Below are 57,075 nucleotides of genomic sequence, written 5' to 3' on the forward strand. Positions count from 1 at the left end.
AAAATATTACTCCGCCGAGGACAAATGGGAACGGTCTTAATGTCATTTGATCATAAAGCTTTTCTAATCGACTTTACCGATCAACAAGGCAAAACTTTCGCAATGGAAACAATCGAACCAGTAAAATTATTACGCCTTATTACCGAACCAGAATTAGTTCTTTCTTAAACTTAGGCTCATTTTGAGGTGGAGGTTTTGGCGATCGGGTTTTGTGGGTGATGAGGGGCGATCGCTGTTTGATTTGAGAAATAGGCGATCGGGTTGTGGGTGGTGAGGGGCGATCGCTGTTTGATGTAGGGAAATAGGCAATAGATATTTATGAAGAATCATAGAAATTGCGATCGCAAAGAAAGATCAGTTATCATTAAATTAGATCCGAATTAAGTGCTTTGACAACTATGATCGAGCTAAAAAATATCCATTCACTGAGCGACTTCAAGCGCAACGCCAAAGAGTTTATCGAACGCATTAAATCAACACAGTCACCTATGGTGTTAACCGTTAACGGTAAAGCTGAAGTCGTTGTTCAAGATGCTCATGCCTTTCAAGCAATATGCGATCGGGCTGAGCAAGCCGAAGCCGAACTTCGCGCCCTAAAACTCGCAACACTACAACAAGACATTAACCTCGGAATTGCACAACTCAAAAATGGTGACTACACCGAATACGATTCGGACACATTACCCAATCTATTAGAAAATATTAAAAATCGTGGTCAAAAACGCTTAGCTCATCAAAATGAATCGATTTAAGATATCCCGACAAGCAGATAGTGACCTTGAGGATATGTGGGTATATCTTGCTCAAAACGATTCCCTAGCAGCCGATTTATTACTTGCAAAAGTCCTTGACAAGTTTCCTACGCTTGCACAGTTCCCAGAGATGGGAAGAAGCAGAAAAGAGCTTTCTGAAGAACTGCGTAGTTTTCCAGTTAAGCCATACATTATCTTCTACAAAAGAATGGAAAATCACATTGAAATTGTGCGTATTCTGCATCAGTCTAGAGATATTGAAAATCAGTTCTAATACTTGAGTAAAATTCAAGTGTTTTTTTGGATGTAAAGAAAAGACGATCTCTGTTTGATGTGGAGAAATAGGCGATCGGGTTTGTGGGTGATGAAGGGGCGATCGCTGTTTGATGTGGGAAATAGGCGATCATTTTTTGTGAGTGATGAGGAGCGAGCAGAATCAATTATTCATACCTTACCCTGTTTTGCATAAGCATCCACAAGATTGGAAATCATCTCTTGATATGAAGAATTGCGGCGTTTAGCCTCGCGCTTAAAAAACTCAATACTTTTTTGAGTAAATTCCATCGTAATCGTTACCGTTTTTTGCTTCGGAACTAACTGATTCACTGGAGGCAAAAAATCTTTAACAATAGTGACATTACCAATTGGTTCAGCAGGATCAGGCATTGTGTTGTTCATGAAATTTCCTCCATTTACGCCATTGAGCAGCCCCAAATATCCGAATCACTCCATCTCGATAAGTAAAACGTACTGTCAATACAAGATCATCTACTTTGCCTATACAAAACCAACGTTCCTATAACTCACTATGCTCCGAATCATGAACAATCAAACGGTCTGGATCGAAAAAAGCATATTGAGCAGTTTCAAAATCTAAGCCATGCTTTGCCCTATTATCAGCCTCTTTTTGCTCATCCCACTCGAAAGTGGTACTCATATCAACTCACCACATGGACTATAAACCATAAGCGTTTTAATCGACAATTCATAACTATTTTAACGTGAGTTCGATATAGCCATTTGCGGCGGGCGAAGCCCACCGCAAATGCCGAAAAATGGTAAGAATCTCTTAGCGATTCTTACCATTTTCCGCTTTCGTCGAACTGACGTTATTTTAAATATTTAGATTTTACAACTACTTTTAGTTTTTTGTTGTGACAGCGCTTCTTGATGTGGAGATTTAGGCGATCGGGTTTTGTGGGTTGTTATGAGGTGCGATCTCTACTTGATTTGAGGGAATAGGAGATCGGGTTTTATGGGTGGTAAAGGGGTGATCACTGTTTGATTTGAGAGAATAAGCGATCGGTTTTTGTGGGTGGTGAGGGTGTGATCGCTATGCAACTCCTATGATTTACAAATAGCTTTAAGAACTTTAAGAATCTGTATGGAAGGCTCAGACTCAATCAACGATAGAGAAGGAAATAGCTGATAGCTTGGTGATTCTCCAGCACAGATGCGGATAAACTGAAAATGCAAACCATTTGTTGCTAAACCCCAAACTGAAGACTGAGACTGCAAAGACTCATGAGCATAAGTTAATAATTGCGGAATCCCTGTAAAAGGTTCAATCCCCGCTCTCTTTGCTTCAACTATTAGCACCCAAAGCTTGGTTAAATTTGGAACTCCAGATTTTTTAACCGCCAAAATATCATATCTACCAGTAATGCTAGTATCCGCTTCGAGAATATCAATACGCTGAATATTTTCTTCTAAAAGCAACTCGATCGCTTGGTTATAGTAACCTGTCAAATTCATCAGAGGCGCAAGCGCAAGAAACTTAATTTGTCCTTCGGAAACTCTACCTGATAGAAGGTATCGACGAAAATTAGTACAAATATCAGTTAGTTCTGTTTGCTCAAAATCAGAAACAGATTCTAGATCAAGATAATCAGAAAAAAAACCCATCTCTCCAGACTCGTGAAAGCCTAACAGATGTTGTACATCTTCAAAATTTAAATTTTTCGCGGCAAGTGTAACCATCTTGACCTCTTTAAAATTAGCAATATTTTCTATCTTAACATCTGAGCAATTGCATTGAATCTTAGTAAATGGCGATCGCTGTTTGATGTGGAGAGTTAGGCGATCGGGGTTTGTGGGTTGTGATTGGTGATCGCTGGTTGATTTGAGGATTGGGCGATCGGGTTTGTGGGTGATAAAGGGGCGATCGCTGTTTAAGAAGTAGGGGAAACTTATATAAACTCACATGAGTCATTGATTGATATAACAACTCTTGCGGGTAAAAAAGTAATCACTTCACTTATTCCTTTCATCAATGGCAGTAAATAATTAGGTCTAGTACTACGAGCATCCAAAACAACAATTCTCAAGCTCTTCCCCATTCAATTTTGCTGATAACGCAAATTCTTATCCGCAGTAATAAAAGCATCAAAGGGAGGATTCTCAGCTAAGCGAAGAATTTCTCTATCCTTTTAAACCCACGCCATCCCGTATCATCAACATTTCAAACTTCACGACCCTAGATAGAAAAGACTGCTTGAGTTTTCTACTCACAAGATTTTCAGCCAAGCAAGAAATAGCTAGGACAAATCAAAACCTAAATAAATGGAGGCGCTGCAAAGCGCCACCTTCATTTATTTAGGTTTTATCTCCCAATCGAAACTTAGATTGCTAAGCATAGTTGTAATATTTTATGCTGAGTGAATAATAGGTACAATCTGCTAAACTTATTTAAAGAAATGCAAATTTATTTCTGATCTAATCAAATTTAGAAATTCAAGAGTTTTACGATCACAGAGACAGGACTTAAAAAAGTATGAGACTGAATATCTACCAAGTCTCATCTAAGCAAATATATAGCTAAACAAATGGGGAGCATTAATTTATGATACTTGTTACAGTCGGGACTGAGCAGTATCCATTCAATTCTTTAATGGATTGGATTAGTTTGTTGATCAAGGAGGGGATTATTAATGAAGAAGTAGTCATTCAGTATGGGGCTTCAACACGCTTACCTGACGATGTTAAAGTTAGTAAAATAATTCCAGAAACACAATTTAAGCAACTTGTTGAGCAAGCAACCGCAGTAATTGCTCACTGTGGTGAGGGTAGTACCTTATTGCTTGAAGAATTTGATAAGCCTTATATTTTAGTTCCACGCACGGTTAAATTTCATGAACATGTTGATGATCATCAGTTAGAAATGGCTGAGGATTTAGAAAATCAAGGCGTACTCATCGCCAGATCGCCTGCGGATCTAGTCAAGTTCTTGAAATTAGTGACTATTCCTCGCAGTCCTCTTAGTTTTAGTGAAGACAAAGCCCTATGTGAATATTTAAGCGATCGCTATCCTAGTCAAGACTATCAGAAGATTCTGTTAGTTTGCTCTTCAGGAGGTCATTTTAAAGGAATGCAAGGACTCAGCAAATATTGGCAAACTATTTCACAGCGAACTTGGATTACCTTTAAAACAGGCACAACTCAGACAGAATTGAGTGCCGAAAAAGCTTTTTGGGCTTATAGTCCCACCAATCGAAATATTCCTAACTTTATCCGCAATTTGTATCTAGCGATCGATATCTTAAAAAAGGAACGCCCTCAGATCGTTATGTCTACTGGAGCTGGTGTTGCCGTTCCCTTTTTGGTGTTAGCTAAATATTTATTTAAAACCAAAGTGATTTTCATTGAGTCAAAAACACGCATCCGTGATTTGAGTCTGTCAGCAAAATTATTGCGCTCATGGAAAGCTTTGGACTTGTTGATTGTGCGTTCTGAAGAAATAGCTGATCTTTATCCTGAAGTAGTATATATTCCGACCAGTAATGAGCATCAATCCTTAAAGTTTGGGCTACATGATGTGCAGATTACTAATTTTCATGACACTGTTTTGATCAGTACGCCTAAAAATATATTCAATCCTGAAGCCCGTAAATTAAAGGAGGATTTTCTACAGTTATGCCAAGAGGAGGAAAGCTTTCGGAAGATCATCATTGACATGTCGAATACAGAGTTTATAGATAGCTCAGGTGTTGGCGCATTGGTAGCTTGTTTAAAAGTTTTGCGGCAAACAGATATTCAATCAGGTAAGCCAGAACCAACAGAACTTGAGCTTTGGAGTGTCAATCCTCAAGTGTTATCAATTTTAAAAATGACAAAGCTCGAGCACATTTTTTACATTGAACCATCTACTCGTAGCAATCGTTTGCCGAGGCAAAAAAATGAGCGATCGCTAAACAAAACAAATCCTTTGGCGAGAATCTTACATCAAATCTATGAGTTTTTGCTTGGTATTCCTATCCTCTGTGTGATTGCCTATGTGATGTATTTTTTCTACCCTGCGATCGAGCTAGATCCTTCTCTAACAGTACATCCATCGGTTCGGAGTTTCCCGAAACGGATTATGGATATTTTAGGAGCTTTGGTGGGTTTAAGTTTTACAGCAGTTTTGTTTGTACCAATTGCGATCGCGATCAAACTCGAAAGTCGTGGACCCGTTCTCTTTAAACAAAAACGTGCAGGACTGATGAGCAAACCCTTTGGGATTTGGAAATTTCGCTCCATGGTCAAGAATGCAGAAATGCTGAAGCAGAAAGTCACCAATGAGATTGCCAATGCCACTGATGGAACACCTAAAAGTAGTGATGGTGGTAAGTTTTTTAAAAATAGTAACGATCCGCGCATTACCAAGGTTGGGAAGTTCTTGCGTAAAACCAGCCTAGATGAGTTTCCCCAATTCTGGAATATCCTTAAGGGCGATATGAGTCTGATTGGTACAAGACCACCTACCTTTGGTGAAGTCGGGCTATATGAACTAGAGAACGAATATACTGATGAAAAAATGACCGAATGGAGTCGGCTCGATGTCAAACCTGGACTCAGTGGAGTCTGGCAAGTAAGTGGGCGCTCGACTGTTAGGAGCTTTGAAGAAGTAATGGGCTTTGATCTTACCTATAAGCGCAATTGGAGCCTAAAATATGATCTGTGGCTAATCTGGAGAACTATTGCAGTCTTATTTGAACGGAACAATGGCGCAGTTTAGAAGATGGCATCAACAAAGCAAACCTAGGTGGTTAGACTTAATCTTGCCACGTAATTTAAGATGTGTAATCTTGGCAATGATTGCGATCGCCTTTACCAATGCCCAACCTCTAGAAGCAATCCCCCTATCCCCAGGCGATCGCATTCGCCTACTTATCCCCGAAGGAGAATTATTTAACGGCGTATATGAAGTAAATAACGATGGAACCATCTCCATTCCCTATTTAGCGCCATTGCCTGTAGTTGGTTTAGAAATTCTTACGATTCAAGACTTAATCAAAACTCAGTTAATTACCAAAAAATATTTTCAACCGCAATTTCTGCAAATTTCAATTACGCCTCTAGCGCTTGCACCAATTGCTGTGAATGTATCAGGGGAAACTTTTCAAACGGGGCGAGTCCTGATCAATAATCGCAGTGCAGAGGTTCGTGCTCAGCAACTTACACAGTCATCAGGTGACTATGCTCCTGACAGGTTTTTAACCTCGGCTCTGCGGAGCGCGGGAGGCGTAACGCCTAATGCCGATATCACCAAAATCAGCATAATTCGCAAAAATAAGAAGCTGACCGTTGATTTGACAGGGATTTTTACTGGGGAGCCAGTGGAAGACATACCATTGATCGCAGGCGATACAATTATCGTTCCTAAAAGAGACTCTATCGATCCCCGAATTGTCCGCCCTTCTCAAATCACGCCCCCTGGGATTACTGTCTTTCTGTCAAATTTAACCATACCTGCGAGTAGTAACGCCACGTCGGCGATCGGCAAAGATTCTACTGGCTTTCCTTATGGTTCGCGATTTTCGCAAGCAGTATTTGCCGCCAACTGTGTCGGAGGCACTGCACCCACCAATGCGCCGCGCCGTGCCGTGTTAGTGCGAACAGATCGCCTTACAGGGGAAACCACCGCCATTGATCGCTCCGTTGAGGATTTAATTCGCGATTCTAAGGATCAAATTAAGAATCCATTTTTAATGCCGCAGGATAGCATCGCTTGTTACGACTCGACTGTAACGGAAGTGAGGGGCGTTTTAAATTTTGTGGGGGATATTCTCAATCCGATTAAATTGATTCGTGATATTTTCGGTGGGAGCAGTCAATGAGTAAGGAAGCTTCTCCTGAAACTATTGATTTGTCTGAGCCTAAGCGATCGCCACGCTTTGGATGGTGGTTTTATGTGTTAATGGGATTAGCGCTGAATGCGATTATCTGGGGAGGAGCTTTGACCTATCTGAAAAGGACAAAGCCCAAATTTGTGAGTAAAATGGCAATCATTCTCCCAGGGGGAAATGTGGGCGCAAATGTGAACTTACCGAGTATTGGTCAAGCTTCCTCTTCAAGTACTGCTGCTTCTGGTGGATCTTCTCTCGATCCCCGTGCAAATTATCAATATATTCTCAATGATGAGCCTGTATTAGAAGAAGCAGCCAAGTCTCTGAATATCAAGACTTCCGAATTAGGAAAGCCTAAAAGTAAATTAATCGATAATACTTCCATTTTGCAGGTGGAAATTGAGGGGCCAAGTGCAAAAGAAGCTCAGGAGCGTGGCTTTGCCCTTTACAATACGCTTATGGCAAAGGTGAGTAAACTGCGTAAAGATGAGATTGCGCGGCGGGACGATGGCACACAAGCAACTCTGGACATGGCAAAGATTAAATTAGCGGAATCTCAAAAGAAATTGGCTGCTTATAAAAGTCAGTCGGGACTGAGTACCAGTGAGCAAGTCAAAGAAGTGGCGGTGAGTTTGGAGCAATTGCGAAAACAAAGGGCGGAAATGTTGGCTCAGGATATATTAATTAGCGATCGCCTTCAGCAATTATCAAATAGCCTTGGTTTAAGTGTCGATGAGGCAAGCGCCGCCTTTACTTTGCAGTCCGATCCGATTTATCAACAAAATCTCAGGGATTTTAGTGAATCATCGGCGACCTTGACGACTTTAAGTTCTAAATGGGGCGAAAATCATCCTAATGTGGTTAGAGAAGCGGCGAGACAACAAAAGGCTGGCATGGCGATTAGCGATCGCGCCAAATTCTTATTAAAGCGTCCAGTTGATTTGCAAGAGTTGGCAAGGATCAATCTAAACGTAACGGGTAGTGCAGGGAAAGAAAGTCTATATCGGGATTTAGTGGCTGTCCAAGCAGAACAGAGTGGCATCGCTGGGCAAGCCGAGGAATTGGGTCGCCAAATTGAAAATTTTGACAATCGCTTGCGGGATTTGACCCAAAAGCAATTGGAACTAGATCGCCTCCAAAGGGATGCTCAAGTTGCCGAAGCAGTCTTCGCTTCTTCCCTCGCCAAAATTGACCTCAGCAAATCGGATATTTTTACCGCCTATCCCTTAGCACAATTAGTTTCGCCGCCTAGCTTGGCAGATGAACCCGCATCGCCACAACCAAAACTAGTCTTGGCTGGCGCGTTTGTAGGTTCGCTCTTTGTCTCCACAGGCGTATTTTTACTGTGGAAGCGCAAGTCGATGGGGCAAGAGCCAAGACAGGAAGTAGAACTTTCTGAGGTGACTGAGTTACCAACTTTACGGGCGATTTCCAACAGCGATCGCAGCAAGACGGGGTAACCACAATGAAAATATTCAAATTTTTGCAAACCCCTGAACAGTACAAGATTACACCCGAAAACCTCGAAGAGAAGTTGGTGTGGTATTCAATCGTCTGGACTTTTGCTATTTATTTCATTGGTGGGTTATATGTATTAGGTGCAATTTTGCCTTGGCTCCTATTTGGCATATTGTGTTGGCGTTGGTGGCAGCAAGATCCCCATACCCCGCTAAAAGATCGGATTAGGATTCCCATTGGCATTTGGATGTGGGTTGGGGGCATGGTGATGATGCAGGTGTCGCTGATCATGGGACATCTGGACTATTACCTAGAGATGGGACAAATTATTAAATCATCCATTGGTTGGGCTAAGGGATGGGCGATCTTAGCTCTATTTCCGATGGCAGGATGTTTACCAATTCGTCCAAAACTGTTGTATCGGGCGGCGGCGCTGATTTGTACGATGGTGTTTTTGTTCTCTCCCATCTTTATTGCTGCTTACTATGCCAAATTACCTGAAAAATTATTTATCTCACCATTACAAGCAATCGGCGGTCCCGGCCCCGAATTTTTTGAATTCCGTCTCTATGAAATCGATCCTGGGGATAACACACCGCGTTGGCGATTATTTACGCCTTGGGCTCCCGCCCTAGGATTTGTGGCAAATATTTACTTCTTTATGATTTTGCGCGAACCTTGCAAGAAGTGGAAATACTTAGGAATTGCAGGTTGCATCATGATGTGTCAAATTTCTAAGTCCCGATTAGCCCTGCTCTGTTTGCCTGTGGTATGGATTTTGGTAGAATTATTATCAAGGATTTCACGACCGATCGCGTTAATGATTGCGGGGTTTATCGCTAGCACGGGAGGGGTGACTTTACCAATATTGATGGATGGAGTAGAAAGCTTTTCTGAACAATTTGCTGCCGCCCGTAAGGATTCCTCACGAGTACGCGCCGCTCTGGGCAGAATTGCGATCTACCGATGGCAAACCGAAGCTCCAATTTGGGGACATGGCATTGTCGAGAGTGGTCCGCACATGGTGGAGTATATGCCCATTGGTTCCCATCACACTTGGTATGGACTGCTATTTGTCAAAGGCATCGTGGGGTTCGCAGCTCTAGCAGTACCGATGATCTATAGCTTGGGGGATTTGCTGATTAAATCACAACGTAATGATACTGCCAAACTCGGCTTAACCATGTTGTTGGTGATCTTTCTCTATACCTTTGGCGAAAATCTGGAAATTTTAGCCTATCTATTTTGGCCGGGATTAATCGCGATCGGTATGGGATTTCTAGAACGTCCCAATGATGAGCAAATAGAAGCTAGCGAAGCTTTGCCAGTAGAAATAATTCCCAAAATTAGTAATAAAAATAGTGAGGAGATTCCCCAATGACATCATCAATAAATTCTCTAGAACGTAAACCCAAAATTGTGCATCTACTCAGCGATCGCAATGTGGGCGGCATCAAAAGCACCAGTGGCAGCCTCACTAATTCCCGCCTCAAAGAAAAATTTGAATTTCTCTTTCTCACCGAAAGCGAAGCCCTCAAAAATTTATCGACAATTAAACCTGATGTGGTGATTTGGCATGATCCTTGTTCATGGCGATCGCTATGGCGATTATTAAAACTCAGGTTTGCAACCAAACTACTCATTCATGAGCATCACTATGCTGAAAGCTTTGAACAGTGGAAAGTGCGATCGCCTTGGCGGTTTCATTTAATGCTACGTTTAGCCTATGGACTTGCCCATAAGGTTGTCGCCATTTCCCAAGGACAGCGAAAATGGATGCGATCGCATCGTCTTGTAAATCCAAATAAACTTGCTAATATTCAGCAATGTCGGACTATAGATGAGTTTCTGACCTTACCTCTTAAATCTATTGACTCAACTCTGATATTGGGAGCCTATGGTCGATTCAACCAGCAAAAGGGATTTGACACCTTACTGCGGGCAATGCCAAAAGTCCCAAATCCTCAAATCCAATTACTAGTCGGTGGTTATGGAGAGCAGGAAGACTTGTTAAAATCCTTAGCTGGTGATGACCCACGCATTCATTTTCTGGGTTCTATTTCTGATGTTCCATCTTTTCTCGCAAAATGCGATGTGATCATCATTCCTTCTAATTGGGAACCTTGGGGTAATGTCTGTTTAGAATCCAAGGCAGCATCCAAGACAGTAATTGTCTCGAAGGTCGATGGACTAACAGAACAGGTAAATGACTGTGGGGTACTAGTTCCCGCCAATGATCCTGAGGCTCTAGCCGCAGCGATCAATCAAGTTTGTGAGATGCCGCGATCGCAACTGGAAGCATGGGGCTTACAAGGTCGCATGGATGTGCAGAATGCTTGGGAAGAATATATGACGGCATGGGAGGCGCTGCTATCAGATTTATGCAAAAACTAATCCAGTCAGTAATTGGCTTCATTCAGAAAAAACTAGCGAATCGCTTTGCCCGTAATATTGGCTGGTTAGGCTTGTCAGAAATTCTCATACGCATCTCGCGATTGGCTGCCACGGTGGTCTTAGCGCGATGGCTCTCAGAATATGATTATGGTTTGGCGGCGCTAGTACTAACGACTAATGAATTTGTGAATGTGTTCACGCGCAATGGCATTTTCGATAAGCTGATCCAAGCTAAAGAAGAAGATATTGAGGAATTATCCCAAACTGCCTATTACATTAATTGGTTTATTTGCGGTGGTTTATTTCTGATTCAATGTCTGGTTGCTTTGCCGATGTCATGGATTTATAAAGACAACCAAGTAATCCTGCCAATCTGTGCGATGGGATTGGTCTATCTGATGTTACCGATGGGACTGATCCAAGCGGCGCGATCGCAGCGTGAAAATCGCCTCCATGTCTCGGCTTTAGCCAATGCGCTCCAGATTTCTACTGACAATATTTTGACGATGATTCTGGCTTGGCAAGGCTTTGGAATGTGGGCGATCGTCTTGCCGAAGGTAATTGTCGCACCGATTTGGGTGGTTGTGCATCGCTCCAATAATCCTTGGCGATCGACCAAATCCTTTACGCTCCATCGTTGGCAGGAAATCATCCATTTCGGGCGCAGTATTCTTGGTATCCAAATGCTTGCCACGCTCCGCAATAATCTCGATTATTTAATTGCAGGGCATTTCTTAGGAATTAAAGCCCTTGGTTTATATTACTTTGCTTTTAATGCAGGACTAGGGATTAGTCTTAGTTTCATTACCGCCGTTGATGCAGCGCTCTATCCACACCTTTGCGAAGCCAGAAGTGACCCTGCCCAATTTCGTGATCGCTATCTCCAAAGTTTCCAGTCAATCACCAAGGTAATTGTGCCAATTGTCTTAGCACAGGTATTACTTGCGCCGATATATGTTCCCCTAGTATTTGGTCAGAAATGGATTCCTGCAATTCCATTATTGATTCTCATTTGTTTATCGGCAATTCCCAGACCCTATGCCAATGCTGCATCGAAAGCACTTTGGGCTATGGACAAACCAAGTTGGGATTTGATTTGGAATGTTCTATTCACAATTATTTTTGCGATCGCTATTTGTGTAGGCGCAATTTGGAAAATTACAGGTGTGGCGGCTGCGGTGATGATCATTCATTGGGGGGCAATCCCAGTCTTTGTACTGTGGGTTAAGAAATACATTACAAAGCCAAATCTTCAAGAACAAATATCATAAATCATAGGAAAAATCATGGTCAAAGTATCAGTAATTGTCCCCGTTTATAATGTTGAGCGTTTTATCCAAGAAACAATTGCATCAGTCTTAGCACAAACATTTCGAGATTTTGAATTAATCATTGTTGACGATCAATCTCCCGATCGCAGTATCGAGATTTGTGAACAGTTTACTGATTCCCGCATACAGATTATCCATCAAAAGAATCGAGGTTTGGCAGGGGCAAGAAATACAGGTATTCGTCATGCTCAAGGCGAGTATATTGCCCTATTGGATAGCGATGATCTTTGGTTACCCGAAAAGCTAGAAAAGCATGTCCAGCATTTAGAAACTCATCCTCAAGTTGGGATTAGTTTTAGCCGCTCTGCCTTTATTGATGAAGACAGTAATTCCCTCGGCACGTACCAAATGCCTAAACTGACCGATATTGACGCGCCACATTTACTCTGTCGTAATCCCATTGGCAATGGCTCCGCTCCTGTAATTCGTCGTGAAGCCCTTGAGGGCATTAAGTTTCAAGATAATCTTTATGGCGAAGTTGAGGACTTCTATTTTGATGATCAGTTTCGTCAGTCAGAAGATATTGAATGCTGGATTAGAATCGCTATTCAAACCAATTGGCAAATTGAAGGTATTCCTGAACCGCTTACTCTCTATCGGGTCAACTCTGGTAGTCTCTCCGCAAATATGGACAAGCAATTAGAATCATGGGAAAAAGTAATCGCTAAAACGCGCACCTACGCTCCTGATTTATTGGCAAAGTGGGAATCCCTTGCCCGTGCCTACCAGTTCCGCTATCTCTCCCGTCGCGCCATTCGCAATAAAGATGGTAAAGCAGCAGTAAAACTTGTGAATCGAGCCTTGGCAAGTAATTGGAAAATTTTAATTTATGAACCCATGCGATCGCTTCTAACGATTTTTGCGGCTTATTTAATCTGGGTATTACCGCGCAGTTGGTATAACAGCATTGAGAACTTTGCTCTCAAGTTGACAGGTGACAGCCAACGTAAGGCGATCGCCAAGAGTAATCAGCGTTAGAGCCAGTACCTACCAACACAAATAGCGATCGCCTTTTGTCATCATCAATCGCGATCGCTAAGTATCCCTTAGTATTCATTCTTGTCTCATGCCTAAAAAGTGTCGTTCCGAATTTTTTGTATGGCTTCTTTAAGACTGCCAATTTCACTAGAGCATATTTGAAATACATCCAAAGCATCAATACTAAAATAGTCATGAGCTAATATATTTCTCAAGCCCATGATATTTGCCCACTCAACATCAATATGCTGATCAAATGCTTTCTTACTAATCACTTTTTCAAGTTAATTAATGTTCTTGCCAATTGCAACTAACATCATCGCAATTCCATCTAGTCGATCTAGTCCATTATCATCACGTAGAAAGTCATCAGGTGAGGTGATGCCTGAAAATCTTCTCTCAATTCTTCTAATTGCTTCCTCAATTTCAAGAAATAACTCTAGAAGCATTGTTCGATCATACATAAACAGCCTCCCTCTCAATCCTTACTTTTAAATACTTATTCATCCCGTACCAATATCGAATTACATCCACTTCTTTGCCAAACTTTGCTTCTAGTTCGTTTTTAAGTCCAATACGTTTTAACATATTCGGTTCCATTTCTACCACAATATCAATATCGCTTTCTTCGGTTGCCTCATTTCTTGCCACTGAGCCAAAGACACCGATCTTAGTGACTTTATAGCGATCGCGTAGTTCTGGCTTTAAAGCGCGTAACTCATTCAATATATATTCTTTGTCTAATGAACTTACAGGCATCATTCACCTCTAAAAATCTTGTCATCATACTTACAAAGTTGTCTCTATCCTATTCATGATCGCATATTGCTTTCAAAATCTGCGATCGCCTAAACATTAAAAGTTAAGTAAGGCAGAAATAAGCGATCGCATTTTGCCATCATCAAGTGCGATCGCTAATAGAGTCTTGTAGATAAAAATAATCGCCTCAAACATCAAAAGTTAGGTAAGGTAGGAAGTTGCGATCTCACAATACACCTTAGTATTCACGAATGATAAATACTGGCATACTAGACTTGGGCTGATTTTGCTTTTGAATACGAATTAGGCGATCGCTAAGTTCTGTTGTCTGAGATTGCAAAAAGTCATTGATAAATTTGGCTTGTCCCTGATAGTCGCGATCATCTTTACAAATAATGATGCCACTATGATTAATACCGCTACGATGTAAATCGATAAAATCATCACGGTTAAATGTGATTAGAATTCGATTTTGATTTGTGGCAAATCTTAGAACTTCAGGATCAGGAATTCCTTGATTTGCTTGTCCTGCATCGTAGGAGGTTAGTACATCGTGACCATAATCGCGCAGGATTTGCACAATATCTATCGCAAAGTTTTCGTTGGAATAAAGTCTAGCCAATGATTGCTTCCTCTTGCTCGTACTTATGAGAGGCGATCACGCGATCAATTTCTTCTTGATGTGCAGTGTAATAGAATCGGGCGTTACTCAAGTCATCTGTTGTCAATGAGGGGAAGTTGCGTAAAAGCTCTGGGATATCGGCTCCTTGTTGTTGGAGTGAGATGATTGTCCAAACAGGGATGCGGGTATTGCGGATTCTTGCATGACCTCCACATACGCCGATGGTTTTCTGGATTGGGCGAGATTTTAGTTTTTCTTGCAATAGCTCATATTCATCTGGTGCAAGGGATTCAATTACTTGGGCTAGGGATTCTACTAGTTTTGTATTCATAGCTTGGAATCTATGCTCTCAGATTGATATGTCATAACTAATTTTAGCCGATCGCCTTTTGTCATCATCAAGCGCGATCGCGAACAGAGTCTTTTAGATAAAAATATATAGTGGCAAAAGTCTTAAGGGGGAGTAAGGTAGAGATAGGCGATCCGCATTTTACATTAATCTTTTCCGTTATCTATTTTAGGTTTAAATATGCTTGTGCGTTATACAACACAAATCACCTTTTAATATGTTACGCTGAAAACTAGATTCTACGATGTTAATAGTTTATATAAAATAGCGAATGACTAAGATAATTTCTCTATTCAACAACAAGGGTGGTGTTGGCAAAACAACAACTGTTTTTAATTTAAGTGCTTCCCTAGCCAATAAAGGCAAGAAGATCCTTTTGATTGACTTCGATCCTCAATGCAATCTTTCTATCGCAACGATTGGTTATAAGGAATTTGCGGAGTATCTTGAAAGAACAAAAGAATATCCTTTTGGAAGAACTATTAGAGCTTTTGCACAGCCTTCTTTACAACCAACTCAGAGTAGTAAAACCTACACAACGCAACCTAAATATCAGCTTGAACATCAGCTAAATGTTTTTCATAATAAAGATGAACAAACGCTAATCGATGTTATAGCAGGTGACTTTTGGCTCAATAGTTTTGCTGATGTTTTAACTGTTGGAACGGATGTTGTTCAAGGCTCAGGATTGTATAAATTTTTAATCCCTTTTCTATTGGTAGAAAAGCTTAAAGAAGAACAAAAGGTTTATGACTATGTATTAATCGATCTACCACCTTCTTTCAACACACTAGTACGTTCTGCTTTATATTGTTCTGATTATTTTCTAGTGCCTTGTACACCCGATTCTTTTTCTTCCTACTGTGTCAATTTAATTGGAGAAGTCTTACCATCTTTTATTGAAGATTGGAATCAGGGTAGAAAACGCTATGAAACTTCAAATAAATATGACGAAGTTATACCTTCAAAGGGACAGCCTAAATTCGGTGGCTGGATATTTAATGGATTTGATACAACTACATACACTAGTACTAAAGAGCGTAAAGAGATCGGATCTGATAGATTTCATCTTGACAAGATATTAGATACCATGAAATACAGCCTTTTTCCTAAGTTGAGGGGGATTCCTTATTATTATTGTCTTCCTGATTTTGTTACAGCCGAACCCGCAGCAAAAATTGAAGACTTAAATACAATGGCTGCTGAAATTCAAAAATTGAATGTTCCCCTTAATAGTCTATCTTCATATAAACCAACAATGTTTTCCGTTTGGTCAAAATCGCAGAAAGAATTAATAAGAAGAATGAACCAAGAATATGACTCTTTAGCAGATTATATAATTAATAATTTTTAGTAAGGGAATATTCAAATGCCAGAACTACTTGGAAGAATCACCATTAACCCCAGACAATGCGGCGGTCGTCCCTGCATTCGTGGCATGAGAATTCGTGTATCAGACGTTCTCGATCTATTTGTAGCAGGACTCAATGCCGAAGAGATTTTAGAAGAAATGCCCGATCTAGAAAAAGATGACCTCAAAGCAGCACTAGCCTATGCATCGCGTAAACTCAATCATCCCGTATTAGTCGCATGACCATCTGGATTGATGCCCATTTATCACCAGCGATCGCCCCTTGGATCTCTAGAACCTTTGGCATAAGTGCCTTCGCTTTACGAGATCTGGGTTTAAGAGATGCAGAAGATCCCGAAATTTTTGAAGCAGGTAAAGCTCAAAAAATTATTTTTATGACCAAAGATAGTGATTTTGTGGATCTAGTTGAACGTCTCGGATCGCCGCCGCAAATTATTTGGTTGACATTTGGTAATACATCTAATGCCCAATTAAAAGAGATTCTAACCGCTACTTTACCAAGAGCCTTAGAAATTCTGGCTACAGGTGAAGCATTAGTAGAAATTAGCGGAAATTAAATTTAAAATTATCGAGAAAAAAATATGGCTGAAACAGTTACCTTACAAATACCAGAAGCATTGTACCAACGCCTAGCGATCGCGGCAGGAGCTACCCAGCGATCGCTAGAAGACGTAATTTTACAAGCCTTGCAAATTGGTAGTCCCCCAACATGGAAAGACGTACCCGAAGAATTTCAAACCGACCTTGCCAGCTTAGATCGACTTGACGACGATTCATTATGGCAAATTGCCCGTAGCCAAAAAACTCAGCTAGAAATGGAACGCTACGAATCCCTATTAGCAAAACAACAAAATACAGCACTTACTGATTCCGAAAAACTGGAATTAGATAACCTCCGTAAAGATAGCGATCGCTTTATGTTACGCAAATCCCAAGCCGCCGCAATCCTCAAATGGCGTGGTCATAATGTTCCCAGACTAGCAGGGTAGGTTTTGTGTCAGGCTATATTTCCCAAAATCTGCGATCGCAAATAGAATCAATTGACCGTAAGCGTTGCTGCTATTGCCTCACAACCGAAGCAAATAGCGGTATGCCTATGACAATCGATCATATTCAACCAGTTTCAAAAGGAGGACTGAATACAACTGAAAACCTATGTCTTGCCTGTCGAACTTGCAATGAATACAAATCTGACACCACAGAAGCGATCGATCCATTAACAGGCGAACTTGTAGCTTTGTTTAATCCACGAAAACAAAATTGGAAGGATCATTTTCAATGGAATAATGATGCATCTCAAGTTGAAGGTTTAACAGCGATTGGACGTGCAACAGTTATCGCTTTGCGGATGAATAATGCGGTCATTATCGCTACTCGCAAACGTTGGTTTGCAATTGGTTGGCATCCGCCAGATTAACTTATAAAAACTATCAAACTCCTATTTCTGCAATCTTGCGTAAAACTTGCCATGCAACCTCTAACTCACCCCGATTAACCAGAGGAGCCAAAACCTGAGACATTGCATATTGCTTACCCTCCATCTTCACAAACACAATATCATCACCATTCGTCAACATCGCAAAAGTCGGGCGATCGCCATTCGGACTAGCCATCAAATAAGCCAAAGTTTGCGGCAAAGCAGACCAAACCGACTGCATCGTTTTCTTTGACTCTAAAACAATAATCCACAGGCGATCGCGCAATACCAACACATCAATTCGCCCCTGTAGAGTTTCTTCACTATCAGCAACATTGATCGCAATCGACTCCTCCGCCTTAATCCGAAAAGGAGGATCGTATAAACCAGCGATCGTGAGCAATGGCGAAACTAGCAATAGCATCACCGTACTCTCTAGCAAATGTCCACCAGAGCGATGATAAATATAACGCCGCCAGAGAATCTCTAAATTGGCGCGATCGCTAGGCTTGATCTCTGGTAACTGGTCATACCATTCCGTAAAAAAATCTCTCGATTCACTACGACTCAAGCCAAATTTTCCCTCTGCTTCAGCGATCATTGTGATAGCTTCAGTAACAGCTAATGTTTGCATAGTGAATACTTTGAGTTGGGTTTTAATACAATAATTCTAATCTCTAGCTCTCAATTCCTAACAAGTCGTTATCCAAATATTATCCAAATATCTTTTAAAAAACGCGATCGCCAGTGTAAATATTATCCCGTACAAAGGATAAACTTGATTTTATAATCTATAAGGGATAAACTTGGTTTTATACCCTAAAAAGGATAAAAGCATCAAACCATGCTAATCCACTCCTCCAAAGAACTAGCTGAATATCTACGCGATCGCCGCAAAAGACAAAAGTTAAGCCAAGCCGAAATAGGCGATCGGGTAGGCATCAAACAAGCCACCATCTCCGCCTTTGAAAACAACCCCGAAGGCACAAAATTAGAAACTCTATTTAAACTATTCTCCGCTCTAGATCTAGAAATACAGATTATACCCAAAGAAGAAGCTCGTAAGCCTAGACAAGGATGGAAAGAAGAATGGTAAGAACAAGGCGCGTCAATAGCCTCAATATCCTCATGAATGGCTATCTAGTCGGCACTTGGCAAAACTTACCCAGTGGCGCAATGAACTTTCAGTATGCAGAAGAATGGCTAGAAACTGACGGAGCGCGTCCCATCTCTTTATCAATGCCCTTACGCAGACAGTCCTATGAAGGAGATCTGGTCTATAGACTTTACTACTCATGTCAGTCAGCCAATTTTTGAAGGAATGTTATCTTTAGCCAAGCGATCTCTAAATGTAAAAAGTTAGCAATCATAAGCATTGTACCAACGCCTAGCGATCGCCCTAATACTCATTCTAAAAATACAGAAACATAATGAAAGAAGTTGATCGAAACCCACCACAAATCATCCCCAATATCCAAGAAACAGCGCAAACACTCTTTAGTGAAATTCGTCAGCTTATTGACGCAGCCAAACAACGCGCTGCCGTTGCCATCAATACCGAAATTACTATGCTCTATTGGCAAGTCGGAGATCGCATTCAAACCGAAATACTGAAACGTCAACGCGCCGAATATGGCAAACAGGTTATAACAGAACTTTCTCAACACCTCACCCAAACTTACGGTAAAGGCTGGAGTGAAAGACAACTGCGTTATTGCATCCTGATAGCCGAAGTTTTTCCTAATCGAGAAATTCTGCATACACTGTGTGCAAAATTGAGTTGGTCACATCTCAAGCTAATTATGGGCATAGATGACCCACTGAAGCGTAACTTCTACATTGAGATTACGCAGCTCGAAAATTGGAGTGTTCGCCAACTACAAGAACGCATCAACTCCATGCTATTCGAGCGCACCGCCATCTCCCGCAAGCCTGAAGAAACCATTCGCCATGATCTAGAACAATTACGCGAAAACAAGCAAATATCACCCGATTTACTACTAAAAGATCCCTATATCCTAGACTTTTTAGATATAAGTGATCGCTACCTCGAAAAGGATCTAGAAGATGCCATCTTGCGAGACATCGAGAAATTTTTACTAGAACTTGGCGCAGGATTCACATTTATCGCAAGGCAAAAACGTATCCAAATTGATAACGATGACTTTTATATTGACCTGCTGTTCTATAACCGCAAACTCAAACGCCTAGTAGCAATCGACCTCAAACTCGGTAACTTTCGCCATGAATACAAAAGCCAAATGGAACTCTATTTACGTTGGCTTGCCAAATATGATCAAGAGAGTGACGAACTACCACCATTGGGAATCATTTTATGTGCAGGTAAAAAGCAAGAACAAATTGAATTGCTCGAACTAGACAAAAGCGGTATCCATGTCGCCGAATACCTCACCGTATTACCACCCAAAGAATTACTTCAAGCAAAACTCCAACAAGCGATCGCCTCGGCTCGTCGTCGATTACCTTCGTTGGAACAAGATTGATATGTTTTTGAGCGATCGCTATTTCACAATCAAAAGCTTTCTTATATTTCTGCAATCTTGCGTAAAACTTGCCATGCCACTTCTAACCTCTCCTGATTAACCAAAGGAAACAAAAACTTAGCCCTTTCAAGTTCATTTGAGAGCCGCCGCCTGTTCAGTTTTAACGATCAAACCATCTTGAATCCGAATAATTCGCCGAGTTCTCTCTGCAACATCATGCTCATGGGTAACTAACACAATCGTAATTCCCTGTGAATTTAACTCCCCTAATAGTTCCATTACCTCATGGGATGTCTGCGTATCTAAAGCTCCTGTCGGTTCATCCGCCAGAATTAACGCAGGACGATTAGCTAAGGCACGAGCGATCGCTACACGTTGCTGTTGTCCGCCTGATAGTTGATTAGGACGATTGGACATGCGATCGCTAAGTCCGACTTTCGTTAAGGCTTCAGAGGCAAGACGATGACGTTTTTCTTTGGGAATATTGGAATAAATCATCGGCAGCATCACATTCTCGATCGCCGTTGAGCGTGATAGCAAATTAAACTGCTGAAACACAAACCCAATCCGACGATTGCGAATGAAAGCGAGTTCATCGTCGTTATAGGTCGTTAATTCGCGGTCTTCGAGATAGTATTTTCCTGACGTAGGGCGATCGAGGCAGCCGATAATATTCATCAGCGTTGATTTGCCTGAACCTGACATGCCCATAATCGCCGCATATTCGCCCGACTGAATCTCTAGATCAATCCCTTTAAGAATTGGGACATCAACCTCACCGAGACGATAAGCTTTACGAATATTATTGAGACGAATCATAGATTTCCTTAAGTTGCATTTTCAAACCCAAGATTAAGAACCTCTAAGAAGTTCTTATCTTAGAAACCTTTTAAGAATTACTTTCTGCGGTCAAAAGTTCTAAGAGATCCCCCTCAATCCCCCTTAAAAAGGGGAAGAAGAAAATTCTCCCCCCTTTTTAAGGGGGGCTGGGGGGGATCTAAACCCTCAAACGTAAACAGAGAGACTTGTGTGTACACGGTAGCTTTTTAAGGGGGATTGAGGGGGATCTAGACAATTCTTAAATGGTTTCTTAATCACTTCTGAGCGCTTGAATGGGATCTAACTTAGCCGCACTCCTTGCAGGAATTACCCCAGCCACTAAACCCACCACCATCGATAAGCCAAAACCAGCCACAACTGCCCAGATCGATACCAAAAATGGAAATCCAAAAATTGTTGCCGAAGTATAGGCGATCGCTACACCAAAACCAATCCCCACGACACCACCCAGCCCCGACACTAGAATTGCCTCAGTGAGAAACTGATTCAGAATTGCCGATCGCGTTGCTCCTAAGGCTTTCCTGACACCGATTTCGCGAGTACGTTCCACCACCGAAACCAGCATAATATTCGCGATGCCAATACCGCCAACGATCAGAGATATCGCCGCGATCGCGCCGACCATGAGCGTCAGTAAGCCCACAATATTCGTAAAAGCACTGACAATATCGGTCTGGTTAACGATCCGAAAGTCATCGGGTTGAGGTGGATAAATCTTATGTCGTAGGCGTAAGAGATTAGTTAACTGAAATTGTGCAGCATCAATTTCTGATTCATCAAAGGCTTGCACCCAAAATCCACTCACCGAGATACCTTGCAAGGCATTATTACCCACCTGTCTCGCCGACATATTTTTAAGCGGAATAAATACGCGATCGTCCTGATCAAATCCACCTGAAGCCCCTTTAGACTCCATTACCCCAATTACTTGATACTGTTCACCTTGAATCCGAATCCTCTCGCCAATGGCATTGGCATTACCAAATAGATCCGATTTTACCTTTGAGCCAAGCACCACTACAGATTTAGCATTATCAATATCTTCCTGTTCAAAATATCGCCCTTCATTTGGGAAAGTATTACGAATTGGAGAATAGTTGACATCTGTACCGATTACAGTTGTCGAAGTGTTTTGATTGCCATAGGAAATCTGCCGAGTTCGCTGCAAATACGCCGAGACCAACTTCACCGCAGGGGCTTTTGCTACAGCCTTAGCATCTTCTAGGGTCAAAGTGGAAGCAGTACCACCACCTTGACTAATGCCACCTGTCCGTGCGGAACCTGTGAGAACATTAATGGAATTTGTGCCAAGGGCTTGTAATTGATTTTCCGTTGACTTTTGAATACCTTGACCAATGGATGTAATCGCAATTACAGCCGCAATTCCAATGATCACGCCCAACATGGTTAGGGCAGTTCGCAATCGGTTATTCCAGAGAGACTCCGCTGCCATAGTCAGAATTTCGGCAAAGGGAACCTTAGCAACTTGAATTCGTGGTTTTGCTAATGGCTTTGACTTTTGCATATGTGCTTAACCCCGACTTCTTTGAGGTGACGAAGGTGAAGGAGATAGCCCAGGAACACCTCTAGGCTCAGTACGTGGACGTGCAGAACCTTCTGGAAAAGAAACAAAAATTTTCTCATCGCCTGTTAATCCTGATTTAACCTCGGTTTTGTCGTCAACCGTGAGTCCAGTTTCAATTGGTGTAAATACAGCCGTTTCGCTTTGCGCCGTCTTGACATATACGCCTGTAAGCCCCTTTTCTCGAACGATCGCCACAGTGGGGACAACGATCACATTCTTCAATTCACCAGATCTAAATTCTAAACTGGCATTCATCCCTGCTCGCAACATTTGCTTGTCTTCAGAAGTGATTTCGGCTTTCACTTCAAAACTGGTGACATTCTGGTTAACGATCGCCTGCGGGGAAATCGACACTACCCGACCCCGAAACTTTTTGGTCGGATAGGCATCAACTTGCAGCGTCACCTGCTGACCGATCTCAATCCGCGCAATATCGGCTTCAGCCACATTCGCCACAACTTGATTGTTACTAGCAAGGGCAAGAATCGAAGAAGCCGTTGCTGAACTCACCGAACTTCCTGATGTGGTTGGTGTCACAAAAGCCCCTGGGTCAGCGTATTTGCGGACTACCACTCCATCAAAGGGAGCGCGAATAATTGTGTCTTCTAACTGAGACTGCACACTTTGCAAAGATCCTGCGGCGGCTACAACTTGTGCCTGTGCACGGTCTATCTCTTCAGGACGTGAACCTGATTGCTGCAAAGATAAAGCCTCTCGCGCCTGTGTCACCCTAGCGCGATTAGCTTCCATCGTGGTTCTAGAAGCATCCAGATCGCGCGAGGCGATCGCCCCTTCGCGATAAAGCTGTTGATTTTGGCGATAAACGATCTCTGATTGCTCAAGAGTTGCTTGGGCGTTAGTTAAATTGGCTTGAGCTTGGGCAATATCTTGAGCGCGATTACCAGATCTTAATAGATCGAGACTTGCCTGCGCCGCTGCCAGATTTCCATCCGCTTGGGTGATTTGTCCTAAGGTATTGGACTCATCCATATAGGCAAGGATTTGACCTGTGCGTACATTTTCTCCTTCCTTGACCAGTAAGCTCTTGAGTCTCCCTGAGCTTTTAGGACTGACGTTAATTGACTTTTCAGGTTGAATTGTCCCGTTAGCAGTGACGATAATTGGTAAGGTTTCTCGCTTAACAGCAACAGTGCGATCGCGTCGGCGCGTTTCCCGATTATTCGCAGGTGCAGTCAATTGCGTATAGGCATAGTAACCACCACCACTAACCGCAATTAGGAGCAAGATGATGGCAATCCGCCATCTCCAATGTCCTAGGAACTTTTTTTTTGGCTGTTCTAGCTCGTCTAGCTCTTGTCCTTCGGTTAAATCCATTTCCTGCGGTTTCAGTTGTTTCTCTGTTTGCATAAGAGTTAAGTCAATGGTTAATGGCTTTAGACACTTATACTCGATCAAACGTTCACTTGAACTTACCTGATTTTCAATAGATGGCGATATGCAAAATAAATCTGCTCGTTATTATGGGTTTCTCTCAATCGGAGCGGCACTATTGACGATCGCTCTAAAATTAGGCGCTTATCTGTTGACTAATTCCGTAGGATTTTTATCAGATTCCCTTGAGTCGGGAGTTAATCTCGTTGCTGCGATCGGGGCAGTGTGGGCGTTAACCTATGCCGCAAAGCCACCAGATGAAGAACATGCCTTTGGACATTCTAAAGCTGAATATTTCTCTAGTGGATTTGAAGGCGCGTTGATCTTAGTTGCGGCAGTGAGTATTGCGATCGCCGCCATTCCCAGATTATTAAATCCTCAACCTCTCGAACAGCTTGGTATTGGTCTAGTCCTATCATTAGCGGCTTCAGCCATTAATGGCTTAACAGCTTTGATCTTACTCAAAGCAGGCAAGCGACTACGCTCAATTACTTTACGGGCTGATGCTCACCACTTGCTAACCGATGTATGGACTTCTGTAGGCGTAATCCTCGGATTATTATTAGTTTCTGTTACAGGTTGGTTAATTCTTGATCCTTTGATTGCTTTATTAGTCGCAGCAAATATTGTTTGGACTGGTATAAAGCTGATCCAAGAAAGTGGATCAGCCCTTTTGGATGCCTCTATTCCTCTAGAAGAGAGACAAATGATTGATGAAATTTTGTCTCATTACGATTCCCATCAAGTCCAGTTTCATGCAATCCGTACCCGAATGGCAGGTACAAGAAAGTTTGTATCTTTTCATATTCTGGTGTCAGGCAATTGGTCAGTCCAACAGGGGCATGACTTATGTGAAGAGGTTGAAACCGCCATCAGCAAAGCTTTACCCCATGTAAATGTATTCACCCATTTGGAACCATTAGAAGATCCCAAATCATGGACAGATCAGGATTTATAGTAGTAAAAGCGATCAAATCAAAGGTGAAGCGAAGCTTCACCTTTGTTATAACTGATTCGTTGCAAAGGTGTCGCATTGATCGATATTGCCAGTACTTAAACCACGCTTAAACCAAGTTACCCTTTGTTGAGAAGTGCCGTGAGTAAAGGATTCTGGAGTTACATGCCCACTCTTAGACTGTTTTTGCAAATAGTCGTCACCTATTTGTGTTGCAGTGTTTAGAGCCTTGGTAATGTCCTGATCGGAGATCAAACCCCGTTGAGCCGTAAAATGTCCCCAAACCCCTGCAAGGCAATCAGCCTGTAACTCTATTCTTACTGATAGCTCGTTGGCTTTAGTCTTACTTGAATTTGCCTTTAACTGCCTTACCTTGCTTGATGTACCGCGCAAATTTTGAATGTGATGACCAACTTCATGGGCGATCGCATAGGCTCGCGCAAAGTCAGCATCATTCCCAGCCGTAGCTTCTAGATACTTAAAGAAGCCCATATCTAGATAAACTTTGCGATCGGCTGGACAATAAAATGGACCTGCCGAAGTTTTGGCTGAGCCACAGGCTGAATTAACATAGCCGTCAAAAAGAACTAACTTTGGGGCTTGGTAATTAGTTTTGAGCTGTTGTTTAAAAATTCGCTCCCATGTGTCTTCAGTATCACCAAGAACAGATTTGACAAAAGCCGAGTCTCGGTCTTTGGTTGGTGTTTTGACTAAAGCTTGTGGTGCTGGTGCGGGTTTATTATTGCCACCAATTAAACTCAAAAGCTGGGTGGGATCAATTTTAAAAATCAGACCAGCGATAACAGCGATCGCGATACCACCAGCACCTAAGCCGCCCAACATGCCCACAGACGATGAGCTTAAGTTCGATGCTTCTGATGACTCCTCCGAACCATCACGCTGGTCTTCTACGTTATCGCTTTCACGCATCTCATCCCATTTCATATCGCCAATCCTGCTCTATGTGATTTCATTGTTGTGAATATAGCGCTATCAGCCTCAACTAAAACCAAATAATTTTTTAAAATACAGCTATTTCTTAAGCTATAGCTGTAGCCATTTGCATTGGGACAAATCAAAACCCGAAGACGAGTGGCGGCGCGAAGCGCCGCCACTCGTCTTCGGGTTTTACGTCCTAACAAGACTATAAATGCGTTTCTCTCGCGTAGTGGGAGCAACACATTTAGGCTCCCATACCAGAATATTGTTGGATTCCCTTACGCCATAGCCAACGATTGGCGACAAAAAAGATAGCCATCCATCCTGCCATGATGCCAATTCCTTGCCAAACAGCGATCGCTTTGCCCACCAAAAGAGCCGCAGGAAAATACACCATGTAAGGAAAGGGAGTCCACAGGACAATATCGCGAACTAGCGGTGGAAATACATCTAGAGGGGCAATGATGCCTGATAGAAATATATAGGCTAAAAACCAGAGTTGCTCGATCGCACTCGCACGCTCGGTCCAAAATGACAGAAGTCCAAAGGTATATTGGATCAAGAATCTCAACAAGAAGGCGATCGTGACAATGAATGTCGCCATCAAACCTGTTGACCATGAGGGAACCCAGAACGATTGCGGATAGAGAATAAAGAATAAAGCAATCAGCACTACTAGCATCGGTAATCTGGCAAAACGTTCCGCAATGTGATTAATCAGATGATGCCAAAATGGATCGAGGGGCTGTAATAAACGATGCGAAAGCTGTCCTGAAATTAGTTCCTTCTCAAAGTCCCAAATCACCCAAACAATATTAAATTGACGCACCACAAACACGGCTAAGAAGTAACGAATAAACTCTAAAGCTGTGAAACCAAAGCTACCAGTTTCTGAAGCTTTTAGCCATGCTCCCATTAAAATAAATGGTAAAGAATTGGATAATAACCAGATGAAAAGTTCAGCCCGATATTCGAGCATATAGGCATAATAGGTGGCAAATAAAGTCGTCGTAACGCGCAATATATATCTAAGCTGCATAGGTCTTTTCAACTGTTAAGATAAATATCCTAACCCGTAATACCACAACCAAAAAATGGCTACAGCGCTTTGCGCTGACTTAAAACCCAGAAATATTTTTGACCATCGGCGTTTAGTGCCACTTTTAAAAATATTTCTGTAAGTAGCTAGGCACAAGAAAACTTAAAAAGCACAGATTAAGATCCCCGACTTTTTCTAAGCAAGCAAAGATAATTTACAAATTCACAAAAAAAGTCGGGGATCTTTGCATTTACAAGTTTCTTTTGATGACCTAATTACTCTTAAAGCCTCAATAAACTGTACGCCATGTCCCGCACCCAAACATCTAAACCTGTGGCTAAATCTGTCAAGAAAGGATTTGCCCGATCGCCAATATCCATAGAGTTAAGTGCTTGCTTAATTGTTAAAAATGAGGAGCAGCGTTTACCAAAATGCTTAGAGAGTCTAAAGGCACTTGCCGATGAAATCATTGTCGTTGACACAGGATCAAGCGATCGCACGGTTGCTATTGCCAAAAAATATCAGGCGCGAGTATTTCATTTTGAGTGGTGTGATGACTTCTCACAGGCGCGAAACTATGCGATCGCACAGGCTAAGGGCAAATGGATTTTAGTAATTGATGCCGATGAAGTTTTAGAGCAAAGTGCGATCGCTACTTTGCAAGAGGTAATGCAACGAGATGATTGTCTAGCGGTCAATCTTTTGCGATCAGAAATAGATGCACAGCAAGCTCCCTATTCTCTCGTACTACGATTATTTCGCAATCATCCAGCGATTACATTTACAGGTATCTATCATGAATCTATCGATCAATCGGTGGCAGCTTTACAAGCGCAAGAACCTCATTGGCAAGTACTAAATGTAGAAGTTCCAGTTTTACTGCATTACGGTTATACGGATAGCGAGATCCAACTTAAGCATAAGTATGAGTTTGCTAAACAGCTAATGCACAAGCATTTGGAAGCATTTCCTGATGATAGCTATATGCTCAATAAATTAGGAGCTTTGTACATCAGTAGTCCTCAAGAGTGCGATCGCAGTTTAGGAATTGAGCTATTACAAAAGGGATTAGCCTTACTTGAGGATACCAATCAACAAAATTTAATTCGCTGTGAATTAAATTACCATTTAGGGCTTGCCTATCACCAAAACGCAGATTGGGAACTAGCTAAGAGCGCCTATGAGCAAGTAATAGCCCTAGATGTTCCTAACCTTGTGAAGCTTTCTGCTTATCTCAATTTAGGCAATATCTATCAAGAACTCAACCCAAAAGAAGCGATCGCCTATTTTGAAAAGGTAACTCAAATCGCTCCCAATTTTGCCCAAGGACATTTTAATTGTGGAATTGCGCTCAAAACTTCTGGACGTTTTATCGATGCGATCGCTGCTTACCAAAAAGCAATTGCTCTCGAACCGAACTATGCCGAGTCACATCAAAATCTAGGTGTCGTGTTGATGAAAGTAGGCTATTTCCCAGAAGCGATCGCTGCTTTTACCAAAGCCATTCAACTCCATGAGCAACAACAGAATTATGAAACTGCGGAAATCTTGCGATCGGCTTTGAAGGAATTCACTTAAGGGCAAGGAGTAAGTAAGGGCAATTCATGAATTGCCCTTACTTACTCCTTGTAAAGATTTGATTTGTTCACCAAGATTTTTCGCTAATACGGCGCGATTGGGACAGACAGAAACTCCTGCATTGCGTAACGCCTCAGCCGCCCATGTATTGCAGTTAAATGCCGAGAAATATCTCGGTACAGCCGCATAGAAGCTACTCACGCCATATTGACCTTTGCCGATCGCTGCTGAGCGATCGCCTTTCTCATTCACCACAAAAGTTTGCTTCACATAAGCAAATAAATTTTGAAATCCTGCTTCTGATAACTCAATCGGTAAAACAGGAAATTTAAAAAATTTCTCAGGTGCTTCGGCAAAGCTTGCTACATGCATCACACTATCCGATGGAATAAATACAGCCCGAAGCATTGAAGGAATCGACTGATCACCTGCAAAATAAAACTGGCGATCGCCCCATCCCACTTCTACAAATGGAGAGTCTTTCCATTCTTCCGCACCAAAAGTTTCTCCTGACCTTTGCGCCCATGCTAAGCCAGAATGCCATTCATGTTGGACAAAATAAATCGTGCGAGTTTTGGCATTGGGAGCAGGCGGAAACAGCCCCGCAGTTGGACTAGGGCAATAGAGAAAATAACTGGCGATCGCGATCAAAATCCCCAGTAATATTCCTAGAACTATATAGAGCTTATGTTTACGTGTCACTTAACTGACTAGTAACTTTAACTACGGTGAAGAGTTTCGACTACGCTCAACTCTCAATATATGGCGTTGGCTGAGCGAAGTCGAAGCCCTAACTAATTACGCAGATCGGAGATCGCGCTAAGAGCAACATTAGCGATCGCTTGATCAGTTGCCTTGGGCAAATGGTAATACTTACCACCACCTGCGGCAGCGAGTTCTTTGGCAAAGCCAGTAGATACGAATTTGTTTTCCGTATCGATCACCAACAGACCCAAATTCAACGCCCGAATCTTACGACAAATATCAATTAACTCGGCTTTGATATCAGGCTTATTTTCAGGATCGATGGGTTCACCCTGCGATCGCGCCAGTGGAACATTGCCGCGACCATCGGTAATTGCCACAATCGTTACCGAACCAACGTCGCCCGACTGTCGAGCATTCATTGCTACCCGCACTGCTTGAGTTAATCCATGTGCCAAAGGCGAACCACCACCACAGGGCATCGTGTCAAGACGACGACGCGCCGCCTCAATGGAACGGGTGGGCGGTAACAATACATCAGCTTTTTCGCCTCGGAAGGGAATTAGCGAAATTTGGTCGCGGTTTTGATAGCTATCGGTCAACATCCGTAAAGCTGCACCCTTAGCCGACTGCATCCGATTGAGCGCCATCGAGCCAGAGGCATCTACCAAGAAAATTGTCAGCGCTCCCGCCTTACGTGCTAACTTCTTCGCTCTGATATCCACATCCTCAACGATCACTTTACGATGGGGTTGGCGCAATCTTCTCGCTTTTTGATAGGGAGCCGAAGCGCGAAGTGTGGCATCTACGGCGATGCGATCGCTTTTCCCTTGAGGCAGAATTGGCTTGATGTAACGCCCACGCTCTTGAGAATAGATGAGGTTGCGCGTACCTGATCGCCCTTGCTTTTGCATCGACTGAGCAAAAAATAACACTTCTGGATCAAGAATTACACCTTCTGGATCAAAGATAAACTCTTCAGGAATTTCAGGAGATTCATCTTCCTGCTCTTGCTCTTGTTCCTGATCCTCTTGATTATCATCCTGCTCCTGTTCGCCATCGTCTTGATTTGGTGGCGGCGGCGGTGCTTGTTGTTGCTGTTGCTGCTCGGGTTGTTGTTGCTCAGGAGAAAGAGGCGATCGCGGTACGATTACCAGTTCTACCGCTTGACGCAAATCATCAGCATTAACTTGAGTCCGACTTTCCAATGCCGCCGCCGCCTTCGCTACCCGCAAAGCAAACAACTCAGCCCGATGTCCTTGCACTCCACCACGTACTGCTTCCGCAACGAGATACTGAATCTGCGCCCTAGAAATGGTCACATCCGTGAGCCATTCTCGCGCCAAAATAATCTGTGTCCGCAGATCGTCAATATCCGAGTCATAGCTACTCAAAAAGGCTTCAGGAGAATTGGCATATCCCAATACCATATCTACTGCTTCTACTCGTTGATCGAGGGAGAGAACTCCATCAGCCGAAAGATTAATCGCAATCCGATCCATCAGATGTTCGCCTAAAATGCCTTCTTCAGGGTTATAGGTGGCAATCAGCAAAGGTTGACAAGGATGTTGATAGCTGATGCCTTCGCGTTCGACTTGGTTATAGCCTGTAGAAAGAACGGAAAGTAGTAAATTAGAAATCTGTGGATCGAGTAAATTAATTTCGTCAATATAGAGAACGCCACGATGGGCTTCTGCTAAAATCCCTGGCTGAAATACAGTCTGACCTTCGCGCACCGAGCGACTCACATCCACCGAACCAATCAGCCGATCTTCGGTAATTCCCAACGGAATTTGGATGAATGGTGCAGGAATAACTTTGGTGACGATTTCGCTCTTGTCTTTGTCCTTCATTGCCTTGATTAGAGCATCGTCCCATGTGTCGGGCTTAGTTGGATCACAGTTACTAAGAGACTCAACGGCAACTTCGATTGGAGGTAAGAGAGCATGAATCCCACGAGCAAGGACGGATTTTGCCGTGCCGCGTCTACCTGCGAGGGCGATGCCACCAATCGCAGGATCGATCGCTGCTAGCAGTAAAGCGGTTTTAATCGCTTCTTGACCAACTACTGCTGCTAGAGGAAATGTGATAGGAGTGTAGGCGGTGTTTGTGGTTGGGTTGACAGGCGGCGAAAAGACCATGCGATCAAGTTATAGGTTAGAAAATATAAAAGTTTTAAGAAATGAAATTTTAAGCTTCGGGTCAATTATAGCGTTTAGTAGTCTAAGCTAAGATTTAGATCTGGCTCACTCAGTTAAAAATATTAAGCAGTCATGGCAAAAACAACATGGGATAGTCTGGTGTTTGAGTCGCCATACCTAGCAGTGGTGACAGCAAAGCAATTGTTGCAAGAGGGACAGATGACTGAAGCCTACAGCCTTTTGGAGAGTTTAGAGGAGTCAATGGGGCGATCGGAAAAGAGGGGGGTGAGCAGTCAGCTAACTCGGTTGATGTTGCATGTGATCAAGTGGAAATGTCAACCTGAAAAACGTAGTGCTAGTTAGGTAATTTCGATTCGTTCGGCTCGGCGTGAGATTGCGGAAAGTCAGCGAGAGATGCCAAGTCTGAATAGAGATTTTTTAAATTCGATTTGGGATAAGTGTTTTGTGGCGGCGAAACAGGATGCTAGGGATGAGATGGGCAAGAAATCCGAAATTACGGCGCTAAGTTGGGAAGAGGTTTTTGAACAAAAATATACAATTTGGGAAGATGATGATTTAACTTAATTAGGTGTATTAAGGTTGCTACAATAGTATTTGCGTGAATTATTCACGTATTTTTGCCTTTTGAGTAAAAAATTATGCTTTTAGACTTTACTGTAGAGAATTTTCGCTCAATTAAGGGCGCGGAAACACTTAGCGCTGTGGCGGCGAGTAAGAGCAAGGCTAAGCCCAGTAATAGTGAAAGCCGTCGTCGAGTTAAGTCTGATGATGAAATTGCTCAGCCTTTTCATGTTGAGGGTTGGGATATTGATGTTTTGCCAGTCATCGCAATCTTTGGCGCTAACGCTTCAGGTAAAAGCAATGTTTTAAAAGCTCTAGATTACTTACTCAAATTTATGGTTGAAGGAAATTATGATCGCGGAGCGGAACTAATTCCTTTTAAGCTTGATAAAGAAATTAGAGAAAGTCCAACTTGTTTTAAACTTCGTACTATATTTGATGGAACTATATATACTTATTCTTTAGTCTTGAATAGTAATAGAATTCTTGTAGAAAAACTAGAATATGCTATTGCTACTACAAAAAGAACTCGTCTTTTATACAGTAGGGTTTGGAACGAAGAAAACCAAAAATTTGATTGGGATAAGCGTTCAGCTTTTTCTGGGGCGCATTATCAAATCAGAAATAGTTTGCAGGAGCGTGAGCCTTTTACTATACTTTTAGTTAGGTTAAATATAAATGTAATTAATTCTCTTTTTGAGTGGCTAATGAGTAGTTACTTATACATAGATATTGGGCAAGATAAAATTGATAGTGAACTTATTAGTTTGATACAGCAATATCACTCTTCACGTCCTGAATATCCTAAAATATTAGAAGAGACTAGGAACTTGCTAAGAAAATTTGATATTGGTATTCATGATATTGAGATCCATCAAGCTGACAACAATGAAAAATTTCAAATATATGCTCTACATAAAACAAAAGATAATGAAATTATTTCTTGGAAATTTGAAGAAGAATCTACAGGTACTCGAATCTTATTTACTCTGATTTATGATGTACTAATATCATTTCAGAAAACCCATCTATTGAGATCTGATGAGTTAGGTTCAAATATTCATCCAAACATAGTACGAGAAATTATCAAACTTTTTCAAGATTCTAAAACTAATCCGCATCGTACTCAATTGATTTTTACTAGTCACGATAATACTTTACAAAGAAATAATTTACTACGGCGCGATCAGATTTGGTTTACGCAGAAGCGTCCTGATCAAAGTACAGAACTATATTCACTGAGCGATTTTAAGGTGCGTAATGATTTAGCAATTGATAAAGCATATCTAGATGGAAGATTTGGAGCAGTTCCATTTATTTCTGATGGAGATGATTTTATGCCAGTAGGTGAGGATAATGGCTAAATCTTCTTTTAAAAGAAATGCTCCTACGAGAACAGTTGGTAAAAAGATTTTGATAGCTTGTGAAGGCAAATGCACAGAACCAAAATATTTCAATGCGATTCGTCAAGATCTACGACTGACTACCGTACAAGTTTTGATACTTCCTCACGATGGAACCGATCCGCTTAGCGTTGTAAACACCGTATTGGAAGCCAGAAAAGATAAAAAACGTGAAAAGACTTGGTTTGACGATCAAGATTCAGCATGGGCAGTCTTCGATGGTGATGAACATATCGCAAATAATCGCCCCAACTGGTGTCAAGCTATTCAAATTGCAAAAAGTCAAAAAATTAATCTTGCGATCACCAATCCCAGTATTGAGTTTTGGTATCTTATTCATTTTCAAGATCACTCAGCGACTATTGCACGAGACAAAGCAAAAGAACGCTTAAAGCAGCATATTCCCAATTATGACAAAGCTCGGTGCTACTATCTAGAAAAGCTAAAGGGGCTGACTCAAGATGCGATCGCTAGAGCAAAACACCTTGATAACTTAGCCAAACATGATAACCGACCAGAATACTCAAATCCTTGTTGTAGTGGCATATCCCAATTAGTCGAGATGATGTTGAAATTAGGTAACTGAATTTCCTGATTCCCCTCTCCTTTGCAAGGAGAGGGGCTAGGGGTGAGGTTTTAAACCCATCAGTAAATTAGAACGAGAATACAGTTCTCAATGTGCCAACAGTGATGGTGCTATTGCCACTGTTGTTATTGGGATTGAAAATGAACTGCAAATCAGGAGTAATGCTGATATTGTCAGAGATAGGGAATCGATAAAACAACTCCACATTGGTTTGTGTGGCATTACCAACTTGGCTATCAATGAAAGGTTGTCCAACAGCGATCGCAGCCATTGCACCTTCCTTAAACAAATCAGGAAACGCAAAACCTGCTGACCAAGTTTGGGGACTTAGAGAAGTATTAGCTGAAGTCGTGTAGCTTGGAAGTGCTGCGGAAATGGCAGTAACGCGATTACTGATATTACCGAATCCATAGCGACCAAATAGTGCCACAGATTTATTAAAAGCCCACTCAAGATTTACGCCACCTGTGTTGTAGTCCAGATTATTTACCGAAGCGCGAGTATATTGCAGACGGATCGCAAAGGGACTAGCATCTTCGGAATTCTTCGGTGCAAATTCTAACTCAACCGTACCTTGATAGGGATCACCAAATAAACCACGATTGATCGTGCTGTCAGAGGTTGGGCTATTAGCATTCTGGGCGACATAACCTGCTCTCAAGGTAAAAGCACTACCACCAAAGTTCCATGCGATCGCTGCACCAGCACCATCATTCACAGGCAGAATCAATGGATTATTGATAAACATGCCACTAGAGAAATCAGCCGACTCATTATTGGCAAAACTATTCGCATCCAGATGGTCATTCAGCGACATATTTGTGCCAATTGAGGCTTGAATATCTTTGCCAATGGGGAAATCGTAACGCAAGCGATTGAGGGTAGCATTTGTACCAACACCACTATAGTCAAATCTAGAACTGTTAGCGAATCCTGTGAAACCTAAGAAGTTTGCAGGAGCATCGAGCTGATTATTAAGTCCTGTCCCACCATTGCCAAGCTCGATCCGCGTGAGCAACAAATCTTCCCCCGTGAAACTTGTATTAAAGTTTAGACGCACACGGCTGATTACAGTGGTATTGACTTTGCCAGCATTAGTTGTAGCTGCTCCAGTTGAATCTAACAGAAAATTATTTCCAGAACTTCCTGCCGAAACAGCCGCGATCACTTGACCTGTGAGCTTAGTTGTCGTTGAAAATTGCTGCGCTTCAAGTTTGGCGGTTTTGGCATCGAGGGCATCGACACGACCACGCAATGTTGCAAGTTCAGCCGCAAATTCTTCCTGTAATTTTTGTAATGTCGCGAGATCCTCTTTGCTAACTTTATCAGCTAGCCCTGCGGAAATAATTTCGTTAATTTTGTCGAGACAAGCATTTAAACCTGCGGCAAATTCATAGCGACTAGTGGCTTGTTTACCGCGAAAGGTGCTATCGGGGTAACCTGCGATGCATCCATAGCGCTCAACTAGAGACTGTAACGCCGTAAAAGCCCAATCAGTGGGACGTACATCACTAAGTTGTGAAACTGACGTGACATTTTGGGTTAGGACATCTTTTGTTGGCGGTAACGACTGTGCTAACGCACTGGATATGGTGCTAGGCAGCATCCCGATCGCTGAAAAGGCGATCGCGCCAACTAGGGATACTTGTACTTGTTCAAACCAAACTCTCGACATCACGTAACTCCTCACTTGCATATATTTAGGTTAAGCTTAATAGTAATTAATATCATTAAAGGATGGATATTTTAAAGGGTTTGACAACTTAGTTTGCTCTACAGAGTAAGAAAGTTTAATAAAATAGATAACTATTAATATCAATAATAGCTGTCAGATTGTTACAAACAACTTTTTTATACCCTTGAGAAAACCTCTAAATCACTTGCCTCTTTAAGAATGATAATCATTATCATATGCTATGTAACAGCTAAAACCATATTTCTGTAATAATTCGTTTATTCCTTATTAGTATTGCCGAACTCTGTTAGTTGTCACCGCTCTTGTTAGGACATAAAACCCAAATAGTGTGAGGCGGTGCGAACACACTATTTGGGTTTTGATTTGTCTTGATACAGGTGGCTATATCTATATGTGTATAAAACCTCAAAATAAGGTAGTGATCCTAAAGGAAAACAGACGATATTGCTTGAATACTAAATGTATTGGCTAGAATCTAGCTAGCGTTCAACAACCGAGCCTGTGGTACAAATACTCGAAAATCCCTTAAGGGTTGGTTTACAGCAAGAAAGAACACCTGAGCCATCGATTCTAGTCATCTTTGGTGCTTCGGGTGACTTGACAATCCGAAAGCTAGTTCCTGCAATCTATCACCTCAAGCAGCAGCGTCGCTTACCTCCCGAACTCACAATCGTGGGTGTCGCACGCCGACCTTGGAGCCATGACTATTTCCGTGAGCAAATGCGTGAGGGTGTGGAAAAATTCTCTGTCGGTATTGGGGCTGAAGCAATTTGGGACGATTTTGCTGAAGGCTTATATTATCAATCGCTTGATATGAGCAATATTGACGATTATCGCAAACTTGATGAATTTTTGGGGCAAATAGACAAAGAAAGAGGCACTCGTGGTAATCGCGTCTTCTATTTAGCCGTTTCGCCAAATTACTTTACCGATGCGATCGAAAAGTTGGGGCAAGCTGGCATGATTAAGAATCCCCAAAAAACTCGCGTGGTAATTGAGAAGCCATTCGGACGTGATTTGTCATCATGCCAAGACCTGAATCGGGTTGTGCAGAAATCTTGTGATGAAAAACAGATCTATCGTATTGACCATTACTTAGGTAAAGAAACCGTTCAGAATCTGTTAGTGCTGCGATTTGCTAATGCGATTTTTGAGCCATTATGGAATCGTCAGTTTATCGACCACATCCAAATCACGGTTGCCGAAACTGTTGGCGTTGAGGATCGGGCAGGTTATTACGAAAACTCTGGAGCGCTCAGGGATATGTTGCAAAACCATTTAATGCAACTATTCTGCCTAACTGCAATGGAACCACCAAATTCTATGGATGCGGATTCTCTTCGCAATGAGAAGGTGAAGGTAATTCAGGCAACTCGACTTGCTGATACTCGCAAATTAGAGCGATCATGTGTACGTGCTCAATACAGCGAAGGTTGGATGAAGGGAAAACAGGTACAAGGCTATCGCCGCGAGCCAAATGTTAACCCTGAGTCTTTAGTGCCAACCTATGTGGCGATGAAGTTTGAAGTCAATAATTGGCGTTGGCAGGGTGTTCCTTTCTATTTGCGAACTGGCAAACGGATGCCTAAAAAAGTCAGCGAAATTGCGATTCAGTTTCGTGATGTGCCTTATTTATTGTTTCAGTCGGCAGCTAAACAGGTGTCCCCAAATGTGCTGACGCTAAGGATTCAACCCAATGAGGGGATTGCATTAAAGTTCGAGGCAAAAATGCCAGGGGCTGACCTGCGATCGCGATCGGTAGAAATGGACTTTGGCTATGGCAAAACCTTTGGTATTGAAGGTTCCGATGCTTATGATCGCTTGTTGTTAGACTGTATGTTGGGCGATCAGACCTTATTTACACGCGGTGACGAAGTCGAAGCGGCTTGGAAAGTCGTAACCCCAGCGCTTTCAGCTTGGGAAATGCCCAATGATCCCAGTGTTGTTCCACAATACGAAGCAGGGACATGGGGACCATCTGAAGCTGAACAACTGATCGAACGTGATGGGCGGCAGTGGCGACGACTATAAACACCTTAAATAATTTGGCGTTGCCAAATTATTTAAGATCAATATAAACGGTGTTGATTCAACAAAATTATGAATACGCAAGCAACTTCCGTTGTATCTTTGCAAGCTCCCAAAGATGTCTCGGTATCTCAAGTCGAAGCAGAGCTAAGCAAAATCTGGCAGTCCTATGGCGAAAATTCAGCAGCCCGTGCTACTACATTTAATCTGTTAGTGTACGAACCAGAAACTATTGGTGCGGCATCACGGATGGCTTCTGTTGATGCGATCGTTTCTCAAAGTCCATGTCGAGTCATTGATTTGGTGACTCTAGATGAAGAAGATCAAGGTATATCAGCACAGGTAGCAGCCTACTGCCCAATTCAAAAAAGCCGTAGTTCCCTAATTTGTGGTGAATATATCACTCTCACGGGCGCAAAACGAGCCTTTGATCGCGTACATAGTATTCTTCCAGAATTGCTGATCCCCGATTTACCTGTATTTCTATGGTGGAAAGATAGTCCTGCGCCCAATACGCGCATGTTTGAGAAGCTAGTTAATTTAAGCAATCGCTTAATTATGGACTCAGCTACCTTTGCCAATTCTGAGGCGGATTTGCTCAAAGTGCAAGGCATGATCAAAGTGGGTACGCAAATTGCAGATTTGAATTGGCAACGTCTTGCACCTTGGCAAGAGTTGACTGCTCAAGCGTTTGACCAACCCGATCGCCGTGCTGCTGTATGGGAAATTGATGGGATCACCATTGACTACGAACGTGGTAACAGCACTCAAGCGCTCATGTTTCTCGGTTGGATTGCCAGTCGTCTAGAGTGGGAGCCAATCGAACGTAATGCTGAGGGTGGTGACTATGACATTCAGCATATTATTTTTGAAGGTCGCAACGATATCCAAATTAAGGCTGAGTTAGCAGCGATTCCTATTGGAGATGTAGGCGAGGTAGTTGGCGATCTGATCGGTTTGCGCTTAACAGCCTCTAATCAAAATACTGATGCTTGCAATGTATTTTGTTCGGAATCTACAGGCTGTATGCGGATGGAAGCTGGTGGTGGAGCGCAAAACTATCGTGTGCATCAAGTATCACCCTTGTCTGATCAAAGTGCTGACACTCTCCTTGGTCAACAACTACAGCGTTGGGGTAGAGAGGCTCTCTATGAAGAAAGCCTCGCTCTCGTAGCCAAAATACTTGCACTATAAAAAAAGGCTCGCTGATGCGAGCCTTTTTTATTGATATAGATGACGTGGAGATGTTTTGTATTTCTGTAAACCTCTATTAAAACTCCTCTATTTCTAGTTGTCCCACGATGAAGGCAACGCATCCGAATGCACAGGTAATCGGTAAGGGGTTTTTGAGGATAAAGCTAAAGATTGATGCTAGACAGGAAATGGCGATCGCTGCAAATGTCCATGTCTTTTCATCATCACTCATACCTTTGGCATTTTTAATAGCTCGAAGAGTATCGTTAGGAATTGGCAATGGCATTACAGAACTGGGTGGAAATGCCCAATAGTTACAACAACGTTCTACAAATAGGTCAGTCCAACCATTTTCTTGACACCATTCGTCAATCCATTCATCCCGAAAACGCTTCATATGCACAAATTATTCAGTAATTCTCTAAATAGAGAAACATGAGCGGCGTTTGATTGCTACTCATGTTTCTTTTACTTAGGTTAACAGGATATCCACGAATCGGGGCATAAGTTACAAAAACTTAAAGATGCATTTATCGCAATGCAAGTTTTACTTAGGACATAAAACCTAAAAGAGAATGGAGACGCTTCGCGTCTCCATTCTCTTTTAGGTTTAAGAGTGATGGCTTATCACTAGTTTATTGCTTTGCTTCAACATTGACAAATGAGCCGTGACTTTGACATTGTTCAAACGATGTAGTCTTGCCAGCAGCTAATGAAGGAGTCAAACGCTCCTGCTCAATTTTGCCTTGACGGTTGCGGCGGTTGACTTTCACATTTCTTACTGTTCTGCCAGTAGAATTTGTGGCTGTATAGGTGACGCAGTTTGGTCTAGAAGATTGTCTAGTTGAGATTGGCAGATAGACGGTTGATGCTTGTGATTGAGCGACAAGTTGAATTTGAGCAGTGTTGATTGTTGTACTGAGAAGTAAATCGAGCATTGTTTTTAGAATATTGTAAGTTAATTAATAGGTATTTCCCTCTAAAAATTAATCTTACCTTCATTTTGATAGCAAAAATCCATGTAAATGTAATTTGCATGGATTTTGTGGGTTATTAAAGAGAGATATCTATGCAGCTCAAAACCCAAATAGATAAAGGCGGCGCTTTGCGCCGCCTTTATCTATTTGGGTTAGTAAAACTTATATTGCTATATATTCCAGAAATTTGTCATTTAACGGAAACTTCTGTATGAGCTTCAGGGATAGCTTCAACAGTGGGCGGACTATTTACACCGCGAATTGTGTCGAAAGTACCTTTGATAAAACCAGCGATCGGCACAGCTACCAATAAACCGAGTACCCCATTTAACTTAAAGCCAATATCAAGAGAAATTAGCATCCAAACAGGATTTAATCCCGTTAACTCGCCAACAATTCGAGGACCCAGTACATTCTCCACAATTTGAATTATTGCCACCGCAACTAGTAACACCTTGACTCCAAGCCAAAAATTTTGTAAGGCGATTAATAGACTAACGGTGATAATCGTACTGGAGCCACCAAGGGGAATTAAACTAGCAATGCCAATACCAAAGCCAAAAAGTTGAGCAAGGGGAACCCCTAAAATCAGCATGGCAGTAGTTTGTGACACACCGAGAATCGTTGCTAAAGTTACCTGTCCAACGATAAAACGCTCGAAATTACGAGGCAATAAATTCCGAACTTGATCATTCCATTTCTGGGGGAGCCAACTTAGCAAACCATTCCACAAAAAGGAGCCACGCAGAACGAGAAAAATTGAAAATATCAAGGTTAAGAAGATATTTACAAGACTACCGATCGCTCCAAAGACAATACTAAAAAGTTGACTAGTCAGTGATCGCAAGACACCCGTTAACTTTTCGATTAGTTGATTGAAGGTACTACTGATATCGATCGGTAACTGCTGGGCGATCGCCCAAGTCTCAAGAGTTTGTAGCTGCTGCTGACCCGATTTAATCCATTCAGGTAAGCGCACGATTAATTCATTTGCCTGTGCCAAAATTAAAGGCACAAGAAAAATTGCTAAGGTGCTAAGCAGCATGAAAAATATCAGGATTACAAGTCCTGCGGCAATGCCCCGCTTGACCTTCAGTTTGATCAGAAAGCGGATGGGATAATCTAGCAAAAACGAAATAACTGTCGCCGTAATGAGAATACTGACTAATGGTTGTAATTCTCGGCATAGCAATAACAATAACCACCCGTTTAGAAAAATTAACGGGAAAGTTAAGCCAAGTGAAAACCAACGAGGCAGCTTATTGAGGGTCTCAATCATACGAAACAATATGACGCGCTAGGTATCTACTTAAAATTGTGCGCTAAAAGTGTTGGTTAAAACACAAATCTACTAAAAGTTTGCCACAAAGATTAAAAAACAAACCCCAAAAGTCGAGTTCAAGGCAAAGCACTATGCTTGTCTTCTGGGGTTTATCCTAAATAAGCTTGGCGAACCCTCTCATCAACTAAGAGATCTGATGCTTGCCCCTCAATGGTAATCACGCCCGACTCCATCACATAGCCGCGATTGGCATGTTGCAGAGCCAAGGTGGCGTTTTGCTCAACTAATAAAATCGTGACCCCATCTTGGTTGAGGTTAACGATGGTTTTAAAAATTTCGCGCACGATTTGCGGGGCTAGCCCTAAACTTGGCTCATCTAATAGCAACAACTTGGGGCGGCTCATCACCGCACGGGCGATCGCTAGCATTTGTTGTTCACCACCACTTAAGGTTCCAGCTAGTTGATCGCGACGTTCTCCAAGGCGTGGAAATATCTGAAATTGCTTTTCGATATCAGCTTTAATCCCCCAGCGATCGCTACGCAAAAAAGCCCCTAACTCTAAATTATCTAAAACCGTTTGTCGAGCTAGTACTCTGCGCCCTTCTGGACTATGGGCGATGCCAGCTTGCACCACTTCATCTGGTCTTAAGCTCGTAATATTTTTGCTGTTGTAGAGAAGCTGTCCTGATCGCGGTGATACTAGTCGTGAAATCGTGCGTAAAGTTGTCGTTTTACCAGCACCATTTGCCCCGATTAAAGTTACTATTTCTCCCTCATTGACAGTTAAGCTCACATCTTGCAAAGCCTGAATTCCGCCATAGTTAACATTAAGGTTGTTGATTTCTAACACCGATCCTCATCTCCCAAATTTTTAACCTAAGCTATACTAAATCAAACAATGAGCTATGAGTGACGCTTTGCGCTCCAGCTCATACACTTTATATTGCCGTGGAGCCTTGCAATGGTTCTTTTGAATGCAGCCTACCATCGGTTAGCGAAAATCTGATCAGAGAGTTTGATGAAGAGCTTATTGATGAGATTAAATGTCCACCAACTGATTTAGAAAGTGACGAGCCAGAATTGGAAAGTGATTTGCACCGTGAACAAATTGATTTATTACTTCGCTTATTGAATCAGGCTTGCTGTGGAGTGATCAGCTTGAACTGTATTTAGGGCTTGCTGAAAAAGAGACTAAGGGAAAAGTAGTGGGCAAAGAGGAAGGGGATAATACTTTGAGTGTCTACAAGGAAATTGCCAAGAAAAAGAATTAAAGTTAAAAAGGGGTTTCCAAGAAGGAAGAACAAAGAGTTGCCAGCAAAAGATAAACCAAGACAAACCGAAAAAAGCAAGCTGCTTGAGCAGCGCTTCCAAATTCATCACCAAGAAAGTGATAGCGATCGCCGTTTCCGATGTATTTGCCAACTTGGACATGACGCGATTTAGACTGAACCGTCGTTTAGCCAGTCCAAACTTACCTTCAATTTGATTGCGAACCTTAGCATCTTCGAGAGTCTGCTTGCGAATAGCCGCCAACTCATCGGGTACAGGTCTGCCCAAAGGCGGAGCCGTAATCCGAATACCGAGATTTCGACAATAGGCGCGATTGCTGCGAGTGCGGTAAATCTGGTCAACGTAAACCGCTTCAGGATAATGTCCAAAGCGAGATTTAAACAATGCTACTTGTTGCTGCAAATCCCCCGATTCATTGAAGTTATCCCAACTGAGATGGTCGAGAAAGGCATGACCATCGACACAACTAACTGAGAGTTTAGCGCCAAACTCCACAGGTGTTCCTGCCTTACCTCTGACAATCGGACGTACATGAGGTTGCGTAATACTGACGATGCGGTCATCTATGCGATGACCACCTTGCTCGTACATCCATTGTTGTTGCCGATATACTTCACTGACGACTAGCAAGTTCCGATAGAGACTCCTCTTCAATTCCGATAGCTTTGCCCCTGCGGCAATTAGAGTGTCAATATGGGCAAGATTGCGACGCACATATCCCAACTGTTGGCGCAATGCTTTGCGAATCCTTTTACGATTGGGTTGGCGTTGTTTGGCAATTTGGAGATACGCTGTCCTTGCTTCACGGCGATAGGTGCGTGGTTTCTTCGCTAATTGTTCTTTCACTTGTTGGTAAAGAGCATCAATCACTATTTCCGTTTGTTCTCTTGCTTCGTTCAACAGTTTGATGTCAGTGGGATAACGGATGTCGGATGGCGCGACTGTTGCATCTAGCAGCAATTTTCCTTGGTTTGCTGGTTCTGGTTCTTTCTGTTCCTTTTCTATATTCTGCTCTTCTAACTTCTCTTCTATCTCTTCTCTTTCTTCTTTCTTGTACTGCTTTGCTTCCTTCTCTTTTTGTCCCGACTCTTTAGGAGGCTTCACAATCCGTTCGTTGATTCTGCCCACGATCTCTAGATTCAATCGCTTGCGGAAATGTACCATCATGCTTGCTTCAAATGGGGCGTTGTCGCTGTACTCTGATAAGCCTAGGAAGTATTGTAAATATGGATTCTCACGAATTTGTTCTACTGTCTCTTCGTCACTTGTTCCTAGCTTCTCTTTGATGATCAGCGCCCCAAGTGCTATCCGAAATGGTTTTGCTGGTGCTCCTTGTCCTTCGCTAAATTGTTCTGCATATTCATTCTCAAATTCTTCCCACGGCACTAGTTCTGCTAATCTTACCCATCGATTTTCTCCTGATAGTTTGCCGCCAAATGGTAAGTAGAAGTTCTCGAATGATAGCTGTCCTGTGGGGGATTGTCGGTACATGCAATTTTATTGGTGCAAGGGTTTTTCTAGCTTTTCTTGCTTTTTCTTGCATTTTATCTGTTTTCGTTCTCCTTAGAAACCTTTGCTTGTATGCTTTTCTTGCTTTTTCAGTAAGCCCTAGTTAGGTATCCACGAACGACAATTACGTTGGGTTACTGCAAACGGTGAAATTGTGCCAATGCCAGAGGAACAGGAACGTATAGCTAAGAAACAAGACATCCTAAGGGCTGATCGCTTAGAGGAAATTTTGCGATCGCAAGGTATCGACCCAACCTAATAAAAAAGCTCCCCTTGCGGGGAGCTTTTTTATTAGGCTTGCCAGTTAATCCAATCTTGAGGTTTTAGGAAGGTTGTGTGCAATTCCGCTTCAGGGGTATTGGGTTCAGGATGATAATCGTAATCCCAACGGACAAGAGGAGGAAGTGACATTAAAATTGATTCAGTGCGTCCGTTGGTTTGTAAACCGAAAATTGTGCCGCGATCGTAGACGAGGTTGAATTCTACATAACGTCCACGACGGTAGAGTTGCCATTGCTTTTCGCGATCGCCATATTCCATGTTACGGCGACGATTGGCGATTGGGGTATAGGCTGGTAAGAAAGAGTTACCACAGCTTTGGACAAAGGAGAAAATCTCTTCCCAAGTACGAGGAACATCACCGATCTCATCACTCATGACTTGAGCAGTTGTCGAGTCGTTACTATTTTTGTAAAGTCCATCTTCACCGTTTTGGTAGTCAAAGAAAATGCCACCGACTCCACGAGTCTCGCCGCGATGCTTGAGGAAGAAGTAATCATCACACCACTGTTTGAACACAGGATAGTAATTAGGATTGTGGCGATCGCAAGCATCTTTAAGTGTAGTGTGTAAATGCTTAGCATCTTCGCCAAAGCCATAGTAAGGGGTGAGGTCAAGTCCGCCACCAAACCACCAGATTGGACCTGCTTCAAAATAGCGATAGTTCAGGTGTACTGTTGGTGCGTAAGGATTTTTAGGATGTAGCACCATCGAAGTACCCGTTGCATAGAAAGTTTCGCCTGCAACTTCTGGATGATGGCGCAAAATGGCTGGTGGTAACTGGGAGCCATAGACCTCAGAAAAATTTACACCACCTTTGTCGAAATAGTCGCCATCTGTAATTACACGAGATCTGCCGCCACCACCTTCAGGACGCTCCCACTGATCCTGTTTAAACTTGGCTTTGCCATCTAGTTCCTCTAAACCTTGGCAAATGCTATCTTGTAGGTTTTGCATGAATTGTTTCACGCGAGTTTTAGAATCAACAGGAACTTTGCGTAAAACCTTGCTAGGAGCGACAGGGGCGATAGTCATAATCGTTATCTTTCTACTTACTAATATTTCGGGGATTTGGACTTAAGATTTTTTTATAAGCGTTTATCACTAATAAATACTCTACATTTAGTCTGTGATACCTAGGTGAAATGTAAAGCATTGTGTAGTAATTTATCGCGATCGCAAACCTATAGCTATCCATAGAGTTGGGATCTGGAACCAGATTTTAATGGCACGGCTTAGCCGTGCCATCAAAATCTGGTTCCTTATTAAAAGGTTTTAAAATCACAAAATGGCTACACCATTTTGTGATTTGGTATTAACTATGCTAGATCTGCCAGACCAATTTTTAACTTTGCAAACACCTCGGCTCATCTTGCGGAAATTGACAATCGCTGATGCCAAAGATATTTTTACCTATGCGAGCGATCCCCAAGTTGCTACTTACACCCTGTGGGAAGTACATCAGTCAATTGATGATACCTATGCCTATTTAAACAATATTGCCTTTGAACTATATCGTTCTGGTAAAGGTATGGACTGGGGAGTAATTGACAAAGAAAGTAACAAACTGATTGGAACTTGTGGTTTGCACACTACGCCTACTCATCGACGTGCGGAGTTAGGATATGCATTAGCGAGAGATTATTGGGGACAGGGATTAATGACGGAGGCAGCAAAAGCAGCGATCGCTTTTGGCTTTCATGTGATGCAATTACTCAGAATCCAAGCCTTTTGTGCTGTAGAAAATATTGGTTCTGCAAAGGTTTTAGAGAAGACGGGAATGCAATTTGAAGGGATTTTGCATAATTATGTTTTCACTAAAAATCGTCCTTGGGATGTGAAGATGTACGCGATCGTGCGATCTCTAGATTTCTAACAAAACATCAGTTCGATATAGCCATTTGCGGCGTGCTTCGCACGCCACAAATGGCGAAAAATGGTAAGAATCGCTTAGCGATTCTTACCATTTTTCGCTTTCGTCGAACTGACGTTAATAAAAAGCTCTCGCTCAGCGAGGGCTTTTTTGATGATTAGTCAAAACCAAGGAGGTCAAAAATTTCGCGATCCTTCAGTGGTTGAGCATACAAAGGCTCAGCATTTTCCAGCATCCCTTTAGCCAGTTTGAGATATTCTTGCTGAACTTCGAGAACTTCAGGATCAGGGTCCATTTCAAACACTGTGCATTTTTTCAAACGACTGCGACGAATGGCATCAACGGTACGGAAATGAGCCAAGGTTTTCAGACCAACGCGATCGTTGAACTTGTCAATTTGATCGGTTCCTTCACTACGGTTAGCGATAATGCCACCAAGACGAACACGATAGTTTTTCGCTTTTGATTGAATCGCGGCGACGATGCGATTCATTGCAAAGATGGAGTCAAAGTCATTTGCCGTAACAATCAAGCAATAGTGAGCATGTTGCAATGGTGCAGCAAAACCACCACAGACCACATCGCCCAATACATCAAAAATCACAACATCAGTATCTTCTAGTAGATGATGCTCTTTAAGAAGTTTGACAGTTTGACCTGTGACATAGCCCCCGCAACCAGTACCTGCGGGAGGACCACCAGCTTCAATACACATGACTCCGTTATAGCCTTCAAACATGAAGTCATTAGTCTGTAACTCTTCAGAATGGAAGTCAACGGTTTCGAGAACATCGATTACAGTTGGCACCATTCTCTTAGTGAGAGTGAAGGTGCTGTCATGCTTGGGATCGCACCCAATTTGGAGGACGCGCTTGCCAAGGTGAGAGAATGCTGCTGATAGATTAGAGGAAGTGGTAGATTTACCGATACCGCCTTTACCGTAGACGGCAATCACCAAAGCACCCTCAATAACCATTCCTGGATCTTGATGTACCTGAACACTACCTTCTCCATCTTCACATTTAGTAATTGATGGTGGATGCGCTGTTAATACTGCCAAAATAAACTCCTATAAAACAACTATATTTATAAACTTCTATTGGGTGCGTTGCACCCAAATCAATTACTTCCCGATCGCTGCTTTTGCTTCGTAGAGAGTTTCTACGGTGATCGAAGTGAGTCCGCGATCGCTAGCAAATTTCTCAGTGTTGCGCTTGATTTTGCCACGTACAAAGAAGGGAATCTTCTTCAACTCAGCTTCACCATCAGCGCTCCAAGTAATTCCCTGCAACTCTTGAGTCACTTCCACAGGCGTAAGAACAGCTTGATTAGAACCACCTGTCGAGGCGATCGCGATCGCTTCTCCCACTGATTCAGTCGATAACGTTTCGCGGCGATTCTCCTGTGATGGCGCAGTATGCAGATGGCTCATATGACCTTCCGCAAACTCGAAGTCTTCACGGAACATCCCAATCAAATGCTCCTCTAGACCCATCATCAAAGGATGCACCCAGCTATCAAAAATCACATTCGCACCTTCCCAACCCATTTGGGGTGAGTAACGAGCAGGCACATCTTGAACATGGATTGGTGCAGAAATTACCGCGCAAGGGATACCCAAGCGTTTGGCAATATGTCGTTCCATCTGAGTGCCAAGCACTAGTTCTGGAGCGGCTTCAGCAACCTTGGCTTCCACAGCAAGATAATCATCACTAATCACGGCTTCGAGTCCGTGCTTTTTCGCCACTTCGCGTACTTCCCGCGCAAATTCACGGCTATAGGTTCCAATACCCACAAGGGTAAAGCCTAGTTCTTCCGTAGCAATTCTTGCAGCCGCTAAGGCATGAGTTGCATCGCCAAAGATGAATACGCGCTTACCCGTTAGATAGGTGGAGTCAACTGATCGCGAATACCAAGGAAGTCTGGAAGCATTAGCTTCGGAGGCTGATGATACTCTTGCAGCATCCCAGTTTCCTAAAGTATCAGATTGCGATCGCTGCAAAGCTTCACTAACATCAATATCCGCAACCCTGCCAATTTCTGCAATAAAGTCACGAGTTGCACCCACACCGATTGGCACTATCTTGACAACTGGTTGGGCAAAACTGCGGGTCAACCACGTACAAGTAGTAAGTGCGATTTCAGGATAGAGACAAATATTAAAGTCAGCATCGGGAATCCGCATCAAGTCATCTGGTGTTGCTCCCATCGGAGCGACTACATTCACATCAACGCCAATTTCCCCAAGTAGCTTAATCACTTCGCGAATATCATCACGACACCTAAAGCCTAATGCTGTTGGTCCTAAGATATTAGCTTTCGGACGAATATGAGGATCTCGCTTAGGTCTTGGTGTGTTTGGAGCAGGGACAACAGGCAAAAGTAAAGTGCGGACTAAGTGATATAGAGTTTCACTCGCACCCCAATTTTCTTTTTTAGAATAAGCTGGCAATTCTAAACTCACGATCGGAATTGGGATGCCCATCCCTTTAGCGAGAGAACCTGGCTGATCTTGAATCAACTCAGCCGTGCAACTTTCGCCAACCAGCATTACTTGAGGCTTAAATCTCTCATAAGCATCACGCACTGAAGTCTTGACCATTTCCGCAGTGTCACCACCCAGATCGCGAGCCTGAAAAGTTGTATAGGTTACAGGCGGACGGCGATCGCGTCGCTCGATCATCGTAAACAGTAGATCGGCGTAAGTGTCGCCCTGTGGTGCGTGAAGTACATAATGCACTCCTTCCATACTAGTTGCAATTCGCATCGCTCCCACATGGGGAGGACCTTCGTAAGTCCAGAGGGTTAATTCCATAGGTTATATATCAATTAGTTTAAAAAATAAGTGTGATTTGTAGAGCGCAAAGCGCTCTACAAATCACACTGTTAATCTTCTGCGTCTCTCAAGTGGACGGGCAAACAATTCTGCTAAGTCGGCAGCTTGGTCATAACCATGAATTGGTGAAAATACTAATTCGATTGACCACTTAGTTGCCATACCTTCGGCTTCGAGAGGGTTGGCAAGCCCTAAACCACAGACGGTAATATCAGGTCTAGCTTCACGACAGCGATCTAGCTGCTTTTCTACATCCTGACCTTCTGAAAGTGCTGTTCCAACAGGTAGTAGGTTAATCTCGCTGTCCATCAATAGGCGATCGATGTAAGGCGTACCGACTTCGATTAGTTCCATGCCACATTCTCTAGACAGAAAACGTGCTAAAGGAATTTCTAACTGTGAGTCGGGGAATAAAAATGCTTTTCGACCTGTCAGGGCTTGACGATAGCGCTCTAAAGCAATTTTGCCACGGCTTACAGAGGGGGCGATCGCCTGTTCAAACTGGTCATCAGCAATATTCCAAGCATCAGCCGCAGTCTTTAACCATGAAGTCGTTCCTTCGATCCCAAAGGGATAGGGCGATGGTAATAGGGTTGCGCCGCGAGCTATCAGTGATCGCACAGTCTCACTTAAAAATGGCTGTGCTAGTAATAATTTTGTCCCTTTCCCAATGGGCGGTAAATTTGCCGCACGACGAGGCGGAAAGAAATAAACAGGTCCAATACCCATTTTGTCAAATAGTCTTTGAAACTGGTCTTCTACCACATCCGCAAGGCTGCCAACCACCATTAGACTTGGTTCATCTTGGCTACGGGGCAATACGGGAACCATTGATCCTAGACAAGCATCTTCACCCTGAGTAAATGTGGTTTCAATGCCACTGCCAGAGTAATTAAGGATTCTGACTTTTGGAAAGAATCTGTGATTTAAACGTTCGGCAGCTTTGGCGAGATCAAGCTTAATTACCTCAGAGGGACATGATCCCACTAAGAACAAAGTACCAATATCAGGGCGACGCTCCAATAACTGATCGACAACCCGATCAAGTTCTTCGTTAGCGTCGGCAAGCCCAGCCAGATCTCGTTCGCCAAGAATTGCGGTTCCAAATCTTGGCTCGGCGAAGATCATCACTCCTGCCGCCGACTGAATCAAATGGGCGCAAGTTCGTGATCCCACCACAAGGAAAAAAGCATCCTGCATTTTACGGTGTAGCCAGACGATTCCTGTCAAGCCACAAAAAACCTCTCTCTGTCCACGTTCTTTAAGTACGGGCAGATCAGCGGCTGATTGATTTTTTATATGGGCAGGAACTTCTGTGCAAGGCTCTACAGCCATGTTTTGCTCTCCTATTGGGCTAAATCCCTAGTTTTTTCTTAAAAAGGCTAAGCCTTCATCTTTGGCAGGACTATGCCCTGTCTTATGTCAAAAAGTTGTTTGATTGCTAAGCAATCGAATAAGTTAATTCCCTTTACTATATTTAGTAAAGCCAAGAGATGGGGCAAAAAGTTGCAAAGGTTTACAGGAATCGCATAAGTAAAGGTGAGTATAAAGCGTCTACCTCTGCTGATAGCTTAGACGTAAAATAAGGAACCCAAACTTTGATGGCGCGGCTTCGCCGCGCCATCAAAGTTTGGGTCTTATCAAATTGCAGAACCCTTGTTGATATATTTGATGCTGAAAGGCAAAGCAACCGTAACTAAATGTTAGATTTTTGGACTAAAACCAGTGGGACTTGGATTAATGTTTTGGCGATCGCCTTCGGCACATTCCTCGGACTCATTTTACGCGGTCGTTTTCTTTCTCAGTCGTTACCTATTCTCAAGCAAGCGATCGGGCTAATCACCATGTTTGTCAGTATAAATATGGCAAATAGCTTACTTAAGGTTAAAGCTGGCGCTTTAGACGGAGTGATTCTATCGCTGATTGCATTAATTATTGGCGGTGTAATTGGTGAATTAGGTCAAATCGAGAAACGTTTAGAATCGGTTGGCGATTGGTTAAAAGCGAAATTTAAGGGCAAAGGTAAATTTACAGAAGGGTTTGTTGCGGCAAGTCTTTTGTTCTGTATTGGACCAATGGCAATTATTGGCAGTCTCAATAACGGACTCAGAGGTGAAGATAATCTTTTGGTTCTCAAGTCTGCTCTAGACGGCTTCATTTCAATCGTATTTGCTAGCACCTATGGAATTGGTGTTGGATTCTCGGCTTTGCCCGTTGCTCTGTATCAAGGCAGCTTATCCTTGCTGGCAGGAAATTTAGCGCAAAGCTTACCCGATCCCGCTAATGCTCAGCCTGTACTAATTATTACGGGCGTTGGAGGCTTAATGCTTTTGGGACTAGGTTTAAACTTGTTAGAACTCGCTAAAGTCAGAGTTGCATCTTTTTTACCAGCTTTAGCGATCGCGCCATTAGTTTACTGGTTAGCTGATAATCTCAAATAAAATTACAAGAATTCAGTCAGTAATATTATTGAATAGTCCAAAATTACACTTATAGACAATCAATAGATACAAAATACATGATCATCACTTATCACAATTGGCTTATCATGTTATTCACAAAGTATTAAATAAAGCGTCTAAATCTTCCGAGACTTTCTCTGTGTTGCTTTAATCTATAAATTGATAAATTATTTTACTTGATTTATCAAACGCTATATCTTAGGGTGTTTTTAGCTGTAGCTATAGTTTTTGTTGTCCTCTTTTAAAATAAATTTTCCAAATCAATTTATTTCACATTTAACTTTTCTAAATTCAGAAGTTTGCTCCACTTTATCTTTATACTGATCCAACAAATTTGATATTAGCAATGATATTACCTCAGGTTAATTGGAATACTCGATTTGCTCCAGCCAATGATAACCCCCAAAAAGCAAAGTTTGAGCCTGCCCTGGAAGGACTCAGAGGACTAGCAGCTATATGGGTTTTCTACTCCCATGCCATATCTTCATCATATGGATTGGATCAAGGATATAAACCTTTAGCTATATTTGGCGGAGGATTAGATGCCGTTCTCATCTTTTTTATCATGTCTGGATATGTTATTGGAATTACGAATACAGACAGTTTTTCTGGAGCTAAGGCTAATCTCTATTTACTGAGACGGGCTGTCCGACTATTGCCAATGTATTTATTAGCAATTGCTTTTTCCTATTTAGTTTCTCCAATAGATAGTTGGCAGACTGTCCTTGGCAATATTTTCTTTTTACAAAATCTTGTTGTTCCAATAATTTCAGGTAATGGACCTCTATGGTCGCTAAATTACGAATTCTTTTACTATTTAGCATTTCTTGCTATATGGCGTTTTAGACCCAAAATCATGCCAATCATGATTGGCGTTGTGATCATAGTTTTCGTTGGGACAGTTTTTAGAGGATTTCCAAGTATCCTAGTAAGCTATCTTACTGGATGGTTTTTTTGGTTGTTTGGTCTATGGCTTGCGTGGCGAGTGCCATCACAAAATCGTGAAGTGTCTGTTCCACTTTTGAGTGCAATCTTAGTACTTTTAGCCACATCGGAACTACATTTAGGCGGCACTCTATTTACTGTTCTCAAGCTCAATAATTCTGGCACTTTGGGGCTATTGAGTTTAGGTGATGTTGTATCTTTACCTGCTTGTATATCTTTATTTATACTAGTTGTAAATAGACCTATTCAATCAAATGCTGCACGATTGATCGGGGCTTTAGCCTTTCTGATGCCATTTTCTGCTATCTGTTACGGAGTCTTTTTAAAAAAAGGTGGTTTAGGCTCAGAAAACTGGATTGCAGCCGCAATTGAAATTGCTTTGGCAATTGCTTTGTTTTGGTTTAGATTAAGCCCTTCAATACTAAATCGTTTTGCTTTTTTTGGAAGTATTTCCTACGGGATTTATATCTTTCACGCTCCATTTATATTCTTCATTCGCAATTACTTTCCTAGCTCAGTCTCAGGCACTATATGGACTTTCATATTGCGATTAATCTTACTCAGCATTTTTACCCTAGTCTTGTCATATCTTATGGAATTAAAAATCCAACCTAAGATCAAAACTTGGTTTCAACGCAATATTGTAGTTAGGTTTAAAACTAATAACTAAGGCTTAAGGTTCTGCGATTTAATAAACAACAAGATTATTTGAGATAAGTTTTCGCTACGTCTTAAAAATTTTTGTTGTTTATTTTAACGTCAGTTCGACAAAAGTGGAAAGCACGCCGCAAATGGCTATATCGAACTCACATTATTGCTACTTTAACCCAATGCACAAAATGGCTAGACTGTTTTTTGTTGTTAAAACCTTTGTCGGGTTGGCTATACCAATTCACAAAAGTGTGCCGACACTTTTGTGAATTGGTATAGCAATGTTAAGTTGTGCTTAGATATAAAAAACAAAGGATAAGTGGCGGTGCGAAGCACCGCCACTTATCCTTTGTTTTTTGCTCTATCGTTGCCATATAACCTCACAAATGAGTATTGCTTATTTGGAGAGAATCAAGCCTTACAAATTCTTCTTCCTATGCTATATAGTTAAATAAGCTCCTCTGTGGCGTGCGTGACTACCGATAATGTGTCTTGATCGATAATTGTTTTCTAGGAGTCTTCGTAATCTCCGCCGCAGTAAACCAGACTTGGATCTGGGAACTTAAGTTAGGCTGAGAGCCAATGCTCCACCTGGTTTTACCGGGTCAAACAACTGAGGTAAGACGGCGTTGCGGAGGGGTGAAAAATCAAAGTTTTTAAAAAATGGCTCTGTGCATTGCACAGAGCCATTTTTAAAAACTTTGGGAAAATGCTTGCATTTCCATCAAACCATGCTATATTAACTAAGCGAAACAACGCGGGGTAGAGCAGCCTGGTAGCTCGTCGGGCTCATAACCCGAAGGTCGATGGTTCAAATCCGTCCCCCGCCATTTATATGTAAAAAAAGCTGCATTATGTGCAGCTTTTTTGCGTTTTAAGCGTTGGTAATACTTCTAAATAGATATCCAACTACTACACCAATAATCAATGCCCAAATTTGACCAGACTTTACAAAGTTATTCCAACCTTTTCCTAAATCGCCCATTACATCTTGCTTAAATTGTTGGGCTAGTAAATCCATATTGATATGTGAGTTGAGATCGGCAATATGGAAATGTAAATTGCTAGGAACATCGATCGCTGAAAAATGAAATGATAAGTCAGCGCTAGTTACTAAATGTTGAGCTACTTCAAACATAATATTTTAGTCTTGGGTTAATTTACTAGAGCTTTATCTTTTATATGCAGAACCACTAGGGTCATGTCATCAGTATGAGTATGCCCTTCTCCAATAAAGTTTTGCACTTCTTGGAAGATGTAGTCAAGAATCATCTGGGGGCGAGTTACATCATCAGATAAGGGAAAGCAATTTTGACAAGCCCAGTCTAGGGCTTTGCGGAGATTTTCTTCGTCAAAGCGATCGCCTTCTGGACTAGCCGCCTCAGTAAAGCCATCGGTGTAATAGATGACGACATCACCTGAATTTAGGTGAGTACTGCGCTCTTCATACTTTGATCCTGCCTCTAAGCCTATCAAAGCACCCATTGTATCGAGAGCATGAACAGATCGGGTTTTAGCTCGCCAATGTAAGGCGGGAGTATGGGCAGCGTTACTAAAGGAGAGTATTTGGGTTTCGGGATCATATTCTGAATAAAACATGGTCACGAAACGATGAGATTTCTCTAGATCTTCATACATTACCTCATTAAGATGTTCCAGAATTTTGCTGGGAGAATGGTTATTTAATACTTCCGCTCGCAACATTCCTCTTGTCATCGTCATGATCAAGCCTGCGGGGACACCCTTACCCATGACATCACCAACGACAAAACTCCAGCGATCGCCTTTTTGCATCGGGATAAAGTCATAATAGTCGCCACCCACTCGGCTAGCCGTAGAGCAACGCGCTGAGATCTCAATGCCTTGAATCTTGGGACAGTTGCGAGGTAAGAGTTGGCGTTGGATTTCTGCGCCGATCTCCATCTCCCGATCTTGACGCTCTTTTTTGATTAATTCGGTAGTGAGTTCATGATTTTCTAAACCTACTGAGGTTTGATCTGCAACAAGGCGCATCAAAGTCCGCTTGTTATCTGTCCAAATATAATCAGGTTTGCGGCTAAAAATATAAAGACGACCCCGCACCGCATTTTTGACTAAAACTGATGTGCCGTACAAATGAACATCGGCACCAAGGTAACGGCTGACCATCTCATCAAGAGCGGTTGGACTGCCTGTTAAAACCTGTTGGATAGCCCTCTCGATCGCTGTTCTAACTTGTTGGGCTTTCATGCCGCCTTGATTGCGCTCAGGACAATGCAAAGACTCTAGGCGCATTTGTCCACTTGCTTTAAATAAAATTAGCGCACCACCATCGGAGTCAGTCACACGACTGGCAATTAGGGGAATTAATTCTAGAAACTGATTGAGGTTACTAAAGCTGCGGAGAGCGTAACCCAAAAAGCTCAGCAGCTCATGGATTTTATTCTGATCCTGGCTCATCCGTCTGAGCAGGTCTTTGAGATCCTTCATTACCATCACAGAGGCATTGTCAATATCTGGCTGTGATGGAAGTGATCTATTTCTAGGTGGCAATGATAGAGACATACCAATGCTGCAACGCTAGGTGGTTTGAATGAAAGCTAATTTAGTCAAACAGTGTAGCCTTAGTTGGACAGAAATTAACAAACGATTTCAGGAATTTTCTAAAAGTATTTTTGCGGCGCGGAGTGCCGCAAAAAACTAGTTACTTAATAATGCTTCGACAAATTCATAGCTTGAAAAGGGGCGCAAATCTTCAATGCCTTCACCTGCGCCAATAAATCTAATTGGTAGACCAAGTTGTTGGACTACAGCGATCGCCACACCACCTTTTGCTGTGCCATCTAGCTTCGTAAGGATCACGCCTGTGATCCCTGCGGATTGGGCGAAGACTTCGGCTTGTTTGAGTCCGTTTTGTCCGAGGGTGGAATCTAGCACTAGCAAAGATTCGATTTTGGCATCGCTGGATTTTTTATCGACGATGCGGCGAATTTTGCTGAGTTCTTCCATCAGATTTTTCTTGTTTTGCAAACGCCCTGCGGTATCGACAAGTAATAACTCAGTGCCTCTAGCTTGAGCCGCGCTAATCGCATCAAAGACAACGGCAGCAGGATCGGCATTTTGGGCAGGGTTGCAAATTACATCTACATTTGATCTTTGTCCCCAACTCTTGACCTGTTCTACGGCAGCTGCACGGAAGGTATCAGCAGCAGCAATCAGGGTTTTGTAACCAGACTTGACGCTTAGGTGTGAGAGCTTACCAATCGTTGTAGTTTTACCAGCACCATTTACACCAGTGATTAGCCAAATATTCAGTTGATTCTTTTCGGGAATCAGCATAGGGATCGGCTCACCGCCTTTCTGTGCTGATACATCAAGCATCTCGCGCAGAATTTGCTTGAGATAGGCGATCGCTTCTTCAGGTGGCAAAACTTCTTTACGCAGTTTGTCTTGGAGCTTGGCAATAATTTGATCAGTTGCCTTAACGCCAACATCAGCCTGCAATAGCAAAGCCTCAATATCATCAACTGAATCAGCGCTGAGCGGTCCTTGTCCAACGATCGCTTTTAGTTGATTAACTAATGATAAACGGGTTTTATCTAATCCTTGACGTAAACGATTTAGCCATGTGATCTCTTCGACAGAGATTTCTTCGGGGCGACGACCTTGGGATGCGAGAACTTCGGCTGACCAAATAAAATCATCATCAAACTTGATGGTGGCTTTGCGTCTAGAGGTAACTTCAGGTTTGACTTCTGGTTCTGGCTCAATGATCGCTGTGGCTTCAAGAGCGGCAATCCGAGCTTGGCGATCGCTTTCGGACTGCATCCAAAAAGGCACTGCTTCAGGTTCAGGGGTAGTTGCTTCTGCGGAAATAACTTCAGCGATCGCAGGTTCAACGGATGCAGGAACTTCAGTGGCTGCTTCTGGAGATATTTCTGGAGATATTTCTAGGGGCGACTCTGCAACTGGCTCGGTAATTTCTGGCGCAGCTTCAACAATTGCAGGTTCGGCAACTGGCAATGCAGTAATAACCTCAGGCTCACTAATTTCTGGAGCAACATCTGATTCGACAATCTCAGGTTGAGCAAGTTCAAGATCAGTCGTGTTGACATCTGGCTGATTAATTTCTGTCTTTGGGGATTCTGCTTCAGATGCTTGATCTTCCGCAACTTCGGCTTGTTGTTGCACATTGGCATAGGCAGCCTTCGCCCAATTTAATAAATCTTGTGATGCTGGTGATGCGATCGGGCTAGTACCATCAGTAGGTGCAGATTCAGGCGTT

Annotated in this window: 60 protein-coding genes, 1 tRNA gene, 1 other RNA gene and 2 pseudogenes (2 of these 64 only partly in view); 32 read left to right on the forward strand and 32 right to left on the reverse strand. The window is 42.4% G+C overall.

Going from position 1 to position 57,075, the window contains the following annotated elements:
• Positions 1-168, forward strand: the 3' portion of a protein-coding gene (locus ABM313_RS01030; protein WP_190352380.1) for a DUF4926 domain-containing protein. 75 nt of this gene lie to the left of the window's left edge; only the last 168 of its 243 coding nucleotides appear in the window; its start codon lies beyond the left edge, outside the window; its stop codon occupies positions 166-168.
• On the opposite strand, the gene ABM313_RS01035 is transcribed toward ABM313_RS01030, so the two are convergent.
• Complete coding sequence (locus ABM313_RS01035; RefSeq protein WP_434685854.1) at positions 154-330, reverse strand: hypothetical protein; 177 nt, start codon at positions 328-330, stop codon at positions 154-156. The two genes, ABM313_RS01030 and ABM313_RS01035, sit on opposite strands and share 15 nt — an antisense overlap.
• Positions 331-398: 68 nt before the next feature.
• Between ABM313_RS01035 and ABM313_RS01040 the strand changes: the two genes are divergently transcribed.
• On the forward strand, positions 399-752 hold the full coding sequence (locus ABM313_RS01040) for a type II toxin-antitoxin system Phd/YefM family antitoxin (RefSeq protein WP_286395687.1): 354 nt from the start codon (positions 399-401) through the stop codon (positions 750-752).
• Positions 739-1,026: a type II toxin-antitoxin system RelE/ParE family toxin gene (locus ABM313_RS01045; protein WP_434685855.1), complete on the forward strand. Its 288-nt coding sequence runs from the start codon at positions 739-741 to the stop codon at positions 1,024-1,026. Before ABM313_RS01040 ends, ABM313_RS01045 begins: the two co-directional genes overlap by 14 nt.
• A 170-nt stretch (positions 1,027-1,196) precedes the next feature.
• On the opposite strand, the gene ABM313_RS01050 is transcribed toward ABM313_RS01045, so the two are convergent.
• The 4 genes and pseudogenes from ABM313_RS01050 to ABM313_RS01065 all read right to left on the reverse strand — a co-directional run bounded on the left by ABM313_RS01050 (position 1,197) and on the right by ABM313_RS01065 (position 2,955).
• Positions 1,197-1,430, reverse strand: a complete 234-nt coding sequence (locus tag ABM313_RS01050) for a hypothetical protein (RefSeq protein WP_434685856.1) — start codon at positions 1,428-1,430, stop codon at positions 1,197-1,199.
• Positions 1,411-1,689, reverse strand: a pseudogene (locus tag ABM313_RS01055) (BrnT family toxin). The gene ABM313_RS01050 and the pseudogene ABM313_RS01055 overlap by 20 nt, the downstream one beginning before the upstream one ends.
• Positions 1,690-2,096: 407 nt before the next feature.
• Positions 2,097-2,732: a restriction endonuclease subunit R gene (locus ABM313_RS01060; protein WP_434685858.1), complete on the reverse strand. Its 636-nt coding sequence runs from the start codon at positions 2,730-2,732 to the stop codon at positions 2,097-2,099.
• Between the two features lie 61 nt (positions 2,733-2,793).
• Positions 2,794-2,955 (reverse strand): hypothetical protein, encoded by a 162-nt coding sequence (locus tag ABM313_RS01065; protein WP_434685859.1) that lies wholly within the window; start codon positions 2,953-2,955, stop codon positions 2,794-2,796.
• 639 nt (positions 2,956-3,594) lie between these two features.
• Here ABM313_RS01065 and ABM313_RS01070 point away from each other — a divergent pair.
• From ABM313_RS01070 to ABM313_RS01100, 7 genes are read left to right on the forward strand one after another with little or no spacing between them, the layout of a single operon-like run.
• The gene (locus ABM313_RS01070) at positions 3,595-5,748 is read left to right on the forward strand and encodes a sugar transferase (RefSeq protein ID WP_434685860.1); all 2,154 of its coding nucleotides are present in this window, start codon (positions 3,595-3,597) and stop codon (positions 5,746-5,748) included.
• 43 nt (positions 5,749-5,791) lie between these two features.
• The gene (locus tag ABM313_RS01075; RefSeq protein WP_434685861.1) at positions 5,792-6,850 is read left to right on the forward strand and encodes a polysaccharide biosynthesis/export family protein; all 1,059 of its coding nucleotides are present in this window, start codon (positions 5,792-5,794) and stop codon (positions 6,848-6,850) included.
• Entirely contained in the window at positions 6,847-8,319 is a 1,473-nt protein-coding gene (locus ABM313_RS01080) for a GumC family protein (protein ID WP_434685862.1), read from the forward strand. The genes ABM313_RS01075 and ABM313_RS01080 overlap by 4 nt, the downstream gene beginning before the upstream one ends.
• A 5-nt stretch (positions 8,320-8,324) precedes the next feature.
• Positions 8,325-9,698 (forward strand): O-antigen ligase family protein, encoded by a 1,374-nt coding sequence (locus ABM313_RS01085; RefSeq protein ID WP_434685863.1) that lies wholly within the window; start codon positions 8,325-8,327, stop codon positions 9,696-9,698.
• Positions 9,695-10,711, forward strand: coding sequence for a glycosyltransferase (locus ABM313_RS01090; protein WP_434685864.1), 1,017 nt, complete (start codon positions 9,695-9,697; stop codon positions 10,709-10,711). The genes ABM313_RS01085 and ABM313_RS01090 overlap by 4 nt, the downstream gene beginning before the upstream one ends.
• A complete protein-coding gene (locus tag ABM313_RS01095; protein ID WP_434685865.1) occupies positions 10,699-11,982 on the forward strand; it encodes a lipopolysaccharide biosynthesis protein in 1,284 nt (427 codons plus the stop codon). The genes ABM313_RS01090 and ABM313_RS01095 overlap by 13 nt, the downstream gene beginning before the upstream one ends.
• Before the next feature lie 15 nt (positions 11,983-11,997).
• Entirely contained in the window at positions 11,998-13,020 is a 1,023-nt protein-coding gene (locus ABM313_RS01100; protein WP_434685866.1) for a glycosyltransferase family 2 protein, read from the forward strand.
• Here the strand turns inward: ABM313_RS01100 and ABM313_RS01105 are convergent.
• The 6 genes from ABM313_RS01105 to ABM313_RS01130 all read right to left on the reverse strand — a co-directional run bounded on the left by ABM313_RS01105 (position 12,965) and on the right by ABM313_RS01130 (position 14,732).
• The gene (locus ABM313_RS01105; RefSeq protein WP_434685867.1) at positions 12,965-13,099 is read right to left on the reverse strand and encodes a hypothetical protein; all 135 of its coding nucleotides are present in this window, start codon (positions 13,097-13,099) and stop codon (positions 12,965-12,967) included. The genes ABM313_RS01100 and ABM313_RS01105 overlap by 56 nt on opposite strands.
• A gap of 13 nt (positions 13,100-13,112) precedes the next feature.
• Positions 13,113-13,241 (reverse strand): HepT-like ribonuclease domain-containing protein, encoded by a 129-nt coding sequence (locus ABM313_RS01110; protein WP_434688318.1) that lies wholly within the window; start codon positions 13,239-13,241, stop codon positions 13,113-13,115.
• Positions 13,242-13,304: 63 nt separating this feature from the next.
• Entirely contained in the window at positions 13,305-13,484 is a 180-nt protein-coding gene (locus tag ABM313_RS01115; protein ID WP_434685868.1) for a hypothetical protein, read from the reverse strand.
• Positions 13,477-13,779 carry a nucleotidyltransferase family protein gene (locus ABM313_RS01120; protein ID WP_434688320.1) on the reverse strand — a complete coding sequence of 101 codons (303 nt, stop codon included), beginning with the start codon at positions 13,777-13,779 and terminating at the stop codon, positions 13,477-13,479. The genes ABM313_RS01115 and ABM313_RS01120 overlap by 8 nt, the downstream gene beginning before the upstream one ends.
• 238 nt (positions 13,780-14,017) lie before the next feature.
• Complete coding sequence (locus tag ABM313_RS01125; RefSeq protein ID WP_434685869.1) at positions 14,018-14,401, reverse strand: DUF5615 family PIN-like protein; 384 nt, start codon at positions 14,399-14,401, stop codon at positions 14,018-14,020.
• On the reverse strand, positions 14,394-14,732 hold the full coding sequence (locus tag ABM313_RS01130) for a DUF433 domain-containing protein (protein ID WP_434685870.1): 339 nt from the start codon (positions 14,730-14,732) through the stop codon (positions 14,394-14,396). Before ABM313_RS01130 ends, ABM313_RS01125 begins: the two co-directional genes overlap by 8 nt.
• A gap of 289 nt (positions 14,733-15,021) precedes the next feature.
• Here ABM313_RS01130 and ABM313_RS01135 point away from each other — a divergent pair, with 289 nt between their 5' ends.
• Genes ABM313_RS01135 through ABM313_RS01155 form a run of 5 tightly spaced genes read left to right on the forward strand, consistent with a single transcriptional unit; the run spans position 15,022 to position 17,539 of the window.
• Positions 15,022-16,104, forward strand: a complete 1,083-nt coding sequence (locus tag ABM313_RS01135) for a ParA family protein (protein ID WP_434685871.1) — start codon at positions 15,022-15,024, stop codon at positions 16,102-16,104.
• Between the two features lie 15 nt (positions 16,105-16,119).
• Positions 16,120-16,344, forward strand: a complete 225-nt coding sequence (locus ABM313_RS01140) for a DUF433 domain-containing protein (RefSeq protein ID WP_434685872.1) — start codon at positions 16,120-16,122, stop codon at positions 16,342-16,344.
• Positions 16,341-16,679 carry a DUF5615 family PIN-like protein gene (locus ABM313_RS01145; protein ID WP_434685873.1) on the forward strand — a complete coding sequence of 113 codons (339 nt, stop codon included), beginning with the start codon at positions 16,341-16,343 and terminating at the stop codon, positions 16,677-16,679. The genes ABM313_RS01140 and ABM313_RS01145 overlap by 4 nt, the downstream gene beginning before the upstream one ends.
• Positions 16,680-16,703: 24 nt before the next feature.
• The gene (locus ABM313_RS01150) at positions 16,704-17,111 is read left to right on the forward strand and encodes a hypothetical protein (RefSeq protein ID WP_434685874.1); all 408 of its coding nucleotides are present in this window, start codon (positions 16,704-16,706) and stop codon (positions 17,109-17,111) included.
• A gap of 5 nt (positions 17,112-17,116) precedes the next feature.
• The gene (locus tag ABM313_RS01155) at positions 17,117-17,539 is read left to right on the forward strand and encodes an HNH endonuclease (RefSeq protein ID WP_434685875.1); all 423 of its coding nucleotides are present in this window, start codon (positions 17,117-17,119) and stop codon (positions 17,537-17,539) included.
• A 13-nt stretch (positions 17,540-17,552) separates the two neighbouring features.
• Here ABM313_RS01155 and ABM313_RS01160 read toward each other — a convergent pair whose 3' ends face one another.
• Positions 17,553-18,173 carry a type I restriction endonuclease gene (locus ABM313_RS01160; protein ID WP_434685876.1) on the reverse strand — a complete coding sequence of 207 codons (621 nt, stop codon included), beginning with the start codon at positions 18,171-18,173 and terminating at the stop codon, positions 17,553-17,555.
• A gap of 210 nt (positions 18,174-18,383) precedes the next feature.
• On the opposite strand from ABM313_RS01160, the gene ABM313_RS01165 reads away from it, so the two are divergent.
• From ABM313_RS01165 to ABM313_RS01175, 3 genes are all read left to right on the forward strand, one after another.
• A complete protein-coding gene (locus ABM313_RS01165; protein WP_175358807.1) occupies positions 18,384-18,635 on the forward strand; it encodes a helix-turn-helix domain-containing protein in 252 nt (83 codons plus the stop codon).
• Positions 18,629-18,856: a HipA N-terminal domain-containing protein gene (locus tag ABM313_RS01170; RefSeq protein ID WP_434685877.1), complete on the forward strand. Its 228-nt coding sequence runs from the start codon at positions 18,629-18,631 to the stop codon at positions 18,854-18,856. The genes ABM313_RS01165 and ABM313_RS01170 overlap by 7 nt, the downstream gene beginning before the upstream one ends.
• A 113-nt stretch (positions 18,857-18,969) precedes the next feature.
• On the forward strand, positions 18,970-20,043 hold the full coding sequence (locus ABM313_RS01175) for a PDDEXK nuclease domain-containing protein (protein WP_434685878.1): 1,074 nt from the start codon (positions 18,970-18,972) through the stop codon (positions 20,041-20,043).
• A 132-nt stretch (positions 20,044-20,175) separates the two neighbouring features.
• Here ABM313_RS01175 and ABM313_RS01180 read toward each other — a convergent pair whose 3' ends face one another.
• The 3 genes from ABM313_RS01180 to ABM313_RS01190 form a co-directional block, all read right to left on the reverse strand.
• Positions 20,176-20,862 (reverse strand): ABC transporter ATP-binding protein, encoded by a 687-nt coding sequence (locus ABM313_RS01180; RefSeq protein ID WP_434685879.1) that lies wholly within the window; start codon positions 20,860-20,862, stop codon positions 20,176-20,178.
• 271 nt (positions 20,863-21,133) lie between these two features.
• Positions 21,134-22,408, reverse strand: coding sequence for an ABC transporter permease (locus ABM313_RS01185; RefSeq protein ID WP_434685880.1), 1,275 nt, complete (start codon positions 22,406-22,408; stop codon positions 21,134-21,136).
• A gap of 6 nt (positions 22,409-22,414) precedes the next feature.
• Entirely contained in the window at positions 22,415-23,836 is a 1,422-nt protein-coding gene (locus ABM313_RS01190) for an efflux RND transporter periplasmic adaptor subunit (protein WP_434685881.1), read from the reverse strand.
• Positions 23,837-23,924: 88 nt separating this feature from the next.
• Here ABM313_RS01190 and ABM313_RS01195 point away from each other — a divergent pair, with 88 nt between their 5' ends.
• Entirely contained in the window at positions 23,925-24,818 is an 894-nt protein-coding gene (locus ABM313_RS01195) for a cation diffusion facilitator family transporter (protein WP_434685882.1), read from the forward strand.
• Between the two features lie 45 nt (positions 24,819-24,863).
• Here ABM313_RS01195 and ypfJ read toward each other — a convergent pair whose 3' ends face one another.
• Positions 24,864-25,760 carry a KPN_02809 family neutral zinc metallopeptidase gene (ypfJ, locus tag ABM313_RS01200; RefSeq protein ID WP_434685883.1) on the reverse strand — a complete coding sequence of 299 codons (897 nt, stop codon included), beginning with the start codon at positions 25,758-25,760 and terminating at the stop codon, positions 24,864-24,866.
• A 238-nt stretch (positions 25,761-25,998) separates the two neighbouring features.
• Entirely contained in the window at positions 25,999-26,793 is a 795-nt protein-coding gene (locus ABM313_RS01205; RefSeq protein WP_434685884.1) for an ABC transporter permease, read from the reverse strand.
• A gap of 306 nt (positions 26,794-27,099) precedes the next feature.
• Here ABM313_RS01205 and ABM313_RS01210 point away from each other — a divergent pair, with 306 nt between their 5' ends.
• A complete protein-coding gene (locus tag ABM313_RS01210) occupies positions 27,100-28,371 on the forward strand; it encodes a glycosyltransferase (protein ID WP_434685885.1) in 1,272 nt (423 codons plus the stop codon).
• A gap of 24 nt (positions 28,372-28,395) precedes the next feature.
• Here ABM313_RS01210 and ABM313_RS01215 read toward each other — a convergent pair whose 3' ends face one another.
• Positions 28,396-29,073, reverse strand: coding sequence for a DUF2459 domain-containing protein (locus tag ABM313_RS01215; protein WP_434685886.1), 678 nt, complete (start codon positions 29,071-29,073; stop codon positions 28,396-28,398).
• 92 nt (positions 29,074-29,165) lie between these two features.
• The gene (gene bchD, locus ABM313_RS01220) at positions 29,166-31,217 is read right to left on the reverse strand and encodes a magnesium chelatase ATPase subunit D (protein ID WP_434685887.1); all 2,052 of its coding nucleotides are present in this window, start codon (positions 31,215-31,217) and stop codon (positions 29,166-29,168) included.
• A gap of 132 nt (positions 31,218-31,349) precedes the next feature.
• Here bchD and ABM313_RS01225 point away from each other — a divergent pair, with 132 nt between their 5' ends.
• From ABM313_RS01225 to ABM313_RS01240, 4 genes are all read left to right on the forward strand, one after another.
• Entirely contained in the window at positions 31,350-31,580 is a 231-nt protein-coding gene (locus tag ABM313_RS01225) for a DUF29 family protein (protein WP_434685888.1), read from the forward strand.
• A 51-nt stretch (positions 31,581-31,631) separates the two neighbouring features.
• Positions 31,632-31,802 carry a hypothetical protein gene (locus tag ABM313_RS01230; protein WP_434685889.1) on the forward strand — a complete coding sequence of 57 codons (171 nt, stop codon included), beginning with the start codon at positions 31,632-31,634 and terminating at the stop codon, positions 31,800-31,802.
• 74 nt (positions 31,803-31,876) lie between these two features.
• A complete protein-coding gene (locus ABM313_RS01235; RefSeq protein ID WP_434685890.1) occupies positions 31,877-33,163 on the forward strand; it encodes an AAA family ATPase in 1,287 nt (428 codons plus the stop codon).
• Complete coding sequence (locus ABM313_RS01240) at positions 33,156-33,788, forward strand: RloB family protein (protein ID WP_434685891.1); 633 nt, start codon at positions 33,156-33,158, stop codon at positions 33,786-33,788. The genes ABM313_RS01235 and ABM313_RS01240 overlap by 8 nt, the downstream gene beginning before the upstream one ends.
• A gap of 67 nt (positions 33,789-33,855) precedes the next feature.
• On the opposite strand, the gene ABM313_RS01245 is transcribed toward ABM313_RS01240, so the two are convergent.
• Positions 33,856-35,463, reverse strand: a complete 1,608-nt coding sequence (locus ABM313_RS01245; RefSeq protein ID WP_434685892.1) for an iron uptake porin — start codon at positions 35,461-35,463, stop codon at positions 33,856-33,858.
• Positions 35,464-35,985: 522 nt separating this feature from the next.
• Here ABM313_RS01245 and zwf point away from each other — a divergent pair.
• Positions 35,986-37,515, forward strand: coding sequence for a glucose-6-phosphate dehydrogenase (gene zwf, locus ABM313_RS01250; RefSeq protein ID WP_434685893.1), 1,530 nt, complete (start codon positions 35,986-35,988; stop codon positions 37,513-37,515).
• Between the two features lie 69 nt (positions 37,516-37,584).
• The gene (gene opcA / locus ABM313_RS01255; protein WP_434685894.1) at positions 37,585-38,706 is read left to right on the forward strand and encodes a glucose-6-phosphate dehydrogenase assembly protein OpcA; all 1,122 of its coding nucleotides are present in this window, start codon (positions 37,585-37,587) and stop codon (positions 38,704-38,706) included.
• Between the two features lie 76 nt (positions 38,707-38,782).
• Here opcA and ABM313_RS01260 read toward each other — a convergent pair whose 3' ends face one another.
• The 4 genes from ABM313_RS01260 to ABM313_RS01275 form a co-directional block, all read right to left on the reverse strand.
• The gene (locus tag ABM313_RS01260) at positions 38,783-39,103 is read right to left on the reverse strand and encodes a hypothetical protein (protein WP_094534760.1); all 321 of its coding nucleotides are present in this window, start codon (positions 39,101-39,103) and stop codon (positions 38,783-38,785) included.
• A gap of 238 nt (positions 39,104-39,341) precedes the next feature.
• Positions 39,342-39,644, reverse strand: a complete 303-nt coding sequence (locus ABM313_RS01265; protein ID WP_434685895.1) for a hypothetical protein — start codon at positions 39,642-39,644, stop codon at positions 39,342-39,344.
• Positions 39,645-39,873: 229 nt separating this feature from the next.
• Complete coding sequence (locus ABM313_RS01270) at positions 39,874-40,962, reverse strand: AI-2E family transporter (RefSeq protein WP_434685896.1); 1,089 nt, start codon at positions 40,960-40,962, stop codon at positions 39,874-39,876.
• Positions 40,963-41,114: 152 nt separating this feature from the next.
• On the reverse strand, positions 41,115-41,816 hold the full coding sequence (locus tag ABM313_RS01275; RefSeq protein WP_434685897.1) for an ABC transporter ATP-binding protein: 702 nt from the start codon (positions 41,814-41,816) through the stop codon (positions 41,115-41,117).
• A gap of 155 nt (positions 41,817-41,971) precedes the next feature.
• Here ABM313_RS01275 and ABM313_RS01280 point away from each other — a divergent pair.
• Positions 41,972-42,097 (forward strand): annotated as a pseudogene (locus tag ABM313_RS01280) (Uma2 family endonuclease); the annotation flags it as partial.
• A gap of 60 nt (positions 42,098-42,157) precedes the next feature.
• Here ABM313_RS01280 and ABM313_RS01285 read toward each other — a convergent pair.
• Both ABM313_RS01285 and hemF read right to left on the reverse strand, forming a co-directional pair.
• Complete coding sequence (locus tag ABM313_RS01285) at positions 42,158-43,747, reverse strand: IS5 family transposase (RefSeq protein WP_434683668.1); 1,590 nt, start codon at positions 43,745-43,747, stop codon at positions 42,158-42,160.
• Positions 43,748-44,056: 309 nt separating this feature from the next.
• The gene (hemF, locus tag ABM313_RS01290) at positions 44,057-45,079 is read right to left on the reverse strand and encodes an oxygen-dependent coproporphyrinogen oxidase (protein WP_434685899.1); all 1,023 of its coding nucleotides are present in this window, start codon (positions 45,077-45,079) and stop codon (positions 44,057-44,059) included.
• Between the two features lie 253 nt (positions 45,080-45,332).
• On the opposite strand from hemF, the gene ABM313_RS01295 reads away from it, so the two are divergent.
• Entirely contained in the window at positions 45,333-45,920 is a 588-nt protein-coding gene (locus ABM313_RS01295; RefSeq protein WP_434685900.1) for a GNAT family N-acetyltransferase, read from the forward strand.
• A gap of 154 nt (positions 45,921-46,074) precedes the next feature.
• Here ABM313_RS01295 and bchL read toward each other — a convergent pair whose 3' ends face one another.
• The 3 genes from bchL to ABM313_RS01310 all read right to left on the reverse strand — a co-directional run bounded on the left by bchL (position 46,075) and on the right by ABM313_RS01310 (position 50,088).
• Entirely contained in the window at positions 46,075-46,947 is an 873-nt protein-coding gene (bchL, locus tag ABM313_RS01300) for a ferredoxin:protochlorophyllide reductase (ATP-dependent) iron-sulfur ATP-binding protein (RefSeq protein WP_181016150.1), read from the reverse strand.
• A gap of 93 nt (positions 46,948-47,040) precedes the next feature.
• Positions 47,041-48,732: a ferredoxin:protochlorophyllide reductase (ATP-dependent) subunit B gene (gene bchB / locus ABM313_RS01305; RefSeq protein WP_434685901.1), complete on the reverse strand. Its 1,692-nt coding sequence runs from the start codon at positions 48,730-48,732 to the stop codon at positions 47,041-47,043.
• A gap of 63 nt (positions 48,733-48,795) precedes the next feature.
• On the reverse strand, positions 48,796-50,088 hold the full coding sequence (locus tag ABM313_RS01310) for a ferredoxin:protochlorophyllide reductase (ATP-dependent) subunit N (RefSeq protein ID WP_434685902.1): 1,293 nt from the start codon (positions 50,086-50,088) through the stop codon (positions 48,796-48,798).
• A 365-nt stretch (positions 50,089-50,453) separates the two neighbouring features.
• On the opposite strand from ABM313_RS01310, the gene ABM313_RS01315 reads away from it, so the two are divergent.
• The 4 genes from ABM313_RS01315 (at position 50,454) to ABM313_RS01330 (ending at position 53,641) form a co-directional block, all read left to right on the forward strand.
• Positions 50,454-51,194, forward strand: coding sequence for a DUF554 domain-containing protein (locus ABM313_RS01315; RefSeq protein WP_434685903.1), 741 nt, complete (start codon positions 50,454-50,456; stop codon positions 51,192-51,194).
• Between the two features lie 367 nt (positions 51,195-51,561).
• Positions 51,562-52,830 (forward strand): acyltransferase family protein, encoded by a 1,269-nt coding sequence (locus ABM313_RS01320; RefSeq protein WP_434685905.1) that lies wholly within the window; start codon positions 51,562-51,564, stop codon positions 52,828-52,830.
• A gap of 436 nt (positions 52,831-53,266) precedes the next feature.
• A non-coding RNA gene (ssrS, locus tag ABM313_RS01325) (6S RNA) lies at positions 53,267-53,453 on the forward strand.
• Between the two features lie 114 nt (positions 53,454-53,567).
• Positions 53,568-53,641: transfer RNA gene (locus tag ABM313_RS01330), tRNA-Met, on the forward strand.
• A 44-nt stretch (positions 53,642-53,685) separates the two neighbouring features.
• Here the strand turns inward: ABM313_RS01330 and ABM313_RS01335 are convergent.
• The 3 genes from ABM313_RS01335 to ftsY form a co-directional block, all read right to left on the reverse strand.
• Positions 53,686-53,949: a hypothetical protein gene (locus tag ABM313_RS01335; RefSeq protein WP_434685906.1), complete on the reverse strand. Its 264-nt coding sequence runs from the start codon at positions 53,947-53,949 to the stop codon at positions 53,686-53,688.
• 17 nt (positions 53,950-53,966) lie between these two features.
• The gene (locus tag ABM313_RS01340) at positions 53,967-55,355 is read right to left on the reverse strand and encodes a PP2C family protein-serine/threonine phosphatase (protein ID WP_434685907.1); all 1,389 of its coding nucleotides are present in this window, start codon (positions 55,353-55,355) and stop codon (positions 53,967-53,969) included.
• Positions 55,356-55,490: 135 nt separating this feature from the next.
• A protein-coding gene (ftsY, locus tag ABM313_RS01345; RefSeq protein ID WP_434685909.1) for a signal recognition particle-docking protein FtsY crosses the window boundary here: on the reverse strand, positions 55,491-57,075 show its 3' portion. 86 nt of this gene lie beyond the right edge of the window; 1,585 of the gene's 1,671 nt are visible here — the last part of the coding sequence; its start codon lies beyond the right edge, outside the window; the stop codon is at positions 55,491-55,493.

This window comes from Pseudanabaena minima str. Chao 2107, from assembly GCF_051131155.1.
Taxonomy (GTDB): domain Bacteria; phylum Cyanobacteriota; class Cyanobacteriia; order Pseudanabaenales; family Pseudanabaenaceae; genus Pseudanabaena; species Pseudanabaena minima.

Coding starts and splice junctions, on each gene's coding strand:
- ABM313_RS01295 (WP_434685900.1), top strand. CDS start 45,333: ATGGCTACACCATTTTGTGATTTGGTATTAACTATGCTAGATCTGCCA.
- ABM313_RS01320 (WP_434685905.1), top strand. CDS start 51,562: ATGATATTACCTCAGGTTAATTGGAATACTCGATTTGCTCCAGCCAAT.
- ABM313_RS01315 (WP_434685903.1), top strand. CDS start 50,454: ATGTTAGATTTTTGGACTAAAACCAGTGGGACTTGGATTAATGTTTTG.
- ABM313_RS01070 (WP_434685860.1), top strand. CDS start 3,595: ATGATACTTGTTACAGTCGGGACTGAGCAGTATCCATTCAATTCTTTA.
- ABM313_RS01105 (WP_434685867.1), bottom strand. CDS start 13,099: ATGAATACTAAGGGATACTTAGCGATCGCGATTGATGATGACAAAAGG.
- ABM313_RS01185 (WP_434685880.1), bottom strand. CDS start 22,408: ATGCAAAAGTCAAAGCCATTAGCAAAACCACGAATTCAAGTTGCTAAG.
- ABM313_RS01045 (WP_434685855.1), top strand. CDS start 739: ATGAATCGATTTAAGATATCCCGACAAGCAGATAGTGACCTTGAGGAT.
- ABM313_RS01040 (WP_286395687.1), top strand. CDS start 399: ATGATCGAGCTAAAAAATATCCATTCACTGAGCGACTTCAAGCGCAAC.
- ABM313_RS01210 (WP_434685885.1), top strand. CDS start 27,100: ATGTCCCGCACCCAAACATCTAAACCTGTGGCTAAATCTGTCAAGAAA.
- ABM313_RS01180 (WP_434685879.1), bottom strand. CDS start 20,862: ATGATTCGTCTCAATAATATTCGTAAAGCTTATCGTCTCGGTGAGGTT.
- ABM313_RS01245 (WP_434685892.1), bottom strand. CDS start 35,463: ATGTCGAGAGTTTGGTTTGAACAAGTACAAGTATCCCTAGTTGGCGCG.
- hemF (WP_434685899.1), bottom strand. CDS start 45,079: ATGACTATCGCCCCTGTCGCTCCTAGCAAGGTTTTACGCAAAGTTCCT.
- ABM313_RS01080 (WP_434685862.1), top strand. CDS start 6,847: ATGAGTAAGGAAGCTTCTCCTGAAACTATTGATTTGTCTGAGCCTAAG.
- ABM313_RS01090 (WP_434685864.1), top strand. CDS start 9,695: ATGACATCATCAATAAATTCTCTAGAACGTAAACCCAAAATTGTGCAT.
- ABM313_RS01190 (WP_434685881.1), bottom strand. CDS start 23,836: ATGCAAACAGAGAAACAACTGAAACCGCAGGAAATGGATTTAACCGAA.
- ABM313_RS01145 (WP_434685873.1), top strand. CDS start 16,341: ATGACCATCTGGATTGATGCCCATTTATCACCAGCGATCGCCCCTTGG.
- ABM313_RS01170 (WP_434685877.1), top strand. CDS start 18,629: ATGGTAAGAACAAGGCGCGTCAATAGCCTCAATATCCTCATGAATGGC.
- ABM313_RS01270 (WP_434685896.1), bottom strand. CDS start 40,962: ATGATTGAGACCCTCAATAAGCTGCCTCGTTGGTTTTCACTTGGCTTA.
- ABM313_RS01100 (WP_434685866.1), top strand. CDS start 11,998: ATGGTCAAAGTATCAGTAATTGTCCCCGTTTATAATGTTGAGCGTTTT.
- ABM313_RS01110 (WP_434688318.1), bottom strand. CDS start 13,241: ATGGGCTTGAGAAATATATTAGCTCATGACTATTTTAGTATTGATGCT.
- ABM313_RS01340 (WP_434685907.1), bottom strand. CDS start 55,355: ATGTCTCTATCATTGCCACCTAGAAATAGATCACTTCCATCACAGCCA.
- ABM313_RS01150 (WP_434685874.1), top strand. CDS start 16,704: ATGGCTGAAACAGTTACCTTACAAATACCAGAAGCATTGTACCAACGC.
- ABM313_RS01130 (WP_434685870.1), bottom strand. CDS start 14,732: ATGAATACAAAACTAGTAGAATCCCTAGCCCAAGTAATTGAATCCCTT.
- ABM313_RS01060 (WP_434685858.1), bottom strand. CDS start 2,732: ATGGTTACACTTGCCGCGAAAAATTTAAATTTTGAAGATGTACAACAT.
- ABM313_RS01230 (WP_434685889.1), top strand. CDS start 31,632: ATGCCAAGTCTGAATAGAGATTTTTTAAATTCGATTTGGGATAAGTGT.
- ABM313_RS01095 (WP_434685865.1), top strand. CDS start 10,699: ATGCAAAAACTAATCCAGTCAGTAATTGGCTTCATTCAGAAAAAACTA.
- ABM313_RS01265 (WP_434685895.1), bottom strand. CDS start 39,644: ATGCTCGATTTACTTCTCAGTACAACAATCAACACTGCTCAAATTCAA.
- opcA (WP_434685894.1), top strand. CDS start 37,585: ATGAATACGCAAGCAACTTCCGTTGTATCTTTGCAAGCTCCCAAAGAT.
- ABM313_RS01310 (WP_434685902.1), bottom strand. CDS start 50,088: ATGGCTGTAGAGCCTTGCACAGAAGTTCCTGCCCATATAAAAAATCAA.
- ABM313_RS01115 (WP_434685868.1), bottom strand. CDS start 13,484: ATGTATGATCGAACAATGCTTCTAGAGTTATTTCTTGAAATTGAGGAA.
- ABM313_RS01165 (WP_175358807.1), top strand. CDS start 18,384: ATGCTAATCCACTCCTCCAAAGAACTAGCTGAATATCTACGCGATCGC.
- ABM313_RS01160 (WP_434685876.1), bottom strand. CDS start 18,173: ATGCAAACATTAGCTGTTACTGAAGCTATCACAATGATCGCTGAAGCA.
- ABM313_RS01175 (WP_434685878.1), top strand. CDS start 18,970: ATGAAAGAAGTTGATCGAAACCCACCACAAATCATCCCCAATATCCAA.
- bchB (WP_434685901.1), bottom strand. CDS start 48,732: ATGGAATTAACCCTCTGGACTTACGAAGGTCCTCCCCATGTGGGAGCG.
- ABM313_RS01205 (WP_434685884.1), bottom strand. CDS start 26,793: ATGCAGCTTAGATATATATTGCGCGTTACGACGACTTTATTTGCCACC.
- ABM313_RS01235 (WP_434685890.1), top strand. CDS start 31,877: ATGCTTTTAGACTTTACTGTAGAGAATTTTCGCTCAATTAAGGGCGCG.
- ABM313_RS01240 (WP_434685891.1), top strand. CDS start 33,156: ATGGCTAAATCTTCTTTTAAAAGAAATGCTCCTACGAGAACAGTTGGT.
- ABM313_RS01085 (WP_434685863.1), top strand. CDS start 8,325: ATGAAAATATTCAAATTTTTGCAAACCCCTGAACAGTACAAGATTACA.
- ABM313_RS01120 (WP_434688320.1), bottom strand. CDS start 13,779: ATGCCTGTAAGTTCATTAGACAAAGAATATATATTGAATGAGTTACGC.
- bchD (WP_434685887.1), bottom strand. CDS start 31,217: ATGGTCTTTTCGCCGCCTGTCAACCCAACCACAAACACCGCCTACACT.
- ABM313_RS01035 (WP_434685854.1), bottom strand. CDS start 330: ATGATTCTTCATAAATATCTATTGCCTATTTCCCTACATCAAACAGCG.
- ABM313_RS01135 (WP_434685871.1), top strand. CDS start 15,022: ATGACTAAGATAATTTCTCTATTCAACAACAAGGGTGGTGTTGGCAAA.
- ABM313_RS01140 (WP_434685872.1), top strand. CDS start 16,120: ATGCCAGAACTACTTGGAAGAATCACCATTAACCCCAGACAATGCGGC.
- ypfJ (WP_434685883.1), bottom strand. CDS start 25,760: ATGAAATGGGATGAGATGCGTGAAAGCGATAACGTAGAAGACCAGCGT.
- ABM313_RS01225 (WP_434685888.1), top strand. CDS start 31,350: ATGGCAAAAACAACATGGGATAGTCTGGTGTTTGAGTCGCCATACCTA.
- ABM313_RS01195 (WP_434685882.1), top strand. CDS start 23,925: ATGCAAAATAAATCTGCTCGTTATTATGGGTTTCTCTCAATCGGAGCG.
- ABM313_RS01050 (WP_434685856.1), bottom strand. CDS start 1,430: ATGAACAACACAATGCCTGATCCTGCTGAACCAATTGGTAATGTCACT.
- ABM313_RS01335 (WP_434685906.1), bottom strand. CDS start 53,949: ATGTTTGAAGTAGCTCAACATTTAGTAACTAGCGCTGACTTATCATTT.
- ABM313_RS01285 (WP_434683668.1), bottom strand. CDS start 43,747: ATGTACCGACAATCCCCCACAGGACAGCTATCATTCGAGAACTTCTAC.
- ABM313_RS01260 (WP_094534760.1), bottom strand. CDS start 39,103: ATGAAGCGTTTTCGGGATGAATGGATTGACGAATGGTGTCAAGAAAAT.